This is a genomic window from Myxococcus xanthus (assembly GCF_013116825.1).
In the GTDB taxonomy this organism is placed as follows: Bacteria; Myxococcota; Myxococcia; order Myxococcales; family Myxococcaceae; genus Myxococcus; species Myxococcus xanthus_B.
Window position 1 is genome coordinate 1 of record NZ_JABFNS010000014.1, and the last position, 56,496, is coordinate 56,496.

The window sequence follows — 56,496 nt, forward strand, 5'->3', positions numbered from 1 at the left end:
CCTCCGGTTGCATTAGAAGGCGGCCGCCGCCGCGCCTTGAAGCACCACGCGTCTGTCGAGTTCGTCGCCCATGACGGCCGCCTTCTAATGCAACCGGAGGACCACGACACCCAAAACTCCAACCTATTGGATTTGCTCCCCTCCCTAAACCTCCCGTGCAACAAACCTCTCAAAACGATAGAGACTCCACTCATTCTGAAAGGAGGCCTACAGCGTGGGTGGCCGTTTCGAGCTGGACTTGAGTGAGCTGCTGTCGTTCGAGCCAGGGGGCGGGCTCATCCACTTCGGAGGCCAGCGCGTGCTGCTGATGGACCCGGTGGCGCTGGGGCTGCTTCGCAAGGAACTCATCAAGCTGATGGGGATGACGGCGGCGCGGGGCACCTTCACGCGCCTGGGCTACGCGCACGGCTGGCGCACGGCCGAGGCGATGAAGGGCGCGGTTCCCTGGAAGGACGAATCCCTGTGGCGCCGAGCCGGCGGGCGGTTGCACACCCTCCAGGGGCAGGTCCGGGTGGAGCCCGTCCAGCGCCGCGCGGACGAAGGCCCGGAGCCCTTCGCCGAAGCGCAGTGGCACGACTCCTATGAAGCCGAGCAGCACCTGCTGCACCTGGGCCAGTCCGACCAGCCGGTGTGCTGGAGCCTCACCGGCTTCGCGTCCGGCTACATGAGCTACGTCAACGGCAAGCCCATCTACGGCACGGAGCTGCGCTGCGTGGGCAAGGGCGACGCGGCATGCCACTACGTGGGCCGCCCCGCCGAGGAGTGGAGCACCGAGTGCACCGAAGTGCTGCGCCTCTACGAAACCCAGTGCATGGAAGGCACGCTGGCGCAGGTGACGGAGGCGCTGCGGCAGGCGGAGCGCAAGCTGCGCGCGAAGCGGCAGTCGCTGGCGCGCGCGGGCGTGACGGAGGACCCGGCGGGCATGGTGGCGCGCTCGGAGGCGATGCAGCGAATCATCAACCTGGCGCGCAGGGTGGCGAAGGTGGACTCCACGGTGCTCGTCACGGGTGAGAGCGGCGTGGGCAAGGAGCGCATCGCCCGCCTCATCCATGACGAGTCAGGCCGCGCGCACAAGGCCTTCGTCGCCGTCAACTGCGCCGCCGTCACGGAAAGCCTGCTGGAGAGCGAGCTGTTCGGCCACGCGCGCGGCGCCTTCACCGGCGCCACCCACGACAGGGCCGGCCTCTTCGAAGCGGCCCATGGCGGCACCCTCTTCCTGGATGAAGTGGGCGAGGTGCCACCATCCATGCAGGCCAAGCTGCTGCGCGTGCTGCAAGAGCGCGAGGTGCGCCGCGTGGGCGAGAATGCCAGCCGCAAGGTGGACGTGCGGCTGGTGGCCGCCACCAACCGCGACCTCGCGGAAGAGGTCCGCCAGGGGCGCTTCCGTCAGGACCTCTACTACCGGCTGCGCGTCATCGAGCTGAAGATTCCGCCGCTGCGTGAGCGCCGCGACGACGTGCTCCCCCTGGCGCGGCTGCTGCTCGCCGAGGCCGCGGAGCGCCTGGGCCGCAGGGTGTCGGGCCTGTCCCCGGACGCGGCGGACCAGCTGCTGCGCTATGCGTGGCCCGGCAACGTGCGTGAGCTGAGCAACGCCGTGGAGCGCGCGGTGGCGCTGTGCGAGGGCACTCGGGTGGAGCGGGAGGACCTGCCGGAGGAGGTCCGCGCCGCGCCTCCCAGCCTGGTGCCCACCGGCAATCCGCAGCGGCTGGAGGACATGGAGAAGCACTACATCCTGGCGGTGCTGGCGCAGAACGGCGGCAACCGCGCGCGCACCGCCGAGCAGCTCGACATCGGCGTGGCGACCCTCTACCGCAAGCTCAAGCAGTACGGCCACCCGGAGGCGGCCCACTGAGTCGCGAAGGGCCCGGCGTCAGTTGAGGTACTGGTCCCGGTCCGGCCGGTCCTGCCGCACCACCTGCAGGTGCTTGGAGCGGCCCTTCAACTGACGCTGCAGCCGCCAGTGCTGCAGGTGCAGCCACAGCTTGCGCGGGCTGGCCCCGCGCACGTAGGCGAACGCCATGCAGAGGCCCAGCAAATCCGGCACCTGCGTCTGCCAGCCGCTGGTGACGGCCGACAGGACGACGAAGCCCGCACCGATGCCCGCCAGCGCGTTACCCGACAGCGGCAGCCCCCAGAAGTTCGTCTGCCCCCGGCCAATGGAGAGTCCGTAGGACACCCACAGCACCGACGTCATGACGTTGCCGCCCGCGTACGCCTGCACCGTCGCGCCGGGCACCAGCATGGCCAGCAGCGAGGTGATGAGGCCCGCGCTCACCGCGATGCCCAGCGCCACCATCAACAGGCGCCTGCTGCCCCAGATGGACTCCAGGTAGCCGCCAATGGACCAGGTGATGATGGCGCCGAAGATGATGCCGATGGGGCTGGACTCGATGAAGGCGTACGTCAGCGGCTGCCACAGGTAGAGCTTGCCGAACACCAGGTCCGGGAACAGCAGCAGCAAACCACCCGACTGCGACTTCGTGAGGTGGAACATCACGGAGCCCGCCACCAGCGCCACCGCCAACTTGGACGCCGTGGTCTCCAGGCCGGGCAGTCCCATGCCGCCGCCCCCGCCTCCGAAGCTCCTCATCGGTCGCATTCAGTACACCATCCTCTCGTTGCTCAGAGCCGTCCAAAGGTGGTGGAACACCGCTCGCTTCGCAACCCCAAATGACGAAGGGCGCCCATCCCCGATACCGGGGAAAGCGCCCTCGCACACTCACGCTTCGTCAACTGCCTCGCGGCCAATCAAGCCTTCGGCTTGTAGAAGAGCGTGATGGTCAAGCAGTGGAACTCCTTGTCGGAGGACTGCGTCACCACCCTGTCGACCACCTCGAGGTTGGAGTTCTCCTTGAGCCACTTGGTGATGTTCTCACCCATGTTCTCGCGGTCACGCGCGAGCGTGGTGGAGAACACCTTGACGCCCGTGAAGCTGATAACGCCCATTCCGACCCTCGTCATAAACCAGAGATTCTGGACGTTTACCCCGAGACGATTCCGCCATCAAGAATCGGGCCCGACAATCCGGCCCTTGCGCGTCCTGGGCATCCCACCCGGGAGGTGGGCTCCCGAGCCTCGCACGGAGCGCGCGGGCTCGGGGGCTGGAACGTCACCGGCCGCTGGCGGCCTTGCGCGACAGGCAGGTGACCTCGTCCTTGCAGGCCGGGCCAATGCCTTCGGGGTGTGCCGTCAGGGGCGTCTTGTCGCTCTCCTCCACGCTGCACACCACGCACTTGCGCTTGCGGTTGCGACGCTCGGCGCGGCGCTGCTCTGCGATGGCCTTGGCCCGCTCACGCGCCGTCTTCGCGTCCACCTCGTTGCTCATCTCGCGTCCTGGTTGGGAGTCCTGTGTCATCAGAGCGCCTCGACGAGCACCGCGATGCCCTGGCCGCCACCGATGCAGGCGGACCCGATACCATAGCGGGCGCCGCGACGCTTCAGCTCGTACACCAGCGTGGTGGTGATGCGAGCGCCGGAAGCCCCCAGCGGGTGCCCCACGGCGATGGCGCCGCCGTTGACGTTGGTGCGCTCACGGGGCAGCCCCAGCTCCTTCTCCACCGCCAGGTACTGCGGCGCGAAGGCCTCGTTGACCTCGAAGAGGTCGATGTCCGACAGCTGACACTGAGCGCGCTCCAGCAGCTGGCGGATGGCCGGCGCGGGGCCGATGCCCATGATTTTCGGGTCGCAGCCGGAGACGCCCCAGTTGACGAGCCGGGCAATGGGCTGCAGGCCGTGCTTCTTCACGAAGCTGCCGGTGGCCATCACCATGGAGCCGGCGCCGTCGCAGATGCCGCTGGCCGCGCCCGCGTGCACCACGCCGTCCTTCTTGAAGACCTTGGGCAGCTTGCGCAGGCTCTCCACCGACGTCTCCGGGCGGTTGTGCTCGTCCCGGGACACCACCGTCTCCCCCTTCTTCGTCTTCAGCGTGACGGGGGCGATTTCCTCCTGGAAGCGGCCCGCCTCCTGCGCGGCGGCGAAGCGCTTCTGGGTGAGGACGGCGTACTCGTCCACCTGGTCCTGCGTGAGCGAGTAGTCCACCGCGAGCTGCTCGGCGGTGAGCGCCATGGCCTGGCCGGTGTAGCTGTCGGTGAGGGCCGTCCACAGCATGTCCTCCAGGCTGCCCTTGCCCAGCGGCAGGCCCCAGCGGGCGCCGCGGATGACATGGGGGGCCTGGCTCATGGACTCGGTGCCACCGGCCAGCACGACGGCGGCCTGCTCGGTGAGCATCAGCTCCGCCGCCGTGATGAAGGCCTGGAAGCCGGAGCCGCACAGCCGGTTGACGCCCAGCGCGGGCACGGGGACAGGCACGCCGGTGCGCAGGCCCACGTGGCGCGGCAGATAGATGGCGTCCGCGCTGGTCTGCACCACGTTGCCGTAGACGACGTGCTGGACGTCTTCCGGAGACACCTTCGCCTGGGCCAACGCGGCCTTCGCCGACTCCACGGCGAGGTCGGTGGCACTGAGGTCCTTCAGGCTCCCCCCGTAGGTACCGAACGGGGTGCGCTTGCCGGACAGGAAGTAGATTTCCTCGTTCTTGGACACGCTCTTCATGGTGGTCGTCTACCTACTCTCATGGGGCGCGCGGTGCACGCGCGCCGTGACGTCGTGACGTGTGGGACGGGCGGCCCTAGGGCGCGCGCGGCCCGAAAAAGGCGCTGGCGACGATGGCAAGCGCGATGACGGTCCACAACAAACCTTGAAGGTTCTGTTTCCGGATTTCCTTGCGGCCGAGCCCCTGGTACCAGGAACGCCCGGCTGCCACCCTGCCTTCCCAGGTGAAATCCCCGGCGGGCTGCAACCCGTCCAGGCGGCGCAGGTGCGCGCGCAGCAGGCGGTCGGGCGAAGCGTCCTCCAGTGAACCCGCCAGGTAGACACCGGGCACCTCCAGCGCCGGGCGCCGGTAGTCCGCGGTGATGACGAAGCCCCCGGAGGCCAGGGGCGTGAGGAGGTACAGCCGGGGCACGCCGCCCTGCCCCTCGTGGAGCGTGGCGAAGACGCGCTCACCCGGGTGGGCCCAATCGTAGGAGCGCGTGGCGCGCTGGAGGCGCGGCTTCTCCTCATGGCTGCCCAGCGGCACGAAGCCCAGCGCCTGGAGCTGGTTGGCGCGCCCCGACAGCTCCAGGGGCAAATCCATCTGGTCCGCGGGCGCCTCGGGCTCCACCCGCACGCTGGACGGGAAGAGGAAGAGGATGCTGCGCCACAGATTCATGGACAGCAGCACGAGCGCCAGCACCAGGCCGGCGACGGCGATGCCCAACTCGGCGAGGACGTTCATGAAGGGAGGACCTCCAGGCGCATCGCCCCCCACGCCACGGGCGCGAGGAGCCGAACGAGGGAGGTCAACAAGGCGGGCCGACCGGAGACCATGACTCCGGGACCCTAGCGGAAAGCGGCGCCCGCGTGCGCTGGCTTCAGCGCCGGGACGCGCTGGCTGGCAGCGTGCGCCAGCGCTCGACGTCCGCCGGGGTGAGCGGGTCCTCGCCGCGCAGGAACTGCTCCAGGTGCCCCAGCGAGTCCACGCCGAAGAACAGCTCGCCGTCCGCCAGACAGGTGGGCACGCCAAAGGCCCCGGCGGCCACCGCCGCCTCGGTGTTCCGCCGGACCCGGTCCTTCACCTCCTGCGTCTGGGCCGCCGCGAGCAGCGCCTGGGCGTCCAGCCCCGCGGCCTGAATCGCCGCGCGCACGGCCTCGGGCGACTCCGCCCCCTTCCCGCCGCCCCAGGCGGAGGCATACAGGGCGCTCACCAGCCGGCTCCGGGCCTCCACGTCCTCCACGGCGGCCGTCACGCGCAGCGCGAGCAGCGGGTTGAAGGGATGCGTCGGCGGCGGCGCGAAGGGCACGCCAAGGTCATGGGCGATGCGGAAGGTCTGCTTGAAGATGTAGGCCCGCTTGGGCACGACCTCCGCGGGACCGATGTTTCCCGTCGCGTTGAGCACCCCCGCGAGCAGCACGGGCACCGGCTCCACGGTGCGGCCATGGCGCGCGGCGAGCGCCGGCAGGCGCGTCCAGGCCAGGTAGGCATACGGCGAGATGAAATCCAGCAGGAACCGCAGTGGGGTGGGTGCCATGGGCCGAATCTAACGCGCCCCACGTCCGGGCTTTGAGGACACAGTCCCGTCGACTTTCCAGCGTCACGTCAGGCGCTCTGACGCAGCGCCCCCGCCCGGCGCTGGAGCGCACTCCGCAGGGAGCTGGCCAGGGCCAGCAGGCTGGAGGCCCGGGCATCCATGAAGGCCGCCTCGGCCGCCTCCAGCGCCACCACCGAGGACTCCGCGTCCCGCGCGCGCTCCGCGAGCGCCAGCCGCACCAGCCCCACCTGGAGCACGTTGCCCGTCAGCTCCGCCAGCGCGAGCGCCCGGCGCAGGTGCGCCAGCCCCTCCTCGCCGGGCAGCAGCGCCGCCAGCGCCCGGCGGGAGAGGATTTCATCCCACGGATTGGCCAGCACCGGGTCCGTGGCCCGCGCCAGCGCCGCCTCCGCCGCGTCCTGCGCCGCCACCAGGTTGCCCTGCTCGCGCTCGAAGCGGGACTGGTAGACGCGCAGCAGCGTCTCCATGCGGACGCCGCCCTCGCGCGCGGCGGCGAGGGCCGCGGGAAGTGAGCGGCGCGCCGCGCCCGCATCCTCGAAGAGCACGTCGCGGCAGGCCTGATACACCCGCAGGTGACACTGGAGCCACCGGTCCTCCGGCAGCACCCGCGCCAGCGCCTCGGCGCGGGCCACCACCGCGGCCACGTGCTCGTGCTCGCCGCGCTCCAGGTAGTACGGCGGCGTGAAGAGGGCCAGGTTGCGCTCCATCAACCGGGGGTTGCCCAGCCGCCGCACCAGCTCCGTCTTCTCCGTGAAGGCCGGGACGAACGCCGCGCCGTCGCCCGTGAAGGCCGCGCGCGTCACCACCGAGAACAGATGGAAGCCGCGCACGTCCGTGAACCCATGGGCCTCCGCCACGGCGTACCCGTCGCGCAGCGCCTGCGCGTCCAGCGGCTCGCCGCGCAGCGCCAGGTTCATGTTCATCGTGAAGCCGCCCATGCCCAGCGCCCACGCCAGACGCTTGGGCAGCCGGCCCGTCACCTCGCTCAGCCCGCGAAGCCGGTTCAGTTGCTCGTACTGAGTCTCCAGCACGCCGGAGAAGCGGCCCGTGTAGGCACACAACTGGGCAGGCGCCAGTTGCACCGCGGCGCGGTAGGGCGACACCTCCGGCTGCTCGGCCCGCACGCGCTCCAGCAGCGCCGTCAGCTCCTCCGTGCGGCCCACGCTGGCCAGCGCCATGGCCTGGAGGATGCGCAGCTCGGCCTGCTTCCAGAAGACGTCCGCGGTGCTGGCGAACGTGTCCGCCTCACGCTCGCGGAACAGCGCCTTCAGGCGCGCGGGACGTTCCGCTTCGGGCGCGGCGCACGCGGCCTCCAGCGCGGCCACCGCCTGCGTCCGCCCGTCCGCCAGGTCCACCGTGGAGGCCCAGTGGTTGCTCAACTTCCGCGCGAAGACGAGCGAGGTGGGCGGGTCGCTCGAATAGCCCACCTCCACCATCGTCACCCAGATGCGCAGCAGCAGCCTGTCACGGCCCGGGAAGTCCGGCGCGGCCTCCAGCAGCGTCGCCGCCTCCTTCAGCAGCAGCGTCGCCTCCAGCAGCGCCTGCGCCTCGATGGCGGCCCGGCCCGCGTCCAGCAGCGGGCCAATGGCCAGCTCCGGCTCCGACGAGCGCAGGTAGTGCCACCCCACCGTGCGCGACAGCTCCGGCCGCGACGAGTGCAACGTCTGGAGCGCCAGCGCCACGCGGCCGTGCGCCACGCGCCGCGCCTCCTCGGGCGTGCTGTCGTAGACGGCCTGGTGCACGGTGTCGTGCGTGAAGACGTAGCGGCCCTCCACCTCCTGGAGGAACTGCCGCTCCACGATGCCGTCCAGCACCGCGAACAGCTCGGACTCGGGCAGCTCCGCCAGCGCGCGGAGCATGGGCAGCTCCAGGCTGCGGCCCGCGGGCGCCAGCTGGCGCAGCAGCGACACCTGCTCCGCCGGAGCACTGCCCAGGCGCGCGAGCACCGCGTCGTGGATGCTGGCGGGCAGCGGCCGCGTGTCCAGTCCCTCGACGGCGCTCCACCGGCCGCCCACCCGCGTCAGCGCGCCTTCCTCCACCAGCGCGCGCAGGCACTCGGTGGCGAAGAAGGCGTTGCCGCCCGTCGTCTCATGCAACCGCCTGACGAAGGCCTCCGGCACGGCCAGCCCCGGCAGCGCCAGCTCCACCAGCGTGCGCACGTGCTCGGCGGCCAGCGGCTCCAAGTCCATGCGGGTGGTGATTTTCTCGTCCACCGTCTGGAAGGCCAGGCTCAGGCGGCTCAGCTCGCCGCTCCGGAACGTGCCCACCACCATGCCGCGCGTGCCGTACAGCGCGCGGATGAGGACGTTGAGCACCTCCAGCGTGGCGCTGTCGGCCCACTGCAGGTCCTCGAAGCACAGCACCAGCGTCATCCGCCGGCCCAGCGCCTGCACCCACTCCGCCAGCGCGCCGAAGAAGGCCAGCTTCTCCTCGCCCGCCACCGGGTGCACCTCCCCCGCGTCCGGCGTCAGGCCCGGCAGCAGCTGCCGCAGCTTCGGCGACAGGCGCTCCATCATCTCCGAGGGCGTCAGCGGCACCAGACAGCGCACCGCCTGGACGATGGGCGTCAGCGGCGCCTGCCCCTCCGCGCGGCACTGGCCCCGGCCGAAGGGCAGCTCCGCCAGCTTCGCCTGGAGCTCGAACTCCTGGAGCAGCCGCGTCTTGCCCACGCCCGCGGGCGCGCCGATGAGCACCGCGCGGGACTGGCCCCAGTCCGCCTCGGCCAGGCCGTTCATCAGCGCTTCCAGCTCCGCGGCCCGGCCCACCACTTCCGGCACGTGCAGGTAGCTGGCGCGCGCCGACAGCGGCTCCTCCGGCATCGGCACGCCGCTGGCGTGGCAGAGCGCCTCCATCAGCTCGCTGGCGTCCTGGAAGCGCTCGCGCGGATCCTTCGCCAACAGCAGGAGGATGATCTCCTCCAGCTGCGGATCCACCGGGCAAATCGTGGACGGCTTCGGCGGCGGCCGTGTCAAGTGGTCCGCCAGGAGCGCCGCCGGGGTGTTGCGCTTGAAGGGCAGCCGGCGCGTGACCAGGTAGTAGGCCATGACGCCCAGCGAATAGAGGTCCGCGCGCCCGTCGATGCTCGCGCCGCGCTGCCACTCCGGCGCCAGGTACTCCAGCGTGCCCTTGAGGCGGCCGGGGCTGGGGGTGCCCAGTTGGTGCATGACGCCGAAGTCCATCAGCTTCACCGCGCCCGCGCTGGTGATGCGGATGTTGCTGGCCTTGATGTCGCAGTGCACGTACAGCCGCGAGTGCAGGAAGGCCAGGACCTGGGACATCTGGATGAGCACGCGGTACAGCGTGCGCGTGTCCAGTGGCGACTCACGCCCCAGCGAGCTCAGGTCCTGCCCGTCCACCACCTCCATGGTGATGAAGCGGTTGCCGGCCTCCGTCATGCCCCAGTCGAAGACCTTGAGGGTGCCGGGGTGCTGGAGCTTCTTCATGGCGAAGAACTCGTGCCGGAACATCAGCACCAGCTCCTCCGTCTTGCCCGCCGTCAGGCCCGCGGGGACCTGCATCTCCTTGAGCGCCACCCGGCGGTGCTCGTGCAGGTCCGTGGCCAGCCAGATGCGGCCCATGCCGCCTTCGCCCAGCAGCCCCTCCACCCGGTAGCGCCCCGTCACCACCATGCCCACGGCCAACGAGCGGCGCTCCCCGGCGCGCGCTCCCGGCAGGGTGATGGGCGTGCGGATGCGGTCCCCCCATGAACTTGGAGGACGGCTGCGCTCGTCCAGGACTGCTGTCTTCTCCTCGTCGCTCACGAAGGGGAACCGGCGGGGTCAGCGAAATGCAGAAGTTAATGGGATATCACGTTTCCTTACGACAGGCACACATCATCAGTGCCGTGTCGGCGTTGAGTGTCGCACCGCGCATGCGGCCCCGGGCGACAAGCACCTGACAACACGGACCTCGGCTGGGCGGCGGCCTGGCAGCCCTGCCCGGAGCCCCGGACGCGTGGGCGCACATCCTCCCTCGGAAGGCGCCGGCCGGGTGAGCGGGCCACGATGACCGTCCCGATGAACCTCAGCGGGCCGCGCTGGAACGGCGGGGCCGCCTGCCGCATCGCCGCGCCCACCGCGGGGCTCGCGGAGGTGGTGGCGCAAAACTGTCGCGAAGGGACCGGCCCTGGCCCGGCAGGCGCCGCCTCCGCCTCCGCCTCGCCAGGCCGCCCCCTGTCAGTGGGCCCTGGCGTCGTTGTCCCAGGAGCCGCCCGCTCCGAACTTGAAGCGAACGGGGCGGAACCTCACGCCCGCCCCACACCGACACGCCGTGGGAGCCGCGCGTGGAGCGCGGCGAGGAGTGGACGTCCCAAGATGTCCCGGACAGGGAGGCCCGAGGCGACGAGGAGCCCGACTCCGCCGTCTCGCGTCAGGGCCTCGTGAGCCCCCCTCCGGAGGAGTAGGCGCCTCGCCACGCCCCTGGTGGACCCGAGGGGTGCTGAGCACCCCCTCTTGCCCCGGCTGGCGCGTGGGGTGATGCTGGGCCTTTCGCCGGGGGAGAGCGTGTGCACCGGGCACCGCCGGGCGGCTGCCTCCCTGAGAGTCGGGGTGTCGTGAAGCCGAAGGTCCTCATCGTCGAGAATTCGTGGACGATGCGGGAGACGCTCCGTCTCCTGCTCTCCGGCGAGTTTGACTGCACCACGGCGGCCGACGGCGAGTCGGGGCTTCAGCAGGCCCTGGCGCACCCGCCCGATGTGCTCATCTCCGATGTGAACATGGACGGAATGGACGGCTACGCGCTCTGCGGCCACTTCCGCTCCGAGCCCACGCTCAAGCACATCCCCGTCATCTTCGTCAGCGGCTATGCGCCTCGCACGGAAGGGCCCGCGGACCAGCCCGTCCCGGACGCCTACCTGGTCAAGCCGGTGAAGCCGCCCGTGCTCATCGCCCAGCTCCACGCGCTGCTGGCTCGCGCGGAGGCCGTCACCCCGGCCGCGCCCTCCATCCAGCCCGCGTGGAAGAGCTGAGGCCGCACACCCCGAAGCACCCCCGCACGGCGCGCCCCGAGTGAGACGACGGGCGCCGGCCTCGCTGGCGCGCGGGACGGTCGCAGGGCGCCCGGGCGTTGCCACCAACGAACGGGTGACACGCGAGGTGGTCCAGTGACGATTCGACTCAAGCGGGCGTACGAAGCAGCAAGCCGCACGGATGGGCGGCGCTTCCTGGTGGAACGGCTGTGGCCGCGAGGCGTACGGAAGACAGCGCTCCCCCTCGAAGCCTGGCTGAAGGACGCAGCCCCCAGCACCGAGCTGCGGAAGTGGTTTGCACACGACCCCGACCGCTGGTCCGAGTTCTGCCGAAGATACTCCGCCGAGCTCGCGGCGAATCCCGCGGCATGGCAGCCCCTGCTCGAAGCCGCGCGCCACGGCACGGTGACGCTCGTCTACAGCGCCCATGACACCGAGCACAACAACGCGGCGGCCCTCCAACAGTTCCTCGAAGAGGCGTCCGGCGGCGCCGCTCCGAAGAAGGCTCCATGCGCCCCGCGGCGAGGCAGGGGCCGCTCGACGCGACACACCTGACGTGCCGCCAAGGGAATGCGCGCCGTGAGCTCGCCCCCCCCATCACCGCCGGGTAGAAACCGCGAACGCCGGAAGGCAGCGCGGCGGGGTGCGAGGGGACGCGCAGGGGCCTCATCGTCCCCGCGCACCGCGTCAGTGAGCCAAGGCGCCCCGGAATGACAGGGAATTGTCCAAAACCCCAAGGGTTCACTGGAGATTGCGCCGCCTTCCACGCTTCCCCCGCTGGGCTGCTTGGCTATGCTGCGCGCCCTTCGTTTCCGCCCGAGGTGAATCCGCGTGATCAACGCCCATACCCGCGTCCCGCCGCCGAAGAACGAGCCTGTCCTCTCCTATGCGCCCGGCACCGCCGAGCGCCGGGAGGTGCAAGCCGAGCTGAAGCGCATGGCCGGTGAGCAGATCGACATCCCCGTCATCATCGGCGGCAAGCACATCCGCACCGGCAAGACGGACACGGTGCGCATGCCGCACAACCACCAGCACGTGCTGGCCACACTGCACGAGGCGGACGCCAGCCACGCGGAGCAGGCCATCCAGGCCGCCCTGGCCGTCAAGGACGACTGGGCGCGCATGCCCTTCCAGTCGCGCGCCGCCATCTTCCTGCGCGCCGCGGAGCTGCTGGCCACGCGCTACCGCCCCATCCTCAACGCCGCCACCATGCTGGGGCAGGGAAAGACGGCCCACCAGGCGGAGATTGACGCCGCGTGCGAGGCCATCGACTTCATTCGCTTCAACGTGCACTTCGCCGAGCAGATTCTCGGCTGGCAGCCGGAGGCCGCGTACCAGACGTGGAACATGACGGACTACCGCCCGCTGGACGGCTTCGTCTTCGCGGTGGCGCCGTTCAACTTCACGGCCATTGCCCTCAACCTGGCCACCGCGCCCGCCATCATGGGCAACGTGGTGCTCTTCAAGCCGTCGTCCACCGCGGCCCTGAGCGCCTGGTACATCATGGAGCTGCTGCGCGAGGCAGGCCTGCCCGACGGCGTCATCAACATGCTCCCGGGCGACGGCCCCACGGTGGGCAACCCGGTGCTGGCCAGCCCGCACCTGGGCGGCATCCACTTCACCGGCTCCACGCCGACGTTCAACTCGATGTGGCGCACGGTGGGTGAGAACATCTCCCGCTACAAGCAGTACCCCCGCATCGTCGGCGAGACGGGCGGCAAGGACTTCATCGTCGCCCACCCGTCCGCGGCGGACGACCTGGAGGCGCTCGCGGTGGCCATCGTCCGCGGCGGCTTCGAGTACCAGGGCCAGAAGTGCTCCGCGGCCAGCCGCGTCTTCATCCCTGAATCCCTGTGGCCCAAGCTGAAGCCGCGCCTCCAGGCGCTCATCAGCGAGATTCGCATGGGCGACGTGTCGGACTTCCGCAACTTCATGGGCGCCGTCATCGACGAGAAGTCCTTCAAGAAGGTCTCCTCGTACATCGACCTGGCCAAGAGCGACAGCGGGGCCAGCATCGTGGCCGGCGGCGAGGTGGACCGGAAGCAGGGCTGGTTCGTGAAGCCCACGCTGGTGCAGCTCGACAGCCCCACCCACCGCATCCTCCGCGAGGAGATCTTCGCGCCGCTGGTGGGCCTGCACGTCTACCCGGATGCGAAGTACGAGGAGACGCTACGCGAGGTCGACCAGGCCGCGTCCTACGCCCTCACTGGCGCGGTGTTCGCGCGTGACCGGAAGGCCATCGACACGGCGCTGCGCGAGCTGCGCCACGCGGCGGGCAACTTCTACATCAACGACAAGCCCACCGGCGCTGTCGTGGGCCAGCAGCCCTTCGGCGGTGGCCGCGCGTCCGGCACCAACGACAAGGCGGGCTCGGCCCTCAACCTGGTGCGGTGGACCAGCCCCCGCACCATCAAGGAGACCTTCGTCCCGCCCGTGAAGGTGCCCTACCCCTTCATGGACAACGACCCGAACGAAGGCGCCATCTGAGGCACCGATGAACGGTCCGTTCCCCGGCATCGCAGGCCTGGACACGTACGCGCTGGTGGACGGCGGGTGCCGCGTGGAGGTTCTTCCTTCACGCGGGGCCCTCGTCAGCCGGATGTGCGTGGACGGTGACGAGTTGCTGTACCTCGATGAGGCCACCGTCGCGGACCCGGCGAAGAACGTGCGCGGGGGCATCCCCGTGCTGTTCCCCAATGCCGGGCCGCTGCCGGGGGACACCTATTCCGTGGACCGTCAGCAGTACGCGCTGCCGCAGCACGGCTTCGCGCGGAAACTGCCGTGGAAGGTGCGGCAGGCGGACACGTCACGGCTGGTGGTGGAGCTGTCTTCCAACGAGGAGACGCTGCGCCACTTCCCGTGGCGGTTCGACGCACGGCTCACCTTCTCGCTGGCTGGCCACCGGCTCACGCTGGAGAGCGCGTTCGAGAACCAGGACACGCGGCCCATGCCGCTGCACCTGGGCTTCCATCCGTATTTCCGCGTGCCGGACGCGGCGAAGGCACACGCGGGCGTGGATACGGACGCCACGCGCGCGTGGGACAACTGGCGCAATCAGGACGTGAACGTCACCGGGCTGAACCTCACCGAGGAGGAAGTGGACCTTCACTTGAAGGACCACTCGAAGCCGGGAACGACGCTGGAGCGGGGCCCCGGACTCAAGCCCATCCGCCTGTCGTGGAGCCCCGAGTACCGCGTCCTCGTCGTGTGGACGCTGCGTGGGAAGGACTTCGTCTGCGTGGAGCCGTGGACCGCCGCCAAGGGTGCGCTGGCCACGGGCGAAGGGCTGTCGCACGTGCAGCCAGGAACCCGGACGTCGCTTCGCTTCGACATCCAAGGCTGAGCGGCAGGGCCCGGAGCCCCCCCGGGGCGACTCCTGCACCTTGCTGTTCGGAAATGTCGGGACATTTGCCGCTGCGAAAACCCCCGACATTTCCGAAGAGCGACCTCCCTGCCTCCTCCCGGACCTGGGTCCCGCCCGCGATGGAGTTTTCGACCATCGGGCTGCAGGTCCCCTACTCCGTCAGCGCGAGCAATTCGCCTCGCAGCCAGCGGTTGCGCGGGTCCGCATCCGCCTGCCGGTGCCAGTAGACATGCAGCTCCAGCGGGGGCAGTGACAGCGGCATCGGCAGGAGGTGGTTGCCCATCAGCGTGTGCAGCTCCGCCGCGCGCCGCCTCGGCATCGTCAGCAGCAAGTCAGAGTCCGCGACGAGCTTGAACGCGGCCTCGTAGTGCTGACACCGGACGACGACGTCACGCTGGTAGCCCAGGCGGCTGAGCACCAGGTCCTCCACGGCCAGCCCGGTGCGGCGCGAGGACACGGTGACGTGCCGGGCCGCCATGTACTTCGCCACGTCCAGCTTGCGCCTGCTTCGGCTCACCACGCAGAAGGTGTCTTGCAACAGGGCCGTGCGCTTCAGCTCCGCTCCGGTCTGCTGCTCCACGTCGATGGAGAGGTCGAGCCGCCCCGACGCGAGGTCCCGCTCCAGCCGCGCGCGGTCGAGCCGGACGCTGGAGATGTGGACCTCTGGCGCGTGCGCGCGTAACCGAGCCACGAGCAGCGGGAGAATCGACGGCTCCAGCACGTCGTTCATCGCCACCGTGAACTGCCCCACGTCCCGGCGCGGGTCGAAGCCGCGTCCGCGATGGACCGCCTGTTCGAACAGCGCCAGCGCCTCCCGAATCTCCGGCGCCAGCCGCTCCGCGAACGCCGTGGGCGCCACACCGCGCCCCTCCCGGACGAACAGCGGCTCTCCCAGCTGCTCACGCAGGCGGGCCAGCGCGTGGCTCACGGCCGACTGACTGAGGAACAGGACCTCCGCCGCGCGCGTCAGGTTCCGCTCCCGGAGCACCACGTCGAAGACCCGGAAGAGGTTGAGGTCCAGCCGGGCGAGCCGCGCGGAATCCTGAACAGGCTTCATGGTGACACATGACCAACATTCACTGGATGCATCAAGGCCCCATGCGCAGGATGCAGGCCATGGACTTCGAGCCCAGTGAGCGAGCCAAGGACTGCCTGGAGCGCGTGAAGCGCTTCATGAGCGAGCACATCCTGCCGGCGGAGGCCCGCTACCAGGAAGAGCTCCGAGCCACCGCCCAGGGCGGCGACTGGAAGACGTGGCGCGTGCCCCCCGTCATGGAGGAGTTGAAGGCCCTGGCGAAGACCCAGGGCTTGTGGAACCTGTTCCTCCCCGACGAGAAGCTCGGCGCCGGGCTCAGCACGCTGGAGTACGCCCCCATCGCCGAGGAGACGGGCCGCAGCTTCATCGCCCCCGAGGTCTTCAACTGCAGCGCCCCGGACACCGGCAACATGGAGGTGCTCTGGAAGTACGGCTCCCAGGCGCAGCAGGAGCGCTGGCTGAAGCCGCTGCTGGCCGGAGACTTCCGCTCGGTGTTCTGCATGACGGAGCCGGACGTGGCCTCGTCGGATGCCACCAACATGGCGGCCACCGCCATCGTCGATGGCGACGAGGTCGTCCTCAATGGCAGCAAGTGGTGGTCCAGCGGGCTGGGGCACCCCAACGCGAAGGTGGTCATCTTCATGGCCCGCACGCCCGACACCGGAGGGGACCGCCACCACCAGCACTCCATGGTGCTGGTGCCACTGGACGCGCCGGGTGTGAGCATCCGCCGAATGCTCCCCGTGTACGGCGACTACGACGCGCCCCACGGCCACGGCGAGGTCCACTTCCAGGACGTGCGGGTGCCTCGCGACAACATCATCGCCGGACCAGGGATGGGCTTCGAGATTGCCCAGGGCCGGCTCGGGCCGGGGCGCATCCACCACTGCATGCGCTGCATCGGCGCGGCGGAGCGGTCCCTGGAGCTGATGATTGACCGGGGCATGAAGCGCACGGCCTTCGGGAAACCGCTCCTCAACCTGGGGGGAAACCGCGAGAAGGTGGCGGAGGCGCGCATCGCCATCGACCAGGCGCGGCTCTTGACGCTCTACGCAGCCTGGAAGATGGACCAGGTGGGGGCGCTCGGAGCCATGACGGAGATTTCCGCCATCAAGGTCGTCGCGCCAAGTGTCCTCCAGAAGGTGGTGGATGACGCCATCCAGCTTCACGGTGGCGCGGGCGTATCCCAAGATACGCCGCTGTCGGGCTTCTTCGCCCAGGCGCGCAGCCTGCGCCTCGCGGATGGCCCGGACGAAGTGCACAAGGGACTCATCGCCCGCATCGAGCTGTCGAAGCGGGGCTTCTCCCGGAGCTGACGGCCATGGCGACTCAACGCATCTTCATCACCGGTGGTGCCAGCGGACTTGGCAAGGCCATCGCCGTGCGCTTCGCTCGCGCCGGCTGGCAGGTCTGCATCGGCGACGTCAACGACACCCGCGGCGAGGAGTCCTTGAAGGAGCTCTCCGCGCTGGCGCCCCAGGCCCATTACCTGCGCTGTGACGTGCGGCGCGAGGAGGACCTGCGCGAGGCCCTGGACTGGCTCACGGCGCAGTGGGGCGGCGTGGACGTGGTCATCAACAACGCCGGTGTCGCGCAGGCGGGCGCCATCGAGGACGTGTCGATTGACGACTGGCAGTGGATCATCGACATCAACCTGCTGGGCGTCGTGCGTGGGTGCAAGGTGTTCACGCCTGCCTTCAAGAAGCAGGGCCACGGCCACATCGTCAACGTGGCGTCCATGGCGGGCCTGCTCGATGTGCCGCTGATGAGCAGCTACAACGCGACCAAGGCCGCCGTCGTGTCGCTGTCCGAGACGCTGCACAACGAGCTGGCGGAGTACGGCATCGGCGTCAGCGTCGTGTGCCCGTCCTTCTTCAAGACGAACCTGGGTGACTCGCTGCGCACCACGGACCCGAGGCTGGGAGCCACCATGGCGCGGCTGCTGGAGCGCTCCGCCATCACCGCGGATGACATCGCCAACGACGTGTTCGACGCGGTGGCCGAGCGCGGCTTCTACGTCCTGCCCCACGCGGATGGCCGCAGGACCTGGCGGCTGAAGCGCCTGCTGCCGCGTGAGCTCTACTCGTGGATGCTGCGCCGGCATACGCGAGGCATGCGACCCGACGCGCGGCCGAAGGCGAGCTGAGCCAGGAGAGCGCCCACCGATGCCACCGACCGCGACCATCGACCCCGCTGGCGCCGTGCGCCCGGGCGAGGAGCTGAACCTCCCCGCCGTGGATGCCTGGCTCAAGGCCCAGGTCCCCACGCTGGAAGGCACGCCGGAAGTCACGCAGTACGCGGGCGGTGCCTCCAACTGGACGTACCGGCTGAAGTACGCCAACCGGGACCTCATCCTGCGCCGCCCTCCCGCGGGGACGAAGGCGAAGTCGGCGCACGACATGGCCCGTGAGTACACGGTGCAGCAGGCGCTGAAGCCGGCCTATCCCGTCGTGCCCACCATGGTGGGCCTGTGCCAGGACCCGGCCGTGCTGGGCTCCGACTTCTACGTCATGGAGCGCATCGAGGGGCTCATCCCGCGCAAGCACCTGCCCCGGGGGCTGGCGCTGGACGCGAAGCAGACGCGGGCGCTGTGCCTCAACGTCATCGCCAGGCTCGTAGAGTTGCACGCCGTGGACCCGGCGGCGGTGGGGCTGACGTCACTGGGCAAGGGGCCGGGCTATCCCACGCGGCAGGTGGAGGGCTGGTCGGCGCGCTACGAGAAGGCACGGACGTGGAACGTCGCCAGCTTCCGCTACGTGCGGGACTGGCTCAAGGCGAACACGCCCGCGGACATCGCCACGTGCGTCATCCACAACGACTGGCGCTTCGACAACGTGGTGCTCGCCCCGGAGGAGCCCACGCGCATCATCGGCGTGCTCGACTGGGAGATGGCCACCCTGGGTGACCCGCTGATGGACCTGGGCAGCGCGCTGGCCTACTGGGTCCACGCCGACGACGACCTCCTGATGCGCTCCACGCGGCGCCAGCCCACGCACCTGCCCGGCATGCTCCGGCGCGAAGAGGTCGTGGAGTACTACCTGGACCAGACGAAGCTGAAGCCCGCCAACTGGACCTTCTACGAGGTCTTCGGCCTCTTCCGGCTCGCCGTCATCGCCCAGCAAATCTACTACCGCTACCACCACAAGCAGACGCGCAACCCCGCGTTCAAGAACTTCTGGGTGCTGGTCAACTACCTGGGCTGGCGCTGCCACCGGCTCATCCGGAAGGGCGCGCGCTGATGGGGGTGGTGTATCTGGTCCGGCACGGACAGGCCTCGTTCGGCGCGGCGAACTACGACCAACTGTCTGAGACGGGCCTCGTACAGGCCCGGGTGCTCGGTGAGGCCCTGCGCGAGCGGCTGCCCCGCGTGGACGCCGTCGCCACCGGCACCCTGGCGCGGCACCGGCAGACGGCGGAGGCGTGCCTCGCCGCGCTCGGCTGCGGCACCGTGGCCGTGCAGATGGCGGGCTTCAACGAGTTCGACCACGAGGAAATCGTCGCCCGGCACACGCCACGTTACGCGGACCCGGAGGTGCTCCGAGCGGAGCTGTCACAGTCGGAGTCACCCCGGCGCGCCTACCAGGCGCTCTTCACCGACGCCGTGGCCCGCTGGGTGGCTGGCCAACACGACGCGGAGTACACCGAGCCCTGGTCCGCCTTCGGCGAGCGGTGCCGCCGCGCACTGGATGCCCTCATCCAGGAGATGGGCGCGTCGAAGAACGCGCTCGTCTTCACCTCCGGGGGCACCATCACCGCCATCTGCCAGGAGCTGCTCCGCATCCCCGACGAGCACGCCTTCCGCCTCAACCTGACGCTGGCGAACTGCGGCCTCACCAAGGTCATCTACAGCGAGCGCGGCCGTTATCTGTCCACGCTCAACGAGCACGGCCACTTCGAAGGCGCCCAGCGCGCGCTGCTCACATACCGCTGAGCGGCGCGCCGTCGTACCGCAAGTCCTCCCACGCCAGCATCGCCCGCTTGCGTGAGGCGCCCCAGCGGTACTCCCCGAGGACGCCCGTCTTGCGCAGCACGCGGTGACAGGGAATCAAGAGCCCCACGGGATTCTCACCTACCGCCGAGCCCACCGCGCGCATCGCCTTGGGCTTGCCGATGGCGCGGGCGAGGTCCTCGTACGTCGTCACCTCGCCCGATGGCACCCGCAGCAGCGCCTGCCACACCTGCACCTGGAAGGGCGTGCCCCGCACCAGCACCGACAAGGGGCTCGACTCCGAGCCACCGTGCCCCGCCTGGAAGATGCGCTCCATCCACGGCGCCGTGTCCTCGGCGGACGCCTCGAACGTGGCGCGCGGCCACTGCTTGCGCAGCGAGGCGAGCGCCTCCGCCTCGGATTCCCCCGAGAGGAAGTGCAGGCCGCAGATGCCACGCTCGCAGACGGCGAGCAGACACGCGCCGAACGGTGACAGGTGGACGCCATGGCGCACGGTGAGCCCTTCGCCGCCCAGCTTGTATTCCCCAGGCGTCATCGACGTCAGCGTCACGAAGAGCTCATGCAGCCGGCCGCTGCCCGACAGGCCCACCTCCAGCGACGTCTCCAGCACGCTGCGACGCTCGTCGAGCAGGCGACGGGCCGAGCTCAGCGTGTGCACCTGGATGAAGCGCTTGGGGCTGATGCCCGCCCAGCGAGAGAAGAGCCGCTGGAAGTGGAAGGTGCTCAGCCCCACGTGCGCGGCCACGTCGTCCAGGGACGGCTGCTCGCGCGCATGTGCGTCGAGATAGAGGATGGCTTGTTCGATGCGGGCGTAGTCGCTGGATGCCATGCCGATGCTCCTGGGATGCGCTTGGCGAAAACGTATGTCCGCCAACACATGGTGGAGCAACCCGGTTCTTGCGATGTCCTCGCGCGCCGGGCATGCGTTGACATGAGGTGTCATTGTGCAACAACCGGAAGCCCCACCCCGCACGTCGCCGCAGACGAGGAGCACCATGCTTCCAGAGGAAGACTTCCTGGCCGCGGAGGAGGCGCTGAGACGGGCCATGCTCTCGAGCGATGTCGCCGCGCTCGACGCCCTCCTCTCTGACGACCTCCTCTTCGTCAGCCACACCGGCAGCGTCCTCGACAAGGAAGCCGACCTGGAATCGCATCGCTCGGGAGCCCTGCGCCTTACACGGGTGGACTTCACCGACACACACTTCCGCTACCTCTCCGCTGGCGCCGTGGTCGTCGTCCATGCCGCGCTATCCGGTGAGTTCCAGGGAGCCCCCTTCGAAGGAAACTTCCGTTACACGCGCGTGTGGCAGGTCGTGGACGACGCGCCCCAGGTCGTCGCGGCCCAGTGCACGGCGGTGGGTTGACTTGACTCCTGATGGACGAGCGCTTATCCGTTGGCGCCAATGACGTCGCCAAGCGCCATGTGTCGAATGTCGATGCCGGGTGGGCTCTCGCCCTCCAGGTTCGGCTGATGTCCGTCCGACCCTGGTGAGCCACCGAGCCCATCCACCCGCGAGGGTTGGTGGGCTCCGTCGTTTCTGGACGCGCGCTGCCCTCGCACTTTCCCACCGAGGCGCCGCGCTCCATGAGCACGCCGAACAGACTCCCTCTGCATGTCGACCCGCCGCGCGGCCTGTGCCCGGTGCGCGACGCCACTTGACGGCTCCCCGTCTTCTTTCAGCCCTCCGCGTCCTGGAGGGCCGTGCCCGCATCGTTCCCGGAGAATCTCCGTGCCCACCCCCCACCTTCCCGCCCCGCGTGTCTTCGACGTCGCGCTGCCCGATTTGACGCTGGAGGCAGGCGCCCGCATCACGAACCACCTCGTCCGCGGCTGGTGGTGGGGCCCCGAGGAGGACGTCCCCTGGCTCGAGTCACGCGCGCGCGTCCTCTCCGATGACGAAGCCCAGACGAGCGCGCTGCGCGTCGTCCGCCGCACCGTGGCCGAACAGCAGGCGCTCGCGGAGGAAGCCCGTCATCGAGGCCCGGCCCGAGCCCCCGCGCCCATCCCCACGGTGCTGTTGGTCCACGCGCTCACCGGCGACATGCGCGCGGGCGGCAAGGGTGGCTGGTGGGAGCCACTCATCGGCCCGCGGCGCGCGCTGGACCCGTCCCGCGTGCGGCTCCTGTGCTTCAACAACCTGGGCTCCTGCTACGGCACCAGCGGCCCGGCCGACGAGGGCTTCCCGCTGCGGACGGACGACGCGCGCTTCGGTCCGCCGTTGCCGCTGCCCAAGGGCGACCTGCGCCAGGACGAACAGCGACTGCCCGCCACCGTCACGCCGTGGGACCAGGCCCGGAGCATCCTGCTGGCCATGGACGCGCTGGGTCTGGACGAAGTGGAGCTCGTCACCGGCGGCTCCCTGGGCGGCATGGTGGTGCTCTGCCTCGCGGCGTTGGCGCCGGAGCGCTTCGCGCGACTCTTCCCCATCGCCACCACGGAGTCCGCCACCGCGTGGGTGGTGGGCCTCAACCACGTGGCGCGGCAGGCCCTGCTGATGGACCCGGGCTTCCCCGACTCCCCCCACCGGGGCCTGGAACTGGCCCGGCAGCTCGCGATGCTCACCTACCGCGCGGAGCCCGGCCTGGAAGCGCTCCAGGGCCGCCCCGCCGAGTGGTCCTCACGCGCGCTGCACCCCATGCACAGCTACCTGGAGTACCAGGGCCAGAAGCTGGAGCGCCGCTTCGACGCGCGCGCGTACCTGGCGCAGCTGGGCGCCATGGACCACCACGACCTGTCACGCTTCCCGGGAGGCGGCCTGGCCCGCATCCGCGCGAGCGCGCTGTGCGTGGGCATCGACACCGACCAGCTCTTCTTCCCCAGCCACATGGCGACGCTGGCGCGGCGGCTGCGCGAGCACGGCCTCCACGCCGAGCACGCCACGCTGTCCAGTCAGCACGGGCACGACGGCTTCCTGCTGGAGTGGGACGCCATGGCCGTCCTGCTCGCGCGGGCGCTCGCCCTGCCCACGGGCAGGAGCCCGGAGCACGCCTTCCCGCGCTGGCCGGAAGTGCGCCCCGCCCTCAACTCACCTTACGGGACGAAGGCGTGACCACGGCCACCGGTGCGTGGTGGGACCACAGGGGCGGCTCGGCCTCGTGGGTGAAGGCGCGCAGCCGCCGGTACTCCGGATAGGACGCCTGGAGCGACAGCACGTCTCCAGGCCGGATGACCTCATCCCCCTGCGGGTGGAGCCGCTCCTCGCCGTTGCGTTGCAGCGACAGCGCCAGGCAGCCGAACCGGTCCCTCACCTCGGAGATGGTGAGCCCCGGCAGGCCCAAGCGCGCCTCGAACAGCGAGACGACCATCAGGTGCTTCGCCAGGTGGAACGAGTGGACGATGCGCGGGTCCATGGCCGCCAGCGCCATGGCCGGGGCCGCCAGCGACGAGCTGGAGAGCGCCTCCGCCTTGAACGTCTCACGCACCTTGCCGCTCAAGTCGTCATCGAAGAGGCGGATGACCACGCGGATGTCCGGGTTGAGCTTGCGCGCGTCCAGGGCGATGTTGAGGTTCGCCAGGTCGTCGTCCGTCGCGCAGACGATGGCGGACGCGTCCTTCACGTTGGTGCGAGGCAGGCACAGCGGGCTGCGCGTGTCGTCGATGAGCAGCGGCACCAGCTCGTCGCGCAGCGCGGACACGAAGGCCGCGTCCTCGCGCTTCTCCACCACCACCACGTCCTTGCCCATCTCCCGCAGCTGCGTCACCACGCGGTAGCCCACCCGCCCCGCTCCACACACCACGACGTGGCCCTTCATCGTCTCGGAGACCACTTCGATCCACTCCTTGTCGTTCTTGTGCCGGGCGAAGAAGAGGTACGCGAAGCGCACCACACCATCCGCGACCAGCGCAATACCGGCAGGCGGAATCACCAGGTTGAGCAGCTCCACCAGCCAGTCGTCCACATAGGGCAGCGACGGCTGGCCGTAGAGCAGGAAGTAGGTGTGGTGCAGCGCCTCGCCGAAGTCGATGCGTTCGCCGCCCGGCCCGCGGAAGCGCCAATGGAAGAGCAGCGGCCCTCCCAGGAACAGCACGGCGGACAGCACCAGCGTGGTGCGGAAGCGCCGCATCAGCGCCCGCAGGTAGCGCAGATTGGCCCGGAAGTGCCTGCGGGACTGCTTCATGGCCCCTCCTCGACTATGACGCCGGGGTGATGCCCGTTTCCGCCGAGTTCCGCGCGCGACGCCGCTCCACCATCCACACCAGCAGCACGCCCAGCTCGTAGCAGAGCAGCATGGGGCCGGCCATCAGCGACAGGTTCACCACGTCTCCCGTGGGGGTGATGATGGCCGCCGCGATGAGGCACACCACGAAGGCGTGGCGCTGGTACCTGAAGAGCCAGGACGACTTCACCACGCCCACCACGCCCAGCAGGGCCATGACGAGCGGCAGCTCGAAGATGATGCCGAAGGCGAGGATGAGCAGCAGCACCAGCGAGAGCTGCTCGTGCATGGACAACATGGGCCGCGTCCACCGCGCCGCCTCATGCGCCGCGTGCGCCTTGGCCAGCTCCTTCTCCAGCCGCCACAGCCCCGCCAGCTCCTCGGTGCGCGTGGGGGCGATGCCCGCCAGCAGGCTCGCCGAGCCGTCCATGGCCGCCGCCGCCGCCGCGAAGTCCTTCTTCTCGTAGGCCGTCACGGCCTCCACGCGCTTCTCCACCGCCTGCCGCAGCACGCCGCGGGACTGCGCGCCGTAGCCCACCGACGCCGCGTCCAGGAGCCGCCCCAGGCCATCCAGCCGCCCCGTCATCTCCACGCTGGCGGCGGGCGCGGCCTCGGGCGCGGGTGCCTGGCCCTGGCCCTCCGCGCGCAGCTGGGTGCTCGTCTCCTTCGCGATGCGCCCCGCCTCCTCCGCTTCGCCCAGGCGCAGGAAGCGCAAGGCGTCATCCGCGCGCAGCCGGGCCGTGTCCAGGCGCTGCTCCAGCGCGAGCGTCTCCTCCTCGTTGAGGAGGAAGGTGAACATGGAGGGCAGCACCGCGAAGTAGCAGAAGGCGGCGCCGAGGAGGAAGGCGATGGAGCCGAACGCCACGAAGGGCGCGGCGAAGCGGCGCTCCTCCGGATACAGGCCAGGCGAGACGAAGCCCCAGATCTGCATCAGGATGACGGGCGTGGTGAGGAAGATGCCGCAGTACACGCCCACCTTCATCAGGACGTTCAGCTCTTCGATGCCGGACGTGTAGATGAGCGAGCGATTCTCGGGCGGCAGCGCGTCCAGCACCGGCTGCATCAGCAGGCCGAAAATCGGCTTGGCGAAGACGAGCGAAATCGTCCCCAGGACGAGCACCGCGATGGTGCACCGCATGAGGCGCGAGCGGAGCTCCGTGAGGTGATCCGCCAGACTCATGCGCAGCTCGGAGTCGGCACCGGGGTTGATGGGCGGGGGGCTCAGGACTCAGCTCCGTTTCGGGGCGTTGCGCGCCACCGTCCCCGGGATGGGCGACAGCGTGGGCGAGGTGGCGGAGGAAGCAGTGGGCTCGGGCGGCGCCTCGGCGGCGGGCTCCGCGCCCGGCTCCGCGGTCGCGGCGTCTCGCGCGGGCGTCTCCCCGGAAGGCACGTCGGAGGTGGCCACCTCACGAGGCCCCTGCGCGTCCATTTCCAGCACCTGCGTGGACGACGAGGGCGGAGGGGACGCCGCCTCAGCCGGAGGCGACGCGCCGTCCGTGGCGGGAGGCAGGGGGGCCTCGGGCCCACCCACGGCCTGCGGCGGCTGGGGCGCGAAGCGCGTCCCGGGCCGCACGGGCGCGGTGGGAGGCTCTCCGATTTCCTGGTCCATGGCGTAGAACTCACGCTCCACGACGTTGCGGACCTCATCCGTCTGGCGGCGGAACTCGCGCAGGAACTTGCCGATGCCGCGCGCGAGCTCGGGCAACCGCTGCGGCCCGAGAATGAGCAGCGCGGCCACCAGGATGAACACCATTTCGCCTGCGCCGATGTTGAACATTTTTCCTGACGCGCTCCCCGGAGCAGCCCGGTTTATCGCGCCCCGGGGAGACAGGCGCAACCGTTCGTCTCGCCAAAGCATCCGCCCGCCACCCGGAATGGGCGGCAGGCAACCCGAAGGCGCCCTTTCATACTACGCGTGAGAATCCGCCCCGGGCGAGAGCGGAACCGCCATTCCCTGCGAGGAAGCCACCGCCAGCGCCCGCGCCTGCTCCCTGCTGCGCACCCGCCGCTCCACCCCCCACAGCAAGGCAGGCAGCAACAGCGTCAGGACCATGGACACTCCGGCCATCCCGGGGATGCCGCCCAGGGTCCCGTCTGGCAGGTCCGTCAGCAGCCGGGCGCTGAGGAAGGCCCCCACGGCGGCGGCCATGTGCTGGACGGCGGACTGGAGGGACATGAAGCGCGCACGCACCCGGGTGTCCGGCACCCGCGACGTCAGCGTGTTGTACGCGACGTTGCGCGTCCCCATGGCCACCATGAAGAGCGTGAAGATGACGGGCACGGGCATCCAGCGCGGCAGGTGGACGAAGCCCACGTAGGTGGACAGCAGCACCAGCGCGGAGCCCACCGTGCCCACCTTGAAGGAGCCGTACCGGTCCACCATGGGCCCCGCCACCCGGAGCGTCGCGAAGCTGGCGATGCCGCCGATGAAGTACGGCAGCCAGAGAAGGTCGCGCGGGTAGCCCACGTTCTGCTGCAGATAGGCGGACAGGTTCGGGATGAGGACGAAGCCCGCCATCATCACCAACGCCGTCATCACGTACGACAGCTGGATGTCCCGGTTGCCCAGCAGCTCGAGCACGCCGGCCTGCTGCCTGGGGCCCGCGTCCAGATGGCCGCGCACGGGCGGCAGGTAGAAGATGGCGCCCAGCACCACCAGCAGGCCCATGGCGGCCACCGCGAAGAAGGGCACGCGCCAGCCGCCGAACTCGGCCAGCTTCAGCGCCATGGGCACGCCCGCCACCGAGGCCACGGAGAAGGCGCCCATCACCGCGCCCAGCGCGCGTCCGCGCCGCTCCACGGGGACCAGGTCCGCGATGATGGACAGCGACAGCGACGTGGCCGGCCCGCCGAAGATGCCCGCCACCACGCGCGCCAGCAGCAGCGTGGACATGCCCGTGGCGAAGCCACCCGCCGCGGTGGCCACCACCAGGCCCAGCATGGACACCGCCAGCGCCTTGCGGCGGTCGAAGCGGTCCAGGAAGTAGCCACCGGCCAGCCCCGCCACGCTGGCGGCCGCCGTGTACGCGCCGCCGATGATGCCGATGTGCGACGACGCGATGCCCAGCCCCTTCGCGAAGTCCGGGCCCAGCGGCATCACCATCACGAAGTCCAGGATGTTGACGAACTGGACCGCGCCGATGAGGGCCACCACGGCGCGCTCGGAGACCTGTCGTTGATTCAGCATGAAGACGTGTCTACACCCGGAAGCGGCGAACCTCCGCACGGAGGATCTCCGCCTGACGCTGGAGGTTGTCGATGGCCTCCTCCAGCTGCTTCACGGAGCGTGTCTGGTGCTCGGACACGCCCTTGATGGTCTCCACCGCCTTGAGCACCTGCTCGCTGCCCTTCGTCTGCTCCTTCTGGGCGCGGTTCAGGTGGGTGACCATCTCGTTGATGCTCTCGATGGAGCGGGTGATCTGCTTGCTGCCGTGCGCCTGCTCCTGGCTGCTGCGCTGCACGTGGGCGGTGAGCGCCTTCATCTTCTCCGCGCTCTTCATGATTTGCTCGCCGCCGCGCGCCTGCTCGTTGGAGGCCTTGGAAATCTGCTGCACCGTCTCGCTGATGCGGTGGATGGAGGCCGTCACCTGCTTGCTGCCGCGCGCCTGCTCCACGGTGGCCCGGGCAATGGCCTTCACCATCTGCGTGGACTTCTGGGTGCTGTCGTTGATCTTGCGCAGCGCCCCTTCCGCCTCCCGGCCCAGCTGCACGCCCTCCTCCACGCTGCGCACGCCCTGGTTCATCACCACCACGGCGTTGCGGCTCTCCTCCTGGATGCTGCGGATGAGCTCGGCAATCTCCTTCGTGGACGCGCCGGTGCGCTCGGCCAGGTCCTTGATTTCCTCCGCCACCACCGCGAAGCCCTTGCCGTGCTCACCCGCCTGCGCGGCGATGATGGCCGCGTTGAGCGCCAGCAGGTTCGTCTGCTCCGCCACGTCGTCGATGACGTTGAGGATGTTGCCAATCTCGGAGATGCGCCGGCCCAGGCTCTCGATGACGTGGGCCGCGCTGCGGCTGGTCTCCTTGATGCGGTCGATGCCAGTGAGCGTCTTGCGCAGCGACTCCACGCCCGTCTGCGCGTCGTCGAAGACCTGCTCGGACAGGCGGGCCGTCTCCTTCGCGTTGGCCTCCACCTGACCGATGGCGGCGTCCATCTGGCTGATGGCCGAGGACGTCTCCTCCGTGGAGGCGGACAGCTCCTGGATGTTGGTGGCCACCTCCTTGATGGAGAACGTCATCTCCTCGATGGCGCTGGTGGTCTCCTCCACGCTGGCGGCCATGGCCTGGACGTTCTCCGCCACCTCGTCGTTGGTGGCGGCCATCTCCATGATGGAGGAGCTGCTCTCCTCGGCGCTCTGGTAGAGGACCTCCACGTTCTCCGCGATGCCGCGCAGCGAGGCCATCATCTCCACCATGGAGGAGGACGTCTCCTCCACGCGCGCCTGCACCGTGCCCGCGCCGGACGACACCGTGGTGCCGGTGCGGTGAATCTGCTCCACCACGCCCGCCACCACGTCCGACACGCCGCGCACCCGGCCCAGCGTGTCACGCCAGCTCTGGGCGATGCGGTTGAGCGCCTCGGCGAGCTGGCCCAGCTCGTCCCGTGTCCCCACGTCCACGCGGCCGGTGAGGTCCGCCTCCGCCAACCGCCGCGCCATGCCCATCATCGCGTCCAGCGGCACCAGGATGAAGGCGCGGGAGATGAAGAAGGCCACCAGCAGGAACAGCGTCAGGCCGATGCCGAACGCGAGCATCACGACGCGCTGGAGTTCGGTGAGGACCGCGTCCAGCCCGGAGTTGTCGAGCACCAGCAGCGCCTGCCCCACCACGCCGCCCGACAGCGTCACCGAGCGCGCCACGGAGCGGTCACCATTGGTGAAGCGGAAGCCATCCAGCGGCTGGCCCTGCCGGGCCTTCAGCTCCGCCAGGAACCACGCGGGCGGCTCGGCCGGGTGGGTGGCCAGCACCTGCCCCTCGCTGGAGAGGACGGCCAGCACCTTGAAGTCGTCGTCGCCCGCGCGCAGCCGCTCCAGGCTGTCGGGCAGGGCCGCGGCGGGCTGGGCCATGAGCATGCTGACGGCCTGGCTGGCGCGGGCCTCGCCCCGCTTCTGCAGGCGCTGCTCCAGGTGGGCTTCCACGCGCGAGGGTACGACGAAGAAGAGCGTCCCCAGGATGAGGGCGAGGACGAGCGCGAAGGAGCCCAGCAGCAGGCTGCGCAGGCCGGGTTTCTTGAACCGGAGAGCCAAGACGAGGCACTGTAGGGAGGGAAACACCGGCAGGGCAAGAACAGGGCGCCGACGCGGCCTGTCCCCCGGGGGCGCTGACTTCCCGCCTGGCGGATGCGTAAGGTCATCCCGATGTCCTCCACCCTGCTCCTGACGGACCCGCTCTTCTTCCAGCACGACCCCGGGCAGGGCCACCCCGAGTCGCCCTCCCGGCTGCGCCGCATCCTCGGGGTGCTGGCCAGCACGCCGGTGAAGGGCACGGTGATGACCGCCCCGCGCTCCGCCACGGAGGCGGAGCTGGCCTCGGTCCACACGCCGGAGCTGCTGGCGTACCTCCAGCGCATCAACGGACACCGCGCGCAAATCGACCCGGACACCCAGGTGTCCCCCGACAGCGTGGACGCGGCGCGGCTGGCCGCGGGCGCCTCCGTGCAAGCGGTGGAGGCGGTGATGAAGGGCGAGGCCCGCAACGGCTTCGCGCTGGTGCGTCCGCCCGGGCACCACGCCGAGCCCGACAAGGCCATGGGCTTCTGCCTGTACAACAACGCGGCCATCGCCGCGGAGGCGGGCCGGAAGCTGGGCGCCGAGCGCGTGCTGGTGCTCGACTGGGACGTGCACCACGGCAACGGCACGCAAGCGGCGTTCTGGTCACGCCGGGACGTCATGTACCAGTCGGTGCACCAGTTCCCCTACTTCCCGGGCACCGGCGCCGCGCCGGAGGTGGGCGTTGGCGCGGGCGAGGGCTACACCGTCAACGTGGGCCTGCCGGGCGGCAACTCGGACGCGGACTACGGGATGATTTTCGAGGAGCTGCTGCTGCCCGTGGCGGAGGCGTACCGGCCCCAGCTCATCCTCGTCTCCGCGGGCTTCGACGCGCACCAGCACGACCCGATTGGCGGCATGGACGTCAGCGAGCGCGGCTTCGCGGCCATGTGCTCGGCGATGAAGTCCCTGGCAGACAGCGTGTGCCAGGGCCGGCTGGTGCTGCTGCTGGAGGGCGGCTATTCGCTGGAGGGCCTGTCCCAATCCGTGCATGCCTGCGTGGAGGTGCTCGCCGGGCGCAAGGACAGCTTCCCCGCGGGTGACACGCACTCGGACGCGAAGGACGCGCTGCGGGCGAGCCGCGAGGCGCTGCGGCCGTACTGGCCTCGCGTGTAGACGTTGGCTGGATGGCGTGCCAGAAGCCCGGCAACACACGGGAGGACTGCATGGTGGAGATGAACTACCGGACGGCGTTGGTGACGGGTGCCTCCAGCGGCCTGGGACGCGGGCTGGCGCTGTGGCTCGCCAGGCGGGGCGCCCGCGTGTTCGCCGCTGGACGCCGCCTGCCGCAGCTCCAGGCCCTGCGGGATGAGGCCCAGGCGGCCGGCTTCACCGTGGAGCCCGTGGAGCTGGACGTCACGAAGGCGGACGCCACCCTGGAGCGCATCCGCGCGCTGGACGCGGAGGCGGGCGGGCTGGACCTGGTGGTGGCCAACGCGGGCGTTGGCGGCACGACGAACGCGAAGCGCCTCCCGTGGGAGCGCGTGCGCGGCATCATCGACACCAACGTCACCGGCGCCGCCGCCACGCTGAGCGCCGTGCTGCCCCAGATGGTGGAGCGCAAGCGCGGGCACCTGGTGGGCGTCTCCAGCCTCGCGGGCTTCCGCGGGCTGGCCGGCCACGCGGCCTACTCCGCGTCCAAGGCCTTCCTGTCCACCTTCATGGAGAGCCTGCGCGTGGACCTGCGCGGCACCGGCGTGCGCGTCACCTGCATCTATCCCGGCTTCGTGAAGAGCGAGCTGACCGCCACCAACAACTTCCCCATGCCCTTCCTCATGGAGACGCATGACGCGGTGGAGCTGATGGGCCGGGGCATCGTCCGGGGCGACGCGGAGGTGTCCTTCCCCTGGCAGCTCGCGGTGCCCACGCGCATGGCGAAGGTCCTGCCCAATCCGCTCTTCGACGCGGCCGCGCGGCGGCTGCGCTGACCGTCCCTCTTCCCCTTTCCCGGAGACGCCCTGTGACGACGCCACAGCCCTTCGCCCACCGTTTCAGCCAGCTGGCCGAGCAGCGCTCGCCGTTCTGCCTTGGCATCGACCCATCGAGAGACCTGCTGACGCGCTGGGGCCTGCCCGACAACGCGCGGGGCCTGCGCGACTTCTGCGAGCGCGTGGCCGACGCGGCGGGGAGCTCCGTCGCGGTGGTGAAGCCCCAGAGCGCCTTCTTCGAGCGTCACGGCCCCGAGGGCCTCCAGGTCCTCCAGGAGCTGATGCGGCGCTTCAAGTCCGTGGGCACCCTCACGCTGCTGGACGTGAAGCGCGGGGACATCGGCTCCACGATGGAGGCCTACGCGGAGACAGTCTTCGGCGAGGGCAGCGCCTACGAAGCGGACGCGGCCACCTTCACCGCCTACCTGGGCCTGGGCGCGCTGCTGAAGACGCTGGAGCGGGCGCGCGCATCCGGCGCCGCCGCCTTCCTGGTGGTGCGCTCCTCCAACCCGGAGGGCACGTCACTCCAGATGTCGCGCGGCGACGACGGCCGCACCGTCGCGGAGACCCTGGCGGACGGCCTGCGCGCCTTCAACGAGAAGCCGGGTCAGGACACGGCGCCGGTGGCGGGCGCCGTCATGGGCGCCACCCTCCCCGACTCGGACCGAGGCGCCATCGAGCGGCTCGGCGGCGCGCTGCTGCTCACGCCCGGCATCGGCGCGCAGGGCGCGGGCTTCGACGACTTGAAGCGGCTGTTCGCCGGGCGCGAGGCGCAGGTCATCCCCACCGCCACGCGCTCGGTGCTGGAGGCGGGGCCGGACACCGCCGCCCTGCGCAACGCGCTGGAGCGGCACCTGGCGCCGGCGCGCGCCTTCCGCGCTACTGCGCGCCCATCATGAACTGATCGACATCGACCGTGTTCTTGTCGGGCACCGCGTCCTTCGGCTCGGTGCCCTTCTTGAAGAACATCAGCTCCGAATCCCTGGAGCCCTCGGGGGCAATCTTCCCCGTCTTCTTGTCGATGTGGAGCCGCACCAGGTCCATGGACTGCCACGGGTAGAACTCGGACTGCGGCCGGCCCTCCAGCGCGCTCTTCATGTAGTTGAGCCAGATGGGGAGCGCGGCGCGGCCGCCCGTCTCGTAGCGGCCCAGCGGATGCGGGTTCAGGTCGTAGCCCACCCACGCCACCGTCACCAGGTCGCGGGTGTAGCCAGCGAACCACGCGTCGAAGGAGTCGTTGGTGGTGCCCGTCTTTCCCGCCGCCGGCTTGCCCAGGCGCTGCGCCGGGCCGGCGGTGCCCTGGAGCACCACGCCGCGCAGCAGGTGCGTGAGGATGAAGCCGGCCTCCGGGCTCATCACCTGCTCGCCCGGCTCGAAGAGGCGCGCGTAGCCGGCGGCCACGCGGTCCTGCAGGGGCGCCCACGCGTCGTCGAAGGCCGTGTGGTCCTCCAACGTGCGGCCCCACCGGTCCTCAATCTTGCGGATGAAGTACGTGGGCTTCTTGCGGCCATAGCGGTTGAAGGTGGCATAGGCGTTGGCCAGGTCCACCGGGTACACGCACGAGGAGCCCAGCGCCGCGGAGAAGTCCATGTTCATGGGCGTGGTGATGCCGAGCAGCTGGTTCCACGCGGCCATGTTCTTCACGCCCACCGCGCCGAACGTCTTCACCGCGGGCACGTTCAGCGACTTGACCAGCGCCGTGCGCAGCAGCACCTCGCCTTCGAACTTGTCGCTGTAGTTGGCCGGCTTCCACGACACCTTGGTGTCCGGGTCGTGCTCCACGATCGGCGAGTCCACCAGCACGGTGGCCTGCGTCCAGTTCAGCTGCTCCAGCGCCGCCGAGTACACGAAGGGCTTGAAGGAGCTGCCCGGCTGACGGCACGCCTGGAAGGCGCGGTTGAACTCGTTGTCGTCGAAGTCGTAGCCGCCCACCATCGCGGTGAGGTACTGGCGGTGCGGGTCGATGGAGACGAGCGCGCTCTGCGCCTCGGGCGTCTGCTCCAGGCGGAAGAGCTTCACGCCCTCGCTGGGGATTTCGTCCGCGAGGTGCTTGTCCCACTGCTCCCTGTCGTCCGTCAGGTCCTTCTTCGTGACGTGGCGCACCACGATGACGTCGCCCTCGGAGATGGCCTTCTTCACCGAGGTAATCATCATCGCCGGGTAGTAGCCCTCCGGGTTCACCTTGCGCGCCCAGCGCATGCCCAGGAGCGGCAGCCGGCCGGTGTGACCGCCCACCTGCACGTCCGCGCCCTTGCCGTCCCCGTCAATGGACGTGACGACGGCGACGTAGAGCCGGTTCTCCACCAGCTCCTTCGCGCCCATGAGCTTCTTCGAGCGGTCGATGAAGGAGCGGATGGCCTCCTTCGACGCGAGTTGCTCCACCGGGCCGCGCCAGCCCTGGCGCTTGTCCACCGACAGCAGGCCGTGGAGCACCGCGTCCTGCGCGGCGCGCTGGCGCTCGCTGTCCATGGTGGTGAAGACCTTGAGGCCGGCCTTGAGCAGCACGGGGTTGCCGTACCGGTCCACCACGTCCTTGCGCACCTGCTCGACGAAGTACGGCGCGAACTCGTGGAACACGTCCTCCACCGGGTACACCTTCACCTCTTCGGCGTTGGCGGCGTCGTGCTCCTCCTGCGAAATCATGCCCTCCACCAACATGCGGCGCAGCACGTAGGAGCGGCGCTTGCGGGCCGCCTCCGGGCGCAGGAAGGGCGAGTACCGGCTGGGCGCCTGCGGGAGGCCCGCGATGAGCGTCATCTCACCCAGCGTCAGGTCGCGCACGTCCTTGCGGTAGTAGTTCTCCGCCGCGCTCTGCACGCCGTAGCTGTGGTGCCCGAGGAAGACGTTGTTGAGGTAGAGGTAGAGAATCTCCTCCTTCGTCAGCGACTCCTCCAGGCGCCGGGCGAGGATGGCCTCGCGAATCTTGCGGGTGATGGTCTTCGCGGTGGCGGACTTGTAGCCCTCCGCGGAGATGAGCACCGCCTTCGCGGTCTGCTGCGTCAGCGTGGAGCCGCCCTGGATGCCGCCCGAGCGCAGCCCCAGCTTGGAGCTCACCGTCTTGAAGCCGGCGCGCGCGGTGCCCAGCACGTCCACGCCGAAGTGGTCGAAGAAGCTGGAGTCCTCCGACGCGATGAAGGCCTGCACCAGGCGCTTCGGAATCCGCTCGTAGGGCACCACCTTGCGGCGCTCTTCGTAGAACTCGCCGGCCAGCACCGCGTCATCCGTGTAGACCTCGGTGACGATGGGCGGCCAGTACTCGTCCACCTTGGGGATGGCGGGCAACCCATCCGCGTACACGTAGTACACGGCCGTCACGGCAATCACGGCGGCCGTGGCCCCGGTCAGCGAAAGCCATCCCGCGGTCTTCAGGAGGAACTTCCACCAGCGCTTGGAGGGGACGCCGTCGAGCACCAGCTTCGAGCGGCTGCGGTCAGCGGATTTAGGGTCGGACATACGCGTTTCTTTTGTGCCTCGCGGGCGTCAGGGCACCAATGCGGCCCGCTTGAGCACATCTCGGAGCTCGACGGCGAGGGGAGCCTCGACAGCCACCTTCGCGCCGCCTTCGGGATGCGGGAATTCGATGCGCTCGGCGTGCAGGAACAACCTTTTGAGCCCCCAGCGCGCCCGCACGTCGCGGTTGAAGGCGAAGTCACCGTACTTCTTGTCCCCAGCCACCGGATGTCCGATGGCCGCCAGATGCCTTCTTATCTGATGCGTGCGCCCGGTCTCGATGGAGCAGGACAGGAGCGCCGCCTCGCTCGACTGCTTCACGACCTTCCACCGGGTGACGGCCGCCTGCATGTTCACCCCTCGACGGGCCTTGGACTCGGCCGTCTGTTGGTGCTCGGACAGGGGCAGGTCGATGACCCCGGAGTCCCGGGGCATCTTCCCCTTCACCAGGGTGAGGTAACGCTTGCGGGACAGGCCGTGGGTGAAGACCTCGGTGAAATGCACCATGGCCGGGCGCCGCTTGGCCACCAGGATGACGCCGGAGGTCTCCCGGTCCAGCCGGTGTGCGGGCGAGGCCGCGAAGTCGTTGCGGACGGCCTTGGGCCCCAGGTAGGCGCGCACGTAGTCCACCAGCGTTCCGCCGGTGATGCCGCTGCCGGTATGGACGGCCATTCCGCTGGGCTTGTCCACGGCCATGAGCCAGTCGTCCTCTCGAAGGATGACCAACCGGCTGGGGTCCACCGGTGGCGGAGGCGGGTCCACTTTCGGACGTTCCGCGCCCACGAGCTGCTGCTCGTCGCCGCGGATGGTGAGCACGTCTCCTTCTGACAGCAACTGCTCGGGTTGCGCACGCTTCCCGTTCACCCGCACCTTCTTGGTGCGAATCATCTTGAAGAGGTGGCTCACCGGAACATTGGGGAGCCGTTTGCGCAGGTGCTTGTCCAGCCGCATCCCGGCGGTGTCGGCTTCGATTCGATACTCGATCATTTGTGCTGGCGCATGGACCAGACCATACGAATAATCCCGGGTCCATGGCGAAAGCCCAGAGTATCGAGAAGCTTCTTCAGAGTGGCTCGGCGGAATGGAACCGGATGCGGAAGTCCGGCCAGGTCGCCACCGACCATACCGGCGCCACCTTCACTCAACTGTTCTCCGCCAACACGGACCTGTCCGGGCTGGGCCTCATCGGCTCGGAATGGGACCGGTGCGACCTGTCCAAGGTCAACTTCCGGGACGCGGACCTTTCCAATGCCTACTTCCACGGCGGCCGGCTCCAGGACTGCGACTTCCGGGGTGCGAACCTCGAAGGCGCGACGTTCGAAAAGCTGAAGCTGCTGCGGTGCGACTTCACGGGCGCCAAGGGGCTCGACGACATCGAGATGGACGACGTGGACATGGACCGCGTCGTCGGTCTGGACGGCGAGGAGGCCCCGCCGCCTCCGCCGCCCCCCGCCCAGGGCATCACCGCCTTCACCCGTGAGCAACGGGAGAAGGCGCTGGGCGTACAGGCCGCCGCGGCGCTCCAGGGCGAGCCCGTTGGCGACGAGCTGCCCCCCTTCCGGCCCCAGGACCCTCCTGGCTCGCTCTTCTTCAGGGCGCTGAAGCGGATGGGCGTGCCCCCGCTGTGGGTGCTGGACGTGCCGGGCCTGCGCCCGCTCCTGCCGCAGCGGCTGCCCCCGGGCAGCTCGCTGGAGACGCTCTACCGCGAGGCGGTGAAGACGCGGCTGGAGAACAAGAAGCCCGCGGCGGACCCGGCGGTGGTGGACCGCGCGCAGAAGGCGCTCCGCATGGGCGCCAAGGACGCCCCGGTGGCGGCCATGTACCTGCGCGAGGTGGGCGTGCTGCCCCTGTTCCGCTTCTCCGCGGCGCAGGTGCTGAAGGGCGCGCTGCGGGAAGAGGTGGAGGTGGATGACCTGACGGGCTCCATCGACCCGCGCACCACGGGCGCGCTCCTGGAGCTGCGCTTGACGCACGAAGTCGTGGAGCACCTGCAGGAGGCGCGGCGCCGGCTGGCGGCCACGCAGCTCTACACGTCGCTGCTGGAGGCGGGCTTCAACCCGGAGAACAACTGGGACGAGGCGCTGGATTCGAGCGACGCGTCGATGGAGCTGGCGCAGCTGGCCACGGGTGAGGACCGCAATGCCCTGCTGGAGGGCTTCCAGGTCTTCGCGGCGCTGCCGGACGAGGCCCGGCTGCGGCGGCTGGCCTACCTGGCCGAGTCCGTCACCAACCTGGAGCTGGTGAGCCGGCTGCCGGAGGGCATGGAGCCGTCGTGGCTCACGGGCCCCGAGACGCGCGAGTGCCACGAGCGGGAGATGACGTACGTCCAGTCGCTGAAGGCGGAGGAGATTCCCGCCAAGGTGGCGGCGCTGGCGAAGGAAGAGCTGGGCGTGCCCGAGGGTGAAGTCCCCGAGGAGAGCGACGGCGACCTCTTCGTCCACCTGCGCTGTGACGTGTGTGGCAAGGAGAAGCTCATCGTCCAGTCACCGGAGGAGTAACCGTCCGGTGCAAGTCGAAGCCCGCGGGGCCGCGGGGTCCGGGACACGTTCCGGACCTGGCGGCCCCGTGGTGTTTCTGAAGCACGGGTTCGCGGTGCTACGCGCCGGACGAAGGCAGCACGTACGACACCGGCCTGGGCAGCACCACCTTCACGGTGTCCCCCGCGCGGATGATGCCGGGGCGCTCCACCCAGGCCACCAGGCCCCGGCGCTGCCATGCGGCCTTCACGAAGCGGCTCGCCAGCTTCTGCACGTCCGGATGATGGGCCTCGATGACGCGCCCGGGGCCGATACAGGGCTCGTTCTCCCCTTCCACCACCAGCGTCGTGTCCTCCGGGAAGAACAGCCGCGTGCCCGGTGGCAGGTGCGTCAGCCGAGGCACCCCCGCCACTTCCAGGTTCGCCCCCAGCCACGACGCCAGCACGCGCGGAATGCCGAGCGCCTGCGCGACCTGCGCCAGCTCCTCGCTCGACACCAGTGAGAACTGCCGCGTGTTGCGGATGGGCGTCCCCTTGGGGAACCACGGCGTGCGCACGTCCGCCGCTCGCGTCAGGCCCGCGTGGCGGTCACCCTCCAAGCCCTCGAAGGACACCCGCGCCTCGGGCAGCTCCTTCGTGACGAAGCTCTTGCGCTCGGTACACACGAGGACGCGCACGATGCGTCCTTCCCACTGCGGCGTCTTGCGGGCCATCACCGTCCTTCTACCGGACCCCGTCTTCCACCGCGCGTCAGAACAGCCCGAGCTGCTGCGGCTTCCCGCCCAGCGGGCGCGCATCCATCCCCGCGTCGCGCAGCGCCTGCGCCAGCTCCTCCGCGAAGCCATGGCACGTCAGCACCTCCCGCGCCCCCGTGGACTTCGCGTAGGACACCAGCCCGGGGAAGTCCGCGTGGTCCGACAGCGGGAAGGCCACGTCCGCGCCGTAGCGCCGCACCGCGCCCCGGTCCACCGCCCAGCCCGTCAGCACCGCCGTCGCCCGAGGCCACAGCGGCGCCAGCGCCCCGCCCCGCGCGTGGTGCGGAGGGAAGAAGAGCACCTCGCCCGGCGCCACCTTCCCGTCGTAGCAGCGCAGGTTCTCAATCGGCACGCCCAGCTCCGCGTAGAGCTGCGCCACCTCGTAGATGGAGGAATGCGCCACCAGCGGGAAGCCGCGTCCCGCCAGGTGCTTCATCGCCTCCTGGCTCTTGCCCAGCGGATAGCCCAACAGCACCGGCACCGCGCCCCGCTCAAGCTGCATCCGCAGCCACGTCTCCACCTGCCCCAGCACCTCCGGACGCGGCGGGAAGCGGTAGCGCGGATGACCGAAGGTGGACTCGATGACGAGCGTGTCGCACTCCGCCACCTCCGTCGCCTCGGCGGTGAGCGACGGCGCCACGTTGAGGTCCCCGGTGTAGACGATGCGGCGCCCATCCGGCCGCGTCACGCGGAGCTGCGCGCTGCCCAGGATGTGCCCCGCCGGCAGCAGCTCCAGCACCAGCGGCCCCAGCTCAAAGGGCTGCCGGAAGGGCACCTCGCGCGGCTCACGCACCGGCCCCAGGCGATGCGTCATGAACCGCAGCGTCGCCGCCGTGGCGATGGTGCTCTCATGCCGGGCAATGTGGTCCGAATGCCCGTGACTCACGAAGCACAGCGGCGACTTGCGCTTCGCATCCAGGGACAGGGGGGTGCCCGTCAGGTGCATCCCGTTTCGCCGCAGCTCCACACTCATGGGAAGGGCCCCGGGTATAGCGCGTCCACTCGCCGGTGGCCGCCCTCACGTCACCACCCTGCCCGCCCGGCTGGTGGACAGGCCCCAGATGGCTGCACGCATGGCCCGCGGCAGGGCCGCTACCGCGCCGGTGCCCTCGCGCGCCACCACTCCCAGGCCGCCGCCCCCACCTCCGACATCAACACGCCCGACAGGATGAGCGCGCCGCCCAGCCACTCCCGAGGCCCGAGCGTCTCGTAACCCAGCAGCACCGAGTACAGCGCGGCGAACACCGACTCCAACGAGTAGATGAGCGCCGCGCGCACCGCCGTGGTGCGCGCCTGCCCCCATGTCTGGAGGCTGATGGCCACCGCGCTGGCGAACACACCGCAGACGAGCACCGCCCCCACGAAGGACGGATGCCACGCCACGCGCCGCTCCACGAAGGGCAGGCACAGCGCGGACAGCAGCGCCACCGTCCAGAGCTGCACCGCCACCAGCCCCATCACCCCCTGCTTCGGCGCATGCCGCTCCGTCATGAGGATGTGGCACGCGTAGGCCACCGCGCAGCCCAGCGACAGCACATCTCCCGACGACAGGCCGCCACTGCCAAGCCCCCCGTCCGGCTGCGTGAAGAAGTAGAGCCCCACCGCCGCCGTGCCCACCCCCAGCAACGAGGTGAACTTCGGCGCCTTCCGGTAGAGCACCATCGACAACAGCGGCACCAGCAACACGCACAGCCCGGTGATGAACGCCGAGCGCGAAGGCGTGGTGGTGGTGAGCCCCACCGTCTGAAGCGAGAACCCCAGGAAGAGGAGGGTTCCCAGCATCGTGCCAATGCGCAGGTTGCGCGCCGTCAGCACCTGCCGCCCCGCCAGGGCGCTCAACACCACCGCGCCCACGATGAAGCGCAGCGTGAGGAAGCTGAACGGGTCGCCGTGCCCGAGCGCGTCCTTCACCACCACGAAGGTGATGCCCCAGAACGAAGTGATGAGCGCCAGCGCCCCATCCGCGCGAAGTCGCTGCGACCGCGACGAGTGCTCCGTGCCTCCCCCCAGAATGTCGGACGTCGAGGTGCTCATATCGCGCGGTCCACCGGAGAGGATGACGCCGGGCTCGCCAGGTGACGTCACGGCGGCCACGGCCGCGGGCTTTTTGACGCAGCCCGGGCGGCCGCGCAACCTCCGGCGGCGCACCTACAGGGTGCGCTCGACGACGACCAGCCGCTTGGAGCAGCCCGTGGCATCCCAGGCCTCGTTGGCCTGCTGGGTCAGCGTGGCGTCCGCTCGCCGGAACGCCAGCCGCTCGAACGTGCGCAGCGACGCCGTGTTGTCGTCGTCCACGTCCGCGAAGACGTGCGACTGCCCCTGGCGTCGGGCCTCCTCCATCAGGCACTCCAGCAGCCCCGTGGCCACGCCCATTCGCCGCACGCGGGGCGCCACCACCAGGGAGCGCACCCAGACGCCCTCCAACGGCAAGCCCTCCTGCCGGTAGGAGTCCACCCAGGCGAAGCCGTGCATCCGTCCCTGGTCGTCGAAGGCGCCCGCCGCGGCCCCCCGGCGCTCCGCGTCCCGCAGGCCCCAGCGCTCGCGCAGCTGACGGCGCAGGAAGCCCGGAGACACCACCAGCCGCTCACTGGCGAAGGCCAGGAGCGCGTCCAGGTCGTCGGCCGTCAGGAGCCGCACCTCCAACGGCCCCACCAGGCGGCGACGAAGCGGCAGCGACCATCCGGCGAAGAGGAAGTCCCACACGCCCCGAGACACTAGCCGGGTCCGAGGCCAGGCCCACGCCGTGGACGCGGCCTGCTGCGCCAGCCGCAGCGCCGGACGCAGCGGTCTGGGCAGTGGAACCACCCAGCGGCCCCTGCGGATGGCCACCACCCGGCCCAACGTCACCCCTCCCGGGGCGTCCTGGGGCCCCAGCAGCGAGGCCGTCCGCCACGGCCGCGTGGACACCACCACGTGCGCCACCAGCTCGCGCCCCTGCCGCATCAGCGCGACGTCCCCGGTCGCCAGCGAGCCCGGGCCACAGCGCATCACCCGCACCGAGTCCCCGGCCCGCAGCAGCGGAAACAGGCTTCGCCCCGCGCCACGCACCCACAGCCGGTGCCCCGGAGGCAGTGCCTCCAGCACGTCCAACAACACCTCTGCGGAGGAGGCTCTGCGCGAAGGCATGCACTCAGCCTCACGTGCTCCCCGGCCCTTGGGAGCACTCGCGAAATCTACCTGTTGCCCGGTACACACACCAACCGCTGGCGGTGCCGGACGGCTTCCACGCGTTCCCCGCGAGCCTCAGGAGCGAATATGAGGAGGCCGCGCGTGAAGTGGGAGGAGGCGGCCATGGACACAGCACAGGAAGGTTCAATGGCGCCTCGGCCTGGCTGGTGGAGCCGCCACTGGCGCTGGGCCCTTCCGCTGGGATGCCTGGGGCTGCTCGCTTCGTGCATCGGCCTGGGAGTGCTCGCCACGTACCTGGGCTTCTCCTCCCTGGGGCAGTCCGACGCGCACCAGGAAGCCGTGGCCATCGCCCGCGGCGACGCGCGGGTGCAGCGCGCGCTGGGTACGCCCATCGAAAGTGGCCTGCCCCGGCGCAGCTCCGTGCAGAGCCGCAACGGTGTCTCTCGTGCGCAGTTCTCCCTCCCGCTCGAGGGGCCCGACGGCAGGGGCACGCTGCATGCGCAGGGTGAGAAGCGCGGAGACGGCCCCTGGCAGTTCAACCACCTCATCGTCGCCCTGAGCGACGGCACGCTCATCGATCTGCTCCGAGCCGAACCGCCCAAGCGCCCCGAGCTGCCACTGCCCGCCGAGCCGCCCTACGCGGACGAGGCCCCGGAGCCCGGAGAGGTAGTGCCGCGCGACGCGGGCCGCGACATCGAGCTGTGAGGTGAAAATGCGAAGGGGCGGCGCGGGGAGGTCCCCACGTCGCCCCTTGCGTCAGGGCACGTCCGTGCCCTCCGGGACTACTTCAGCTTCGCCAGCTCCGCGCGCAGCTCGGGCAGCACCTTGAAGAGGTCCGCCACCATCCCGTAGTCCGCCACCTGGAAGATGGGGGCCTCGGGGTCCTTGTTGATGGCGACGATGGTCTTCGAGCTCTTCATGCCCGCCAGGTGCTGGATGGCGCCGCTGATGCCCGCCGCGATGTAGAGCGCCGGAGCCACCACCTTGCCCGTCTGGCCGACCTGCAGGTCGTTGGGAACCCAACCCGCGTCGCACACCGCGCGGGACGCGCCCACCGCGGCGCCCAGGTCGTCCGCCAGGCCCTCAATCTCCTTGAAGTCGCCCTTGGTGCCGCGGCCACCGGAGATGACGACGCGCGCCTCGGTCAGCTCGGGACGCGCGCTCTTCACTTCCTTGAAGTCGACGAACTTCGTCTTGGAGGCCTCGACCTTCGGGCTGAAGGTCTTCACCTCGGCGGCGCCCTGACCGCCAGCGGCGGCGGGGAACTCGGTGGCGCGCAGGGTGAGCACCTTCACCGGCGTGGTGAGCTTCACGTCGGCGAAGACGTTGCCGGCCCACATGGGGCGGGTGAAGGTGATGTCCGCGCCGCTGCCGTTGATGGCCATGACGTCGGTGGCCATGGCGGCGCGCAGACGGCCGGCCACGCGGGGCAGCAGGTCCTTGCCCTGCGCGGTGGACGCCATGCCGATGTAGTCCGCCTTCAGCTCCTGGGCCAGGGCGGCGATGGCGGGCGCGTAGGTCTCCGCGAGGTAGTGCTCCAGCTCGGCGGCGGCGCCCAGGTGGACGGCCTTCGCGCCGTAACCCTTGAGCTCGTCAGCGACCTTCGCGGGGTCCTTCCCCACCAGGGCGATGTGCAGCTCGCCACCGGCCTTCTCCGCGAGCTGCTTGCCGGCGGAGATGGCGTTGAGGGTGGCCTTGCGGAGGTTCCCGTCCGGCTGCTGCTCGGCGACAATGAGAACGATAGGCATTTGGATGACTCCGTAGAGAGTGTGCGGAAGGGCCGCTCAGACGACCTTCGCCTCGTTGTGCAGCTTCTCGACCAGGGCAGGAACGTCCGCGACCTTGATGCCGGCCTTGCGCGCCGGGGGCGCGGACATCTTCAGGACCTGGATGGCGGGGGTGACATCCACGCTCAGCTTGGCCGGCGTCAGCTCCTCGATGGGCTTGCTCTTCGCCTTCATGATGCCCGGGAGGCTGGCGTACCGCGGCTGGTTGAGGCGCAGGTCCGTGGTGACGACGGCGGGCAGCTGGCACTCCACCGTGGCGAGCCCGTTGTCGACCTCGCGAATCACCTGCACGCTCTTCTTGTCGGCGGTGAGGACGATGGCGGGGACCTTGTTCTTCTCCTGCTCGCTCTCCATGGACTCCACCTTGGAAGCGAACGTGGCCTGGCCCCAGCCGAGGAACTCGGCGAGGTACTGGCCCACCTGGTTCTGGTCATCGTCGATGGACTGCTTGCCGAGGATGACGAGGTCCGGCTGCTCCTTCTCCACGACCTTCTGGAGCAGGGCCGCGATGCCGAGCTGGTCCACCGGGCCGGTGTGGTTCACCCACACGGCGCGGTGCGCACCCATGGCCAGGGCGTGCCGGAGCTGCTCCTGCACTTCCTTGCCACCGATGGACACCACGACGACCTCGCCCTGGTGCTTCGCGACGAGCCGAAGTCCTTCTTCGACGCCGATTTCATCGAAGGGGTTGATCTTGTACTTCAGCCCCTCCTGAACGATGCCCGAGCCATCCGGCTTGACCTTGATCTTCGACTCGGGGTCTTCCACGCGCTTGGCGGTGACGAGGATCTTCACGGCGGTGCTTCTCCTTACGGGGAGGAGTTTGGAATCTGGAAAAAACGGTCTGGGTTAATAGGCACTGGCGCGTCGCGGCGGCAATGGGAAACGGCCGCCGGACGCAGTGCCGCGGCGCTACTTGAACAGTTCCCGCGCGATGACGAGCCGCTGGACCTGGCTGGTGCCCTCGTAGACCTGGATGAGCTTGGCGTCGCGCATCAGCTTCTCCACGGGGTACTCCTTGATGTAGCCGTAGCCGCCGTACACCTGGACGGCGTCGGTGGCGACCTTCATGGCCATGTCCGCGGCGAAGCACTTCGCGTAGCTGGACTGGAGGGAGTTGCGCTTGCCCTCGTCCAGGAGCCACGCGCTCTCGTAGGTGAGCATGCGCGCCGCGTGGGTGTTCATCGCCATGTCGGCAATCATGAACTGGATGGCCTGGTGCTCGATGATGGGCTTGCCGAAGGTGCGGCGCTGGGTGGAGTACTCCATGGAGTGCTCCAGCGCGGCGCGGGCGATGCCCACGGAGAACATGGCCGTCAGCGGGCGGCTGTTGTCCAGCGTGGCCATGGCGATGGCGAACCCCTGCCCCTCTTCGCCAATGCGGTTGGCCACCGGGACGCGCACGTCCTCGAACGTCAGCGACACCGTCTCGCTGGCGCGCTGGCCCATCTTGTTCTCGTGCTTGCTGACGGAGAGCCCTTCGGGGCGGCCCTCCACCACGAAGCAGGTGATGCCCTTGTGCTTCTTGCCCTTATCCACCGTGGCGAACACCGTGTACTGGCTCGCCTGGCCGCCGTTGGTGATGAAGCACTTGGCGCCGTTGAGGACGTAGTGATCTCCGTCCAGCCGCGCCGTCGTCTGCATGTTGGCCACGTCACTGCCGGCCTCGGGCTCCGTGAGGCAGAACGAGGAGAACTTCAGCTTCTCCGTGAAGGGCGTGAGCAGCCGCTTCTTCTGCTCCTCGGTCGCGTGGAGGATGATGGGGAGGTTGGCCAGGTCGTTGGCGATGATGGACGTCGCCACGCCCGCACAGCCCCAGCTCAGCTCCTCGGCGACGATGGTCTGGTCCAGATGGGACAGGCCCACGCCGCCGTACTCGGCGGGTATCGCCATGTTGAGCAGCCCCAGCTCCCACGCGGTCGTCAGCAAATCGAGTGGGAAGGTGGCCGTCTCGTCGTAGTGGGCGGCCTTCGGACGCACCACTTCGCGGGCGAACTTGCGTGCCGCGTCCTGCAGCGCGCGCTGGGCGTCGGTGAGCTGGAATTCCATGGGGACCTCGTGACGGGTTCTGCTCGTTGACTCGGGAGTCAACGAATACATGCCGCGGCGCGAAATCGCCAGTGCAACCCGCCGGGAACCGGAGGCGGCCGGGCTCCATTTTTCTCAAAAAAACAGGCCCCAACCCCGCAGAGGGATTGGAGCCACGGAAACCGCCGTTAGTCTGTATTTCCCGAGGGCTATTTGGCCGCGGGCGGCTTGGCGGCCTTGGGGACCTTCTCCCAGTCGGCCAGGAACTTCTTGATGCCGGCGTCGGTGAGCGGGTGGTTCGCCAGTTGGGTGATGACATTGTAGGGCAGCGTGGCCACGTCCGCGCCCAGGCGGGCGGCCTGGAGCACGTGCACGGGGTTGCGCACGCTGGCCACCAGCACCTGCGTGTTGAAGTGCTCGTAGTTCCGGTAGATTTCCAGGATGTGGGAGATGAGCTCCATGCCGTCCTGGGAGATGTCATCCAACCGGCCCACGAAGGGCGACACGTAGGTCGCGCCGGCCTTGGCGCACAGCAGGGCCTGGTTGGCGGAGAAACACAGCGTGACGTTGGTGCGGATGCCCTCGGCGGTCAGCGCCTTGGTGGCCTTCATGCCCTCCACGCCCATGGGAATCTTCACCACGACGTTGTCGTGGATCTTCGCCAGGGAGCGGCCTTCCTTGATGAGCTCGTCCGCTTCCATGGACACACATTCGGCGCTGATAGGGCCGTCCACGATGGAGCAGATTTCGCGGATGGTCTCCTCCAGGCCCCGGCCTACCTTGGCGAGCAAGGACGGGTTGGTCGTCACTCCGTCCACGCAGCCCATGGCGTGGGCCTTGCGAATCTCCTCCACGTCGGCGCTGTCGATGAAGAACTTCATCTCGTCCCTCTCTTGAAGGTGGAATGTGCCCCGGCCAAAGGAGGCCGGGCGAGCAGGCGCGTAACCGATGCCCCCCCATGCGTCAAGGGTGGCCACCGCGGGGGGGCGGAGGTAGAAGGCCGGACACTGAACATGGCCCGCCCTTCCCGCTCCGCCGCCAAGAAGCCCCGCCTGCGCGCCCTCCCCGGCCGTCCCGCACAGGCGCCTGCCGTCCTCCCCGATGCGGAGGCCACGCTCGCCTACGCGCGGAGCGTGCTGGAGGCCGAGGCCCGCGCCATCCTCGGCGTGACGGAACGTCTGGGAGACGACTTCCTGCGCGCCGTGCAACTGGTGCGCGACTGCCGGGGCCAGGTCATCGTCACCGGCATGGGCAAGGCGGGCCACATCGGCCAGAAGCTCTCCGCCACGCTGGCCTCCACGGGCATCCGCTCCGTGTACCTCCACCCCGCCGAGGCCGTGCACGGAGACCTGGGCCGCGTGGGCCGGGGCGACGTCATCCTCGCGCTGTCCAACAGCGGCTCCACGGAAGAGCTGATTCGCCTGCTCCCCTCCTTCAAACGGATGGAGACGCCCGTCATCGCCCTCACCGGCGACGCGAAGAGCCCGCTGGGCCGCGGCGCGGACGTGGTGCTGGACATCGGCGCCATCGCGGAGGCGTGCCCCATGGGCCTGGTGCCCACGGCCTCCACCGCCGCGCTGCACGCGATTGGCGACGCGCTGGCGATGACGGTGCTGCGCTCGCGGCCCTTCGGCACGGAGGACTACGCGCTGCTGCACCCGGGCGGGAAGCTGGGGCGCTCCGTACAGCGCGTCTTCGAGCTGATGCGCACCGGCAACGCCAACCCGCTGGTGCGCGACACCTCGCCCCTGTCCGCGGTGGTGGGGGTGATGACGAAGACGCCGGGCCGTCCGGGCGCCGCGTGCGTGGTGGACAAGGCGGGGAAGCTGGTGGGCATCTTCACCGACGGCGACTTGCGCCGCCGCGTGGAGGCGGGCCTCACCGACTTCACCGTGCCCGTGCGCGAGCTGATGGGGAAGAACCCGCGCTGCGTGACGCCGGAGACGCTGGTGCTGGCCGCGGCCACGCAGATGCGCGAGCTGCGGGTGGACCAGCTCCCCGTGGTGGACGTGGAAGGCCGCGCCGTGGGCCTGCTCGACGTGCAGGACCTGCTGGCCGCGAAGTTCGTCTGAGGCGTGGGCCGCGGAGTGCCGCCGCGGGGTCCTGCTGAACCTGCAGGACCCGCCGGCCGCGAAGCACTTCTAGCGCGTGGGCGCTACTTGCCCAGCTTCGCCTGCAGGCTGGCCTTGTTGGGGTAGTCCGGCGCGTCGGTGGCGAGCTTCTCCCAGAGCGCCTTCGCGCCCTTGTCGTCGCCCTTGGCCTTAAGCGTGTCGCCCAGCTTCTCCACGGAGAGCGGGTCGGTCTGCACGGCCACGCCCCACACGCGCACCGCCATGGGACGCTCCAGGGACACCAGGGCCCAGGCCATGCCCGCCTTCGCGCGCCCGTTCTCCGGCTGGAAGGGCACCACTCGCGTGTAGTTGGCGAGCGCTTCCTGGTACTGGCCCTTCGCCAGGAGCTCCTCGCCCTCGTCCACCAGCTTCGCCAGGCCCTGCTCCAGCTCCGGCGTGCGCTCGGTGCTCTTCACCGCGTCCACCATCTCCTGCGACAGCGGCCGCGGCGCATCCGGCGCGGCGGCGGCGGGCGCCTGCGACAGGCGGATGCGGCGGTCCTCCGCGCGCGAGGCGAGCAGCTGCTTGCGGCCCCCCGCCTTCACCGTCTCCTCCACCAGCGCCACCATCCGCTTCGCCATGGGCGCGCGGAACGAATCCGGGTACGTGGTCGCGACCGCCTCGAAGCCCTCGCCCGCCTTCTTCAGCGCCGCCACGTCATCGCCCTTCGTCTCGAAGAGCAGCGCCGCGCGCGCGTAGAGGGCCTCCTCGTGCAGGGGCTCCACCTCCAGCACGGCGTCGTAGGCCACCAGCGCCTTGCCGCTGTCGTTGGACAGGTAGAGCGTGTTGGCCTGCATCACCGCCACGTCCAGCACCGGCGCCAGCGCCGCGCGCGCACAGGCCGCCGCGCCCGCGGTGTCACCCTTCTTCGCGCGAGCCTGCGCGGCGGCGCCCATGTCCTCCACCGGCATGTTCGGGGTGAAGCCGCAGCCCGCCGCCTCCGCGGTGGGCACCGCGGCCTTGCCCAGCTTCTTGCGCTGCGCCAGGAACAGCTCCCGCGTGGGCTGGGCGCGCGCCAGGGCCTGCTGAAGGTAGGTGCTGGCCTCCGCGTTGCGGCCGTTCACGTAGTACAGGCGGCCCAGCGACGCGGCGATTTCGAAGGTCTTCTCACGGTCCGCCAGCCCCTCCGTGGAGTCGAGCTGGCGCAGCAGCTCCTCCGCGGACGGCGGCGCCCGGCCCGTGCCCGACATGGGCGGGTGGCCCGGGGGCAGTTGCTCCGGGCTGATGCTGGGAGCCGCGCCCTCCGCCGGCGGGTGGCCCTCCGGCAGGCCAGAGGTGGCGGGAGAGGCCGTGGTCCCCGGAGGGATGACCGGGTGGCCGGGAGGCAGCGTCGAGGGCTGGGCGGTCAGCAGCGCCGCGGTGGCCAGGGCAAGGGACAGGTTCATGTGTCGTTGCTCGAGTAGCTCGCTTCCGGCCACCACGTGGCCTCGCTCCTGCGGACATCCTGCGGGGCGAGTTTCCCGAGGAGCTCCTTCACCGACATCCCCAGTACCGGATGACGCAGGTGGGGCGCCAGTTCAACGAGCGGCTCCAGGGCGAAGCGGCGCTTGTGCAGCTCCAGGTGGGGCACCTGGAGCGTGGGGTCGGCCACCACCTGTCCCTCCCAGAAGAGGATGTCCAGGTCGATGGTGCGCGGGCCCCAGCGCACCTCCCGGGTGCGGCCCAGGTCCTTCTCAATCTGCTGAAGGATGCAGAGCAGCCGCTGCGGCGGCAGGCCACACTCCAGGGCCACCACCGCGTTGAGGAAGCGCGGCTGCGGCGGCCCCACGGGGGCGCTGTCGAAAAGGGAGGAGCAGTGGAGCACCGCCACCGCGTCGATGCGGGACAGCGCGGACAGGGCGGCGACGAGATGATTCTCGCGCTCCCCCTCGTTGGAACCCAACCCGACGTAGACGGTGTCGCTCACGGCTCCATCTCAACAGGGTTCACCAGGGTTCCGATTCCCTCCAGCTCCACCTCCACCGTGTCCCCGGCCGACAGCTTCCCCACACCCGACGGCGTCCCGGTGCTGACGATGTCCCCGGGCAGCAGCGTCATGATGTGGGAGATGAACGACACCAGGCGCGCGGGACTGAAAATCATGTCGGACGTGCGGCTGTCCTGGCGCACCTGCCCGTTCACCCGGCACACGATGCGGAGGTCGTCGGGAGACAGGCCCGTCACCGCCCACGGCCCCGCGCACGCGAAGGTGTCGTAGCCCTTGGCGCGGGTGTGCTGAATCTCGCGGCGCTGGACGTCGCGCGCCGTCACGTCGTTGAAGCACGTGAGGCCCCAGATGGCGCGCGCGGCGGTGGACTCGTTGGCGTTCTTCAACTTCTCGCCGATGACGAGCGCCAGCTCCGCCTCGTAGTGGACTTCCTGGCTCGCCTTGGGGATGCGGATGGGCGAGCCCGTGCCATTGAGCGCCGTGGAGGGCTTGGTGAAGATGAGCGGCTCGGGCGGCACCGGCTTGCCCATCTCCTCCGCGTGCTTGCGGTAGTTCTGACCGATACACACGACCTTGGACGCGTCCGACGGCACCAGCAGCGTCAGCGAGGACAGCGAACGGTGGATGCCCGTCTCCTTCGCGCCGGCCCAGGGCGCGGCGGTGAGGACCACCACCTCGGAGCCTTCCACCCGGCCGTGGTGCGCACGGCCCTCATGCAGGAAGCGGCAGTAGCGCGCGGTCGTCATGAAGTCCTCTGGAAGCCGAGCACGTCGGCCATGTCATGGAGACCCGGCGCGCGCCCCACCACCCAGCGCGCGGCCCTCAGCGCGCCAGCAGCGAACTGGTCTCGGTTGGTGGCGCGGTGCGTGAGCTCGATGCGCTCGCCCTCGCCCAGGAAGTACACGGTGTGCTCGCCCACCACGTCGCCGCCCCGCAGCGTCTGCACACCAATCTCGCGCGCGGGCCGCGCGCCAATCTGCCCATGCCTGGCGAAGGTGAGGTCCTCCTGGGTGCGCCCCAGGGCCTCCGCCAGTACGTCCGCCAGCCGCAGCGCGGTGCCGCTGGGCGCGTCCTTCTTCATGCGGTGGTGCGCCTCCAGCACCTCCACGTCGAAGCCCGGCCCCAGCACCCGCGCCAGCTCCGCCGCCATGCGGATGACCAGGTTGACGCCCACCGACATGTTCGGCGCGGCGACGATGGGCACCGCCTTCGCGCTCTCCGCCAGCGCCGCGGACGCCTCCGGCGTGAAGCCGGTGGAGCCCACCACCAGGGCCACGCCGCGCGCGGCACACACCTTCGCGTGCGCCACGCTCAGCTCCGCGCTGGTGAAGTCGATGACGACGTCCGCCCGCGCGGCGTCCAGCGCTCGCTCCAGGCTGTCCACCACCGTCACGTCCACCGGGCCCAGCCGCGCCGCCACCCCGGCGTCCTGGCCCACCGAGGCACTGCCCGGCCGCGCCGTGCCGCCCACCACCCGCAGGTCTCCCGAGTCGAGCGCCAGGCGAAGCAACGTGCTCCCCATGCGGCCGGTGATGCCGGTGATGACGGTGCGAATCATGTCTGCCGCGCTCCAGGTAACGGCGGGATGAGGGAAAGCTCAGCCCGTGAGCAGGCCCAGTTGGCGCAGGGTGTCGCGAAGCTTCGCGGCGTTGGGCTCGGTCATCTGCACCAGGGGCAACCGCATTTCGGGCCCGAACAATCCCATCACGTGCAATCCCCACTTCACGGGCGTGGGGTTGGACTCGATGAAGAGCAGGCGGTGCAGCTCGTTCATCCGCACCTGGAGGTCGCGCGCCACCGCGATATTCCCCGCGCGCGCCGCCGCCACCAGGTCCGCCATCATCCGCGGCGCCACGTTGGACGACACGGAGATGACGCCCTTGCCGCCGCAGGCGATGAAGGGCAGCACGGTGAAGTCGTCACCGGACAAGAGCGTCATCCGGTCGCCGCACTTCTCCAGGATGTCGATGGCCCGAGGCATGCTGCCGGTGGCCTCCTTGAGCGCCACCACCTCGGGGATGTCACACAGCCGCAGCACGGTGTCGGGCAGCAGGTCCACGCCCGTCCGGCCCGGCACGTTGTAGGCGATGATGGGGAAGCCCGGGTGCGCCTTGGCCACCGCGCGGTAGTGCTCCAGCAAGCCCGCCTGCGTGGGCTTGTTGTAGTAGGGCGTGACGATGAGCGTGCCGTCCGCGCCCGCGTCGCGCACGCGGCGCACGCCTTCGATGGTCTCCGCGGTGCTGTTGGAGCCGGCGCCGCCCACCACCGTCACGCGGCCCTTCGCCTCCTCCACCACCACCTTCACCGCGCGGGCCCGCTCGTCGGCCGTCATCGTCACGGCCTCGCCGGTGGTCCCCATGGGGACCAGCACGCTGGTGCCCCCTTCAATCTGCTGGCGGACCAGCGCCCGGTAAGCGGGCTCATCGAGCGCTCCGTTGCGGAACGGAGTGGCCAGCGCCGTCATGGAGCCTTCGAAGGTCTTCATGCCGGCGCTTATACGTTCAGGCCCGCTCGCCGCGCCAGAGATCCTCGACGCGCTCCCGCTCCCGGACCACGCGCCACGCCTCGCCGTCCACCAGCACCTCGGCCGGGCGTGGCCGGGAGTTATAAGTGGACGACATACTCATGCCGTACGCGCCCGCGCTCATGAAAGCGAACAACTCGCCTGCTTGCGGAAGCACCAGGGGCCGCGCCTTCGCCAGCACGTCGGTGGATTCACACACCGGCCCCACCACGTCTACCTCCACCGCCTTGCCCCGCCGCTTCACCAGGGGCTGAAGGCCGTGGTGCGCCTCGTAGAGCGCGGGGCGCAGCAAGTCATTCATGCCCGCGTCCACCACCACGAAGTGCCGCGCTGGCGTCTTCTTCCGGTACAGCACGCGCGTGAGCAACACGCCCGCGTTGCCCACCAGCGCCCGGCCCGGCTCCAGGATGAGCGTGGCCCCGGTGGCACCCGCCGCGGCCAGCACGGTGCGGGCGTACTCCTCCGGAGACGGCGGCGTCTCGTCCGAATAGGTGATGCCCAGCCCGCCGCCCACGTCCAGGTACGCCAGCGGATGGCCCTTTTCCTTGAGCGCGGAGTACAGGCCCGCCACCTTGGACAAGGCCGCGCGAATGGGCGCCGTCTGGGTGAGCTGCGAGCCGATGTGGCAGTCCAGCCCGGCGGCCAGCAGGCCCTTCATCTTCTTCGCGCGCGCGTAGAGGGCCACCGCCTCCTCGAACGGCACGCCGAACTTCGACGTCTTCAAACCGGTGGAGATGTAACGGTGCGTGCGCGCATCCACGTCCGGATTCACCCGAAGGGCGAATGGCGCGCGGCGCCCCAGGCGGCGTCCCACGGCGTCCAGCGCCTCCAACTCCTCGGCGCTCTCCACGTTGAAGAGGAGGATGCCCGCGGCCAGCGCCGTCTCCATCTCCTCCTGCGTCTTGCCCACGCCAGCGAACACTGTCTTCCCGGCGTCGCCGCCCACATGCCGCACCCGGGCCAGTTCGCCTCCGGAGACGATGTCGAACCCGCCGCCCCGCTCGGCGATGAGCCGGAGGATGGCCAGGTTCGAGTTGGCCTTCACCGAGTAGCAGATGAGGTGCGGCCGGTCTCCGAAGGCCTCCGTCACCACCCGGATGTGCCGGGTGAGCGTGGCGGTGGAGTACACGTAGGTGGGCGTGCCCACGGACTCGGCGATGGCCGCCAGCGGCACCTCCTCCGCGTAGAGTACGCCCTTGCGGTAGGCGAAGTGATTCACGGGGCTCCCGCGTCCTCGGACTCCGGCGGTGACAGCGGTGTCTCCACGCCGGTCTCCGGCGTGGGAGACAGGTTGGGCCCCGACGGCTCCAGGGGCCCTCGCTCCGACGCAGGGGGCGGCGGCTGCGTCTGCGTCGCGGGCGCTGGCGGCGGCCCGGGCGGCCGAGGCGGCCCCTTGATGCCACACGCCGCCAGCGTCAGTGACACGCTGGCGGCCACGCACAGCCGCGCGAGGACCTGGCGCATGGCTAGAACTGCATCCCCAGCCACGCGCGGATGGTCTGCGGCGTGTCCAGGTCGCTGCGCAGCGCCTCGTTGAACTCCTGCAGGCCGCTCATCGGGAACAGGATGCCGTAGGCGACGCCGGCGACGAACCCGTCCTCCGTCTTGTAGTCCGCGCCCACGTTGACCTCCAGGCCCAGCGCCTTGTTCGTGAAGGACGGCGTGGACTGCGCGTACATGGCCTGCGAGTAGATGACGCGGCCGTAGATGTCGAAGCCCTCGGTGATGGTGTACTTCGCCGACGGGCGGACATAGAACGCGTCCGTCACCCCGACCAGCAGCTCGCGCCACAGGATGAGGTCGACGCGGTAGTCGCGGTTGAAGCGGAAGTTGCGGATGGCGTTGTCCCTGCAGCCACCCACGTCGCAGGCGTACTGCGGGCCCTCGAAGTCCCCTTCCACCGTCCGACCATTGGGGCCCGAGCCCGGACGGCCCGGCTGGTTGCCGAAGCCCGGCGCCTTGTCGCCGGAGGCGAAGCCCAGCTCCAGGTTCAGCGACAGCTTCTGGTCCAGCAGCCGCAGCTCGCCCTGCGCAACGCCGCCGAACTGGGCCACGGTGAGGCTCTGGTTGAGCGTGGGGTCGTTGATGCCGCCCACGTCCAGCGCGCGGTTGCCGATGCGGCCCAGTTGGGCGGCGGCCTCGAACTCCAGCCGCCAGTTCTTCTCCTCGTACTTCAGCCACAGGTCCGGCACGAACAGCGACGCGTCGCGCGGGATGAAGCCGGTGTTCTGGCCGTTCGTGGTGGAGCCGTCGTACTCCCACTTCTGGGTGCGGTAGGTGAAGTGCAGGCCGTACTGGAGCACGCCCTGGTTGTTGTCCAGCTTGGAGCGGATGACCTGGTCGGTGTCCCGGCGCGCGATGGCAATCACCCAGCTGTGCGCGTCATCGGACTGGGTCAGGTCGATGGGCTCGCCCACGGTGCCGCGCGTGTCGGTGACGCCCTCCGAGTTGAAGTCCAGCATCGGCGTCACGTACCAGCCCTCGAAGGGGTTGGTGACGAACTGGACGCGGTCCACGGTGTCGCCGAAGTCGCAGTCGAAGCAGGTGCCGTCGTTGCGCAGCATGCCCAGGCCCCACTGGCTGCCCATGCGGCCGAAGCGCAGGATGCCCACCGGCGTCTTCACCTCACCGTAGGCGCGGCGCAGCTTGATGGAGTCCTGGAGCGCGTCCGCCAGCGGGTCCTGGCTCTCGGAGAAGATGCCGAAGAGGTTGCGCGTGTTGCCGGGCAGCAGCGTGTCCGGCATGGCGCCCATGATGAAGTTGTCCAGGCCGAGGACCTCCATCTTCAACGCCACCTGCTCGGAGATGTTGAAGGTGGGCGCCAGGCGCACGCGCATGGTGGCGAAGGACTGGGTGTTCTCCTGCGCGCTGCGAGGCGAGCGCGGGAAGAGCTCCCGGCCAGGCGCCTTGCCCAGGTCGAACTTGTAGAAGAGCGTGGGGCGGACGCGGAAGTAGCCGTCGAGCGTGAAGACCTCGAGCTTGCGCTTCTCCTCCGGGAACTCCTCGGCCCACTCGTCCGTGGCGCCAATGGACTGCTTGGCGGCCTCGGCGCGAATCTCCTCGCGCAGCTCCTCCTTCAGCGCTTCCAGGTCGTCACGGCTGACGCCCTCGCGAGTGGAGGACACAGGCGCGGTCTCCGCGGGAACAGACTCCGCGGGGGCGGCGGGAGCAGCGGGTGCGGCTTCCGCGGGCGCGGGCGGGCTACCCTCCGGCACCGGCGTCTGAGCGGTGGCCGTGGACGAAGCGACGAGTAGCGCCGCCAGCAGGGCGTGAGACATGGGCAACGATCTCCAGGGCCACCTGGGGCGGCCGGGTCTGAAAGGCGGGCGATTCAAGCGACGGGACCAAGGGGTGTCAACGCTTACCAGGGCGGGCCTTCGCGCCGTCAACGGCCGGCCCCCCCGCCTCACTTCGGCGTCCGTCCCCCGGCTGGCACCGGGGGCAGAAGTGGGTGGTACGGCCTCCCTGGGTGAAGGACTCGACCTGGGTACCACACTGGGAGCATGGGCTCCCCGCGCGGCCGTACACCTGGAATGGATTCTCCGAGCGCCCCTCCTCCAGGTACACCGGCTCCTCCCCCTCCTGCTCCTTGAGGCCGAAGTCGATGGTGGCGCGGATGGCCTGGACCAGGCGTTTCCACTCGTCCGGCGTCAGGGAGCCGGGCTGGCGCGAGGGGTGGAGGCCCGCGCGGAAGAGCGCCTCGGCCGCGTGGATGTTGCCCAGGCCGGAGATGCGCTCCTGGTCCATCAGCGCCACCTTCAGCTCCTTCCGGGACGAGCCCACGGCCTGCTGGAGCTGCCCCGCGGTGAGGCCATCCGCCAGCGGATCCCTCCCCAGGATTCGCACCGCGTCCAGCTCCCGCAGACGCGCGGCGGGCACCGGCTCCAGGCGGCCGAACATTCGTGGATCGGAAAAGTGGATGACATGGCCGTCGTCCAGATGGAACCGGGCGCGACTGTAGGGCGCCACCTGCCCCTCGGTGCGGCGGACGAACTTGCCCGTCATCCCCAGGTGCCCCATCAGCCCCTTGCCGCCCTCGAAGGCGAAGAGCAGGTACTTGCCCCGGCGGACCAGCGACTCCAACCGGCCCGTCAGCGAGTCGAACTGATGGCGCTCGGCGCCTCGGAAGATGCGGGTGTTCTCCGACTCGGCGTGCACGAGGCGCCGGTCGCTGAACCAGCGCACCAGGTTGCGCCGCGCGATTTCGACTTCGGGTAGCTCTGGCATCCTGCGGGGCACATACACCGGCGGGCGTCCCCACGCACCGCCTACCTGCCGGGCAGTGAACACGGGTGTGGTGGCGGCGCGAAAGCCGGATGCCTGGATGCTTGCACCACGTGGCCCTTGAAGGCAGGTGCCGATGTGGGCCAGCGTCGCGCCTCCCGCGGAGCGACGCGGCGTAGACCTCTGGAAAGAAAGGTAGCACTCGTCATGCAGCGCATCCTCGTGGCGGTACTGGGAGTCACCCTGGCATTGGGCCTGTCGACGGGCTGCGCCAAGCAGCGCATCTCCGCCGAGAAGGCCGTGGCCCGCACCCTCATCTCCGACGAGCAGGAGGAGCAGCTCGGCAAGCAGGTCAAGGCGGAGCTGGAGACGAAGGAGAAGATCAAATACGTGCAGAACGCGGCCGTCGTCGACTACGTGCGCGGCATCTCCGCCAGCATCCTGAACCAGGCCTCCAAGGACCGGCCCGGGGTGAAGTGGAAGATCAACGTCATCGACGACCCGAAGATGGTCAACGCCTTCGCCACGCCCGGCGGCTACCTGTACGTCTACACCGGCCTCATCCTGGCCGCGGACACGGAGGCGGAGCTGGCCGGCGTCATGGCGCACGAGGCGGGCCACGTCGTGGGCCGCCACTCCGCGCGCGCCATGGTCAACCAGATGGGCCTGCAGGCCATCACCCAGGCGGCGCTGGGGCAGAACCCGGGCACCGTCGCGCAGATCGCCGCGTCGCTGGTGAGCGGCGGCACGCTGCTGGCGCACGGCCGCGGCGAGGAGATTGAAGCCGACGAGTACGGCGCCCGCTACGCCTCCGGCGCGGGCTATGACCCGCGGGGCCTCATCACCTTCTTCGAGAAGCTCCAGAAGGAGCAGGGCGACACGCCCGCGCTGATGAAGTGGCTGAGCACGCACCCCACCAACAGGGACCGCATCGCGAACATCCAGAAGATCATCTCGCAGAAGAACCTGCGGGGCAGCAACAACGGCCCGGGCGGGCTTCCCGCCATCAAGCAGGCCCTGGGCGGCAAGTAGTCCCCGGCCGTCAGTGCAAGGTGGAGGAGCGAGGGTCCTGCTCCTCCACGGTGGGCTCGGGCTCCTGCCCCCGGGCCACGCGGCGCCGCCACCGGAAGCGCGCCAGCTTCGACCGCATGGCGCTGCTGGCGCTCTTGGCCGCGCCGGGCGTCTTCAGGGGCGGCTCCAGCGGCGCGGGCTCCCCGAAGCCGCGGGCGCCCTTCGACTTCCCCTCCACCGAGGCGTGCTCGAGGATGGCGTTGATTTCGCCTCCGACGATGAAGATGAGCCCGGAGAGGTAGAGCCACAGCAGCAGCACC

52 protein-coding genes (1 of these 52 only partly in view) are annotated in these 56,496 nt (G+C 70.0%); 18 read left to right on the forward strand and 34 right to left on the reverse strand.

Annotated elements, in window-relative coordinates:
• The first annotated feature begins 214 nt into the window (after positions 1-214).
• Positions 215-1,852, forward strand: a complete 1,638-nt coding sequence (locus HNV26_RS05860) for a sigma 54-interacting transcriptional regulator (RefSeq protein WP_171440911.1) — start codon at positions 215-217, stop codon at positions 1,850-1,852.
• Between the two features lie 18 nt (positions 1,853-1,870).
• Here HNV26_RS05860 and HNV26_RS05865 read toward each other — a convergent pair whose 3' ends face one another.
• The 7 genes from HNV26_RS05865 to HNV26_RS05895 form a co-directional block, all read right to left on the reverse strand.
• Positions 1,871-2,599: a rhomboid family intramembrane serine protease gene (locus HNV26_RS05865; protein ID WP_011555831.1), complete on the reverse strand. Its 729-nt coding sequence runs from the start codon at positions 2,597-2,599 to the stop codon at positions 1,871-1,873.
• 149 nt (positions 2,600-2,748) lie between these two features.
• On the reverse strand, positions 2,749-2,946 hold the full coding sequence (locus HNV26_RS05870) for a hypothetical protein (RefSeq protein ID WP_013938428.1): 198 nt from the start codon (positions 2,944-2,946) through the stop codon (positions 2,749-2,751).
• Positions 2,947-3,109: 163 nt separating this feature from the next.
• Positions 3,110-3,325, reverse strand: coding sequence for a hypothetical protein (locus HNV26_RS05875; protein ID WP_026113800.1), 216 nt, complete (start codon positions 3,323-3,325; stop codon positions 3,110-3,112).
• Positions 3,326-3,354: 29 nt separating this feature from the next.
• Complete coding sequence (locus HNV26_RS05880; RefSeq protein WP_171440912.1) at positions 3,355-4,551, reverse strand: acetyl-CoA C-acetyltransferase; 1,197 nt, start codon at positions 4,549-4,551, stop codon at positions 3,355-3,357.
• A gap of 76 nt (positions 4,552-4,627) precedes the next feature.
• Positions 4,628-5,275 (reverse strand): hypothetical protein, encoded by a 648-nt coding sequence (locus tag HNV26_RS05885; RefSeq protein WP_171440913.1) that lies wholly within the window; start codon positions 5,273-5,275, stop codon positions 4,628-4,630.
• 136 nt (positions 5,276-5,411) lie between these two features.
• Positions 5,412-6,068 carry a 2-hydroxychromene-2-carboxylate isomerase gene (locus HNV26_RS05890; protein WP_171440914.1) on the reverse strand — a complete coding sequence of 219 codons (657 nt, stop codon included), beginning with the start codon at positions 6,066-6,068 and terminating at the stop codon, positions 5,412-5,414.
• A gap of 68 nt (positions 6,069-6,136) precedes the next feature.
• On the reverse strand, positions 6,137-9,721 hold the full coding sequence (locus HNV26_RS05895; RefSeq protein ID WP_171440969.1) for a protein kinase domain-containing protein: 3,585 nt from the start codon (positions 9,719-9,721) through the stop codon (positions 6,137-6,139).
• 917 nt (positions 9,722-10,638) lie between these two features.
• Between HNV26_RS05895 and HNV26_RS05900 the strand changes: the two genes are divergently transcribed.
• The 4 genes from HNV26_RS05900 (at position 10,639) to HNV26_RS05915 (ending at position 14,395) form a co-directional block, all read left to right on the forward strand.
• The gene (locus HNV26_RS05900; RefSeq protein ID WP_171440915.1) at positions 10,639-11,052 is read left to right on the forward strand and encodes a response regulator; all 414 of its coding nucleotides are present in this window, start codon (positions 10,639-10,641) and stop codon (positions 11,050-11,052) included.
• Between the two features lie 135 nt (positions 11,053-11,187).
• Complete coding sequence (locus tag HNV26_RS05905) at positions 11,188-11,607, forward strand: DUF488 domain-containing protein (RefSeq protein WP_171440916.1); 420 nt, start codon at positions 11,188-11,190, stop codon at positions 11,605-11,607.
• Positions 11,608-11,883: 276 nt separating this feature from the next.
• Positions 11,884-13,539 carry an L-glutamate gamma-semialdehyde dehydrogenase gene (gene pruA / locus HNV26_RS05910; RefSeq protein WP_171440917.1) on the forward strand — a complete coding sequence of 552 codons (1,656 nt, stop codon included), beginning with the start codon at positions 11,884-11,886 and terminating at the stop codon, positions 13,537-13,539.
• A gap of 7 nt (positions 13,540-13,546) precedes the next feature.
• A complete protein-coding gene (locus HNV26_RS05915) occupies positions 13,547-14,395 on the forward strand; it encodes an aldose epimerase family protein (RefSeq protein WP_171440918.1) in 849 nt (282 codons plus the stop codon).
• Between the two features lie 172 nt (positions 14,396-14,567).
• Here HNV26_RS05915 and HNV26_RS05920 read toward each other — a convergent pair whose 3' ends face one another.
• Positions 14,568-15,473, reverse strand: coding sequence for a LysR family transcriptional regulator (locus tag HNV26_RS05920; protein ID WP_171440919.1), 906 nt, complete (start codon positions 15,471-15,473; stop codon positions 14,568-14,570).
• A 59-nt stretch (positions 15,474-15,532) separates the two neighbouring features.
• On the opposite strand from HNV26_RS05920, the gene HNV26_RS05925 reads away from it, so the two are divergent.
• From HNV26_RS05925 to HNV26_RS05940, 4 genes are read left to right on the forward strand one after another with little or no spacing between them, the layout of a single operon-like run.
• Positions 15,533-16,768 (forward strand): acyl-CoA dehydrogenase family protein, encoded by a 1,236-nt coding sequence (locus HNV26_RS05925; RefSeq protein ID WP_171440970.1) that lies wholly within the window; start codon positions 15,533-15,535, stop codon positions 16,766-16,768.
• 5 nt (positions 16,769-16,773) lie between these two features.
• Positions 16,774-17,598, forward strand: coding sequence for an SDR family oxidoreductase (locus tag HNV26_RS05930; protein ID WP_171440920.1), 825 nt, complete (start codon positions 16,774-16,776; stop codon positions 17,596-17,598).
• A 19-nt stretch (positions 17,599-17,617) separates the two neighbouring features.
• Positions 17,618-18,691, forward strand: a complete 1,074-nt coding sequence (locus tag HNV26_RS05935; RefSeq protein WP_171440921.1) for a phosphotransferase family protein — start codon at positions 17,618-17,620, stop codon at positions 18,689-18,691.
• Positions 18,691-19,383 carry a histidine phosphatase family protein gene (locus HNV26_RS05940; RefSeq protein WP_171440922.1) on the forward strand — a complete coding sequence of 231 codons (693 nt, stop codon included), beginning with the start codon at positions 18,691-18,693 and terminating at the stop codon, positions 19,381-19,383. Before HNV26_RS05935 ends, HNV26_RS05940 begins: the two co-directional genes overlap by 1 nt.
• Here HNV26_RS05940 and HNV26_RS05945 read toward each other — a convergent pair.
• Entirely contained in the window at positions 19,370-20,230 is an 861-nt protein-coding gene (locus tag HNV26_RS05945) for a methylated-DNA--[protein]-cysteine S-methyltransferase (protein WP_171440923.1), read from the reverse strand. The genes HNV26_RS05940 and HNV26_RS05945 overlap by 14 nt on opposite strands.
• Positions 20,231-20,396: 166 nt before the next feature.
• Here HNV26_RS05945 and HNV26_RS05950 point away from each other — a divergent pair, with 166 nt between their 5' ends.
• Together HNV26_RS05950 and HNV26_RS05955 are read left to right on the forward strand one after the other, a co-directional pair.
• A complete protein-coding gene (locus tag HNV26_RS05950) occupies positions 20,397-20,765 on the forward strand; it encodes a nuclear transport factor 2 family protein (RefSeq protein WP_216611846.1) in 369 nt (122 codons plus the stop codon).
• Between the two features lie 366 nt (positions 20,766-21,131).
• Positions 21,132-22,451 (forward strand): alpha/beta fold hydrolase, encoded by a 1,320-nt coding sequence (locus HNV26_RS05955; protein WP_171440925.1) that lies wholly within the window; start codon positions 21,132-21,134, stop codon positions 22,449-22,451.
• On the opposite strand, the gene HNV26_RS05960 is transcribed toward HNV26_RS05955, so the two are convergent.
• The 5 genes from HNV26_RS05960 to HNV26_RS05980 form a co-directional block, all read right to left on the reverse strand.
• Positions 22,423-23,520, reverse strand: a complete 1,098-nt coding sequence (locus tag HNV26_RS05960; protein ID WP_171440926.1) for a potassium channel family protein — start codon at positions 23,518-23,520, stop codon at positions 22,423-22,425. The two genes, HNV26_RS05955 and HNV26_RS05960, sit on opposite strands and share 29 nt — an antisense overlap.
• Positions 23,521-23,533: 13 nt before the next feature.
• Entirely contained in the window at positions 23,534-24,739 is a 1,206-nt protein-coding gene (gene tatC, locus HNV26_RS05965; protein ID WP_171440927.1) for a twin-arginine translocase subunit TatC, read from the reverse strand.
• A 48-nt stretch (positions 24,740-24,787) separates the two neighbouring features.
• A complete protein-coding gene (locus HNV26_RS05970; RefSeq protein ID WP_171440928.1) occupies positions 24,788-25,336 on the reverse strand; it encodes a Sec-independent protein translocase subunit TatA/TatB in 549 nt (182 codons plus the stop codon).
• A gap of 132 nt (positions 25,337-25,468) precedes the next feature.
• Positions 25,469-26,746, reverse strand: a complete 1,278-nt coding sequence (locus HNV26_RS05975; protein ID WP_171440929.1) for an MFS transporter — start codon at positions 26,744-26,746, stop codon at positions 25,469-25,471.
• 10 nt (positions 26,747-26,756) lie between these two features.
• Entirely contained in the window at positions 26,757-28,805 is a 2,049-nt protein-coding gene (locus HNV26_RS05980; RefSeq protein WP_171440930.1) for a methyl-accepting chemotaxis protein, read from the reverse strand.
• Positions 28,806-28,898: 93 nt separating this feature from the next.
• Between HNV26_RS05980 and HNV26_RS05985 the strand changes: the two genes are divergently transcribed.
• The 3 genes from HNV26_RS05985 to pyrF are packed head-to-tail and all read left to right on the forward strand — an operon-like array spanning position 28,899 to position 31,653.
• Positions 28,899-29,942, forward strand: a complete 1,044-nt coding sequence (locus tag HNV26_RS05985) for a histone deacetylase family protein (protein WP_171440931.1) — start codon at positions 28,899-28,901, stop codon at positions 29,940-29,942.
• Positions 29,943-29,992: 50 nt separating this feature from the next.
• On the forward strand, positions 29,993-30,754 hold the full coding sequence (locus HNV26_RS05990) for an SDR family oxidoreductase (RefSeq protein ID WP_171440971.1): 762 nt from the start codon (positions 29,993-29,995) through the stop codon (positions 30,752-30,754).
• 32 nt (positions 30,755-30,786) lie between these two features.
• Positions 30,787-31,653: an orotidine-5'-phosphate decarboxylase gene (gene pyrF / locus HNV26_RS05995; protein ID WP_171440932.1), complete on the forward strand. Its 867-nt coding sequence runs from the start codon at positions 30,787-30,789 to the stop codon at positions 31,651-31,653.
• On the opposite strand, the gene HNV26_RS06000 is transcribed toward pyrF, so the two are convergent.
• Together HNV26_RS06000 and HNV26_RS06005 are read right to left on the reverse strand one after the other, a co-directional pair.
• A complete protein-coding gene (locus HNV26_RS06000; protein WP_171440933.1) occupies positions 31,634-34,207 on the reverse strand; it encodes a penicillin-binding protein 1A in 2,574 nt (857 codons plus the stop codon). The two genes, pyrF and HNV26_RS06000, sit on opposite strands and share 20 nt — an antisense overlap.
• 27 nt (positions 34,208-34,234) lie before the next feature.
• Complete coding sequence (locus tag HNV26_RS06005; protein WP_171440934.1) at positions 34,235-35,191, reverse strand: RluA family pseudouridine synthase; 957 nt, start codon at positions 35,189-35,191, stop codon at positions 34,235-34,237.
• 44 nt (positions 35,192-35,235) lie between these two features.
• Between HNV26_RS06005 and HNV26_RS06010 the strand changes: the two genes are divergently transcribed.
• Entirely contained in the window at positions 35,236-36,702 is a 1,467-nt protein-coding gene (locus HNV26_RS06010; protein WP_171440935.1) for a pentapeptide repeat-containing protein, read from the forward strand.
• Positions 36,703-36,799: 97 nt separating this feature from the next.
• Here HNV26_RS06010 and HNV26_RS06015 read toward each other — a convergent pair whose 3' ends face one another.
• From HNV26_RS06015 to HNV26_RS06030, 4 genes are all read right to left on the reverse strand, one after another.
• A complete protein-coding gene (locus HNV26_RS06015; protein WP_171440936.1) occupies positions 36,800-37,393 on the reverse strand; it encodes an MOSC domain-containing protein in 594 nt (197 codons plus the stop codon).
• 37 nt (positions 37,394-37,430) lie between these two features.
• Positions 37,431-38,408 (reverse strand): MBL fold metallo-hydrolase, encoded by a 978-nt coding sequence (locus HNV26_RS06020; RefSeq protein ID WP_171440937.1) that lies wholly within the window; start codon positions 38,406-38,408, stop codon positions 37,431-37,433.
• Between the two features lie 119 nt (positions 38,409-38,527).
• Positions 38,528-39,583: a DMT family transporter gene (locus tag HNV26_RS06025; RefSeq protein ID WP_171440938.1), complete on the reverse strand. Its 1,056-nt coding sequence runs from the start codon at positions 39,581-39,583 to the stop codon at positions 38,528-38,530.
• Entirely contained in the window at positions 39,584-40,561 is a 978-nt protein-coding gene (locus tag HNV26_RS06030) for a GNAT family N-acetyltransferase (protein ID WP_171440939.1), read from the reverse strand. It lies immediately after the preceding gene.
• Between the two features lie 189 nt (positions 40,562-40,750).
• Here HNV26_RS06030 and HNV26_RS06035 point away from each other — a divergent pair, with 189 nt between their 5' ends.
• The gene (locus HNV26_RS06035) at positions 40,751-41,269 is read left to right on the forward strand and encodes a cytochrome c oxidase assembly factor Coa1 family protein (protein WP_253816276.1); all 519 of its coding nucleotides are present in this window, start codon (positions 40,751-40,753) and stop codon (positions 41,267-41,269) included.
• 77 nt (positions 41,270-41,346) lie between these two features.
• Here the strand turns inward: HNV26_RS06035 and HNV26_RS06040 are convergent, their stop codons facing one another.
• The 4 genes from HNV26_RS06040 to fsa all read right to left on the reverse strand — a co-directional run bounded on the left by HNV26_RS06040 (position 41,347) and on the right by fsa (position 45,260).
• Complete coding sequence (locus HNV26_RS06040; RefSeq protein WP_171440941.1) at positions 41,347-42,312, reverse strand: electron transfer flavoprotein subunit alpha/FixB family protein; 966 nt, start codon at positions 42,310-42,312, stop codon at positions 41,347-41,349.
• Positions 42,313-42,348: 36 nt separating this feature from the next.
• Positions 42,349-43,146, reverse strand: coding sequence for an electron transfer flavoprotein subunit beta/FixA family protein (locus HNV26_RS06045; RefSeq protein ID WP_171440942.1), 798 nt, complete (start codon positions 43,144-43,146; stop codon positions 42,349-42,351).
• Positions 43,147-43,263: 117 nt separating this feature from the next.
• Positions 43,264-44,400, reverse strand: coding sequence for an acyl-CoA dehydrogenase family protein (locus HNV26_RS06050; RefSeq protein WP_026114250.1), 1,137 nt, complete (start codon positions 44,398-44,400; stop codon positions 43,264-43,266).
• A gap of 188 nt (positions 44,401-44,588) precedes the next feature.
• Positions 44,589-45,260, reverse strand: a complete 672-nt coding sequence (gene fsa, locus HNV26_RS06055) for a fructose-6-phosphate aldolase (protein WP_011555873.1) — start codon at positions 45,258-45,260, stop codon at positions 44,589-44,591.
• A 132-nt stretch (positions 45,261-45,392) separates the two neighbouring features.
• Between fsa and HNV26_RS06060 the strand changes: the two genes are divergently transcribed.
• The gene (locus tag HNV26_RS06060) at positions 45,393-46,451 is read left to right on the forward strand and encodes a KpsF/GutQ family sugar-phosphate isomerase (protein ID WP_090492336.1); all 1,059 of its coding nucleotides are present in this window, start codon (positions 45,393-45,395) and stop codon (positions 46,449-46,451) included.
• Between the two features lie 83 nt (positions 46,452-46,534).
• Here HNV26_RS06060 and HNV26_RS06065 read toward each other — a convergent pair whose 3' ends face one another.
• The 9 genes from HNV26_RS06065 to mutM all read right to left on the reverse strand — a co-directional run bounded on the left by HNV26_RS06065 (position 46,535) and on the right by mutM (position 55,168).
• The gene (locus HNV26_RS06065; protein ID WP_171440943.1) at positions 46,535-47,875 is read right to left on the reverse strand and encodes a tetratricopeptide repeat protein; all 1,341 of its coding nucleotides are present in this window, start codon (positions 47,873-47,875) and stop codon (positions 46,535-46,537) included.
• Positions 47,872-48,396 (reverse strand): 2-amino-4-hydroxy-6-hydroxymethyldihydropteridine diphosphokinase, encoded by a 525-nt coding sequence (folK, locus tag HNV26_RS06070; RefSeq protein WP_011555876.1) that lies wholly within the window; start codon positions 48,394-48,396, stop codon positions 47,872-47,874. The genes HNV26_RS06065 and folK overlap by 4 nt, the downstream gene beginning before the upstream one ends.
• Positions 48,393-49,163 carry a fumarylacetoacetate hydrolase family protein gene (locus HNV26_RS06075; protein WP_090492332.1) on the reverse strand — a complete coding sequence of 257 codons (771 nt, stop codon included), beginning with the start codon at positions 49,161-49,163 and terminating at the stop codon, positions 48,393-48,395. Before HNV26_RS06075 ends, folK begins: the two co-directional genes overlap by 4 nt.
• A complete protein-coding gene (gene dapB / locus HNV26_RS06080) occupies positions 49,160-49,975 on the reverse strand; it encodes a 4-hydroxy-tetrahydrodipicolinate reductase (protein ID WP_171440944.1) in 816 nt (271 codons plus the stop codon). The genes HNV26_RS06075 and dapB overlap by 4 nt, the downstream gene beginning before the upstream one ends.
• 39 nt (positions 49,976-50,014) lie before the next feature.
• A complete protein-coding gene (dapA, locus tag HNV26_RS06085) occupies positions 50,015-50,902 on the reverse strand; it encodes a 4-hydroxy-tetrahydrodipicolinate synthase (protein ID WP_171440945.1) in 888 nt (295 codons plus the stop codon).
• Positions 50,903-50,918: 16 nt separating this feature from the next.
• On the reverse strand, positions 50,919-52,160 hold the full coding sequence (gene lysA / locus HNV26_RS06090; protein ID WP_171440946.1) for a diaminopimelate decarboxylase: 1,242 nt from the start codon (positions 52,158-52,160) through the stop codon (positions 50,919-50,921).
• Positions 52,157-52,405 carry an LPS translocon maturation chaperone LptM gene (gene lptM, locus HNV26_RS06095; RefSeq protein WP_171440947.1) on the reverse strand — a complete coding sequence of 83 codons (249 nt, stop codon included), beginning with the start codon at positions 52,403-52,405 and terminating at the stop codon, positions 52,157-52,159. The genes lysA and lptM overlap by 4 nt, the downstream gene beginning before the upstream one ends.
• A 2-nt stretch (positions 52,406-52,407) precedes the next feature.
• Positions 52,408-54,219, reverse strand: a complete 1,812-nt coding sequence (locus tag HNV26_RS06100) for a TIGR04551 family protein (protein ID WP_171440948.1) — start codon at positions 54,217-54,219, stop codon at positions 52,408-52,410.
• A 76-nt stretch (positions 54,220-54,295) separates the two neighbouring features.
• Complete coding sequence (mutM, locus tag HNV26_RS06105; protein ID WP_171440949.1) at positions 54,296-55,168, reverse strand: bifunctional DNA-formamidopyrimidine glycosylase/DNA-(apurinic or apyrimidinic site) lyase; 873 nt, start codon at positions 55,166-55,168, stop codon at positions 54,296-54,298.
• Positions 55,169-55,372: 204 nt separating this feature from the next.
• Between mutM and HNV26_RS06110 the strand changes: the two genes are divergently transcribed.
• Positions 55,373-56,197, forward strand: a complete 825-nt coding sequence (locus HNV26_RS06110; RefSeq protein WP_171440950.1) for a M48 family metallopeptidase — start codon at positions 55,373-55,375, stop codon at positions 56,195-56,197.
• A gap of 10 nt (positions 56,198-56,207) precedes the next feature.
• On the opposite strand, the gene HNV26_RS06115 is transcribed toward HNV26_RS06110, so the two are convergent.
• Positions 56,208-56,496 carry the final stretch of a YihY/virulence factor BrkB family protein gene (locus HNV26_RS06115; protein ID WP_090492317.1) on the reverse strand. It continues 758 nt past the right edge of the window, so only the last 289 of its 1,047 coding nucleotides appear in the window; the start codon falls outside the window, past its right edge; the stop codon is at positions 56,208-56,210.

Bases quoted from the DNA above. Each gene is read 5' to 3' on its own strand.
- HNV26_RS05865 (WP_011555831.1), bottom strand. From the start codon at position 2,599: ATGCGACCGATGAGGAGCTTCGGAGGCGGGGGCGGCGGCATGGGACTG.
- HNV26_RS05870 (WP_013938428.1), bottom strand. From the start codon at position 2,946: ATGGGCGTTATCAGCTTCACGGGCGTCAAGGTGTTCTCCACCACGCTC.
- HNV26_RS05875 (WP_026113800.1), bottom strand. From the start codon at position 3,325: ATGAGCAACGAGGTGGACGCGAAGACGGCGCGTGAGCGGGCCAAGGCC.
- HNV26_RS05880 (WP_171440912.1), bottom strand. From the start codon at position 4,551: ATGAAGAGCGTGTCCAAGAACGAGGAAATCTACTTCCTGTCCGGCAAG.
- HNV26_RS05885 (WP_171440913.1), bottom strand. From the start codon at position 5,275: ATGAACGTCCTCGCCGAGTTGGGCATCGCCGTCGCCGGCCTGGTGCTG.
- HNV26_RS05890 (WP_171440914.1), bottom strand. From the start codon at position 6,068: ATGGCACCCACCCCACTGCGGTTCCTGCTGGATTTCATCTCGCCGTAT.
- HNV26_RS05915 (WP_171440918.1), top strand. From the start codon at position 13,547: ATGAACGGTCCGTTCCCCGGCATCGCAGGCCTGGACACGTACGCGCTG.
- HNV26_RS05920 (WP_171440919.1), bottom strand. From the start codon at position 15,473: ATGAAGCCTGTTCAGGATTCCGCGCGGCTCGCCCGGCTGGACCTCAAC.
- HNV26_RS05925 (WP_171440970.1), top strand. From the start codon at position 15,533: ATGGACTTCGAGCCCAGTGAGCGAGCCAAGGACTGCCTGGAGCGCGTG.
- HNV26_RS05930 (WP_171440920.1), top strand. From the start codon at position 16,774: ATGGCGACTCAACGCATCTTCATCACCGGTGGTGCCAGCGGACTTGGC.
- HNV26_RS05935 (WP_171440921.1), top strand. From the start codon at position 17,618: ATGCCACCGACCGCGACCATCGACCCCGCTGGCGCCGTGCGCCCGGGC.
- HNV26_RS05940 (WP_171440922.1), top strand. From the start codon at position 18,691: ATGGGGGTGGTGTATCTGGTCCGGCACGGACAGGCCTCGTTCGGCGCG.
- HNV26_RS05945 (WP_171440923.1), bottom strand. From the start codon at position 20,230: ATGGCATCCAGCGACTACGCCCGCATCGAACAAGCCATCCTCTATCTC.
- HNV26_RS05950 (WP_216611846.1), top strand. From the start codon at position 20,397: ATGCTTCCAGAGGAAGACTTCCTGGCCGCGGAGGAGGCGCTGAGACGG.
- HNV26_RS05960 (WP_171440926.1), bottom strand. From the start codon at position 23,520: ATGAAGCAGTCCCGCAGGCACTTCCGGGCCAATCTGCGCTACCTGCGG.
- tatC (WP_171440927.1), bottom strand. From the start codon at position 24,739: ATGAGTCTGGCGGATCACCTCACGGAGCTCCGCTCGCGCCTCATGCGG.
- HNV26_RS05970 (WP_171440928.1), bottom strand. From the start codon at position 25,336: ATGTTCAACATCGGCGCAGGCGAAATGGTGTTCATCCTGGTGGCCGCG.
- HNV26_RS05975 (WP_171440929.1), bottom strand. From the start codon at position 26,746: ATGCTGAATCAACGACAGGTCTCCGAGCGCGCCGTGGTGGCCCTCATC.
- HNV26_RS05985 (WP_171440931.1), top strand. From the start codon at position 28,899: ATGCGTAAGGTCATCCCGATGTCCTCCACCCTGCTCCTGACGGACCCG.
- HNV26_RS05990 (WP_171440971.1), top strand. From the start codon at position 29,993: ATGGTGGAGATGAACTACCGGACGGCGTTGGTGACGGGTGCCTCCAGC.
- HNV26_RS06000 (WP_171440933.1), bottom strand. From the start codon at position 34,207: ATGTCCGACCCTAAATCCGCTGACCGCAGCCGCTCGAAGCTGGTGCTC.
- HNV26_RS06005 (WP_171440934.1), bottom strand. From the start codon at position 35,191: ATGATCGAGTATCGAATCGAAGCCGACACCGCCGGGATGCGGCTGGAC.
- HNV26_RS06010 (WP_171440935.1), top strand. From the start codon at position 35,236: ATGGCGAAAGCCCAGAGTATCGAGAAGCTTCTTCAGAGTGGCTCGGCG.
- HNV26_RS06015 (WP_171440936.1), bottom strand. From the start codon at position 37,393: ATGGCCCGCAAGACGCCGCAGTGGGAAGGACGCATCGTGCGCGTCCTC.
- HNV26_RS06020 (WP_171440937.1), bottom strand. From the start codon at position 38,408: ATGAGTGTGGAGCTGCGGCGAAACGGGATGCACCTGACGGGCACCCCC.
- HNV26_RS06030 (WP_171440939.1), bottom strand. From the start codon at position 40,561: ATGCCTTCGCGCAGAGCCTCCTCCGCAGAGGTGTTGTTGGACGTGCTG.
- HNV26_RS06035 (WP_253816276.1), top strand. From the start codon at position 40,751: ATGGCGCCTCGGCCTGGCTGGTGGAGCCGCCACTGGCGCTGGGCCCTT.
- HNV26_RS06040 (WP_171440941.1), bottom strand. From the start codon at position 42,312: ATGCCTATCGTTCTCATTGTCGCCGAGCAGCAGCCGGACGGGAACCTC.
- HNV26_RS06050 (WP_026114250.1), bottom strand. From the start codon at position 44,400: ATGGAATTCCAGCTCACCGACGCCCAGCGCGCGCTGCAGGACGCGGCA.
- fsa (WP_011555873.1), bottom strand. From the start codon at position 45,260: ATGAAGTTCTTCATCGACAGCGCCGACGTGGAGGAGATTCGCAAGGCC.
- HNV26_RS06060 (WP_090492336.1), top strand. From the start codon at position 45,393: ATGGCCCGCCCTTCCCGCTCCGCCGCCAAGAAGCCCCGCCTGCGCGCC.
- HNV26_RS06065 (WP_171440943.1), bottom strand. From the start codon at position 47,875: ATGAACCTGTCCCTTGCCCTGGCCACCGCGGCGCTGCTGACCGCCCAG.
- HNV26_RS06075 (WP_090492332.1), bottom strand. From the start codon at position 49,163: ATGACGACCGCGCGCTACTGCCGCTTCCTGCATGAGGGCCGTGCGCAC.
- dapB (WP_171440944.1), bottom strand. From the start codon at position 49,975: ATGATTCGCACCGTCATCACCGGCATCACCGGCCGCATGGGGAGCACG.
- dapA (WP_171440945.1), bottom strand. From the start codon at position 50,902: ATGAAGACCTTCGAAGGCTCCATGACGGCGCTGGCCACTCCGTTCCGC.
- lptM (WP_171440947.1), bottom strand. From the start codon at position 52,405: ATGCGCCAGGTCCTCGCGCGGCTGTGCGTGGCCGCCAGCGTGTCACTG.
- HNV26_RS06100 (WP_171440948.1), bottom strand. From the start codon at position 54,219: ATGTCTCACGCCCTGCTGGCGGCGCTACTCGTCGCTTCGTCCACGGCC.
- mutM (WP_171440949.1), bottom strand. From the start codon at position 55,168: ATGCCAGAGCTACCCGAAGTCGAAATCGCGCGGCGCAACCTGGTGCGC.
- HNV26_RS06110 (WP_171440950.1), top strand. From the start codon at position 55,373: ATGCAGCGCATCCTCGTGGCGGTACTGGGAGTCACCCTGGCATTGGGC.